Source organism: Streptacidiphilus sp. PB12-B1b (assembly GCF_014084125.1).
In the GTDB taxonomy this organism is placed as follows: Bacteria; Actinomycetota; Actinomycetes; order Streptomycetales; family Streptomycetaceae; genus Streptacidiphilus.
Genome location: NZ_CP048405.1, coordinates 1537689 through 1593725, shown reverse-complemented (window position 1 = coordinate 1593725; position 56037 = coordinate 1537689). Strand labels below are relative to the sequence as shown.

The following is a 56037-nucleotide window of genomic DNA, read 5'->3' as shown; positions in this document are numbered from 1 at the left end:
AGCTCGGCCAGCCAGCCGAGGTCGGCCCCGGGGTGGACGGTGTGCACCAGGACCAGGTCCCAGCTCTCGGTCTCCGGCGCGTCCTCGCTGAGCAGGACGTCGTCGCCGAGCCGCAGGGAGGGCACCAGCGGGTCGGCGAAGTGCACCTTCGCGCCGTCCTGGTGCAGTTCCTCCAGGATCTCCAGCGCGGGCGACTCGCGCAGGTCCGCGACGCCGGGCTTGTAGGCGACGCCGACCAGCAGCACCCGGGCGCCGGAGACGCTCAGGCCCCGGTCGGCCAGCAGCTCGCGCACCCGGCGGACGACCTGCCGGGGGCGGCCGGCTATCGCCGTCATGGCGGCGTCGATCAACGGCGAGGATATTCGCTTGGCCCGCAGCTGCCACAGCAGGTAGTGCGGGTCGCAGGGGATGCAGTGGCCGCCGACGCCCGGGCCCGGGTAGAAGGGCATGAAGCCGTACGGCTTGGTCGCGGCAGCCTCGATGATCGGCGAGGGGTCGAGGCCGAGGCCGCGGCAGTCCTCGGCGAACTCGTTGGCCAGGGCGATGTTGACGGCCCGGAAGGTGTTCTCCCAGAGCTTGGTCATCTCCGCGTCCTCGGGCGAGGGCAGGACGTGCACGGAGGGCGCGGTGCGCCGCAGCACGGCGGCGGCGCGCGCGGTGGAGCCGGCCCCGCTGCCGCCGACCACCCGGGGGGTGGACTCCTGGGTGTGGCGGGCGTTGCCCGGGTCGATGCGCTCGGGCGAGAAGGCGACGAAGACGTCCTGGCCGACCACCAGGCCGCGCTCGGCCAGCGGCTTCACCAGCAGGTCGCGGGTGCTGCCGACGTAGGTGGTGGAGGTGAGCACCAGCAGCTGGCCGGGGACGGCGTGGGCCACGGCGGTGGCGCAGGCCGCGGCCATGGCGGTGAGGTCGGGGACCTGGTGCCGGTCGACCGGCGTGGGCACGCAGATCAGCACGGTACGGGCGCGGCGCAGCTCGGCCGGGTCGGCGGTCAGGCTGAGCCGGCCCTGGCCGTCGGCGGTCCGCGCGTCGGACGCGCTCTGCGCGTCGTCGGCGGCGAGGCAGTCGGCGAGCCGCTGGTGGTCGCTGGGCAGCAGGTCGACCTCGCGGCGGCGGATCGCGTCGAGCCGGGCCTGGCTGGCGTCGAGGCCGATGACCTCGTTGCCGGCGGCGATCAGCGCGAGCGCGGTGGGCAGGCCCACGTAGCCGAGGCCGACGACGGCGACTGCCGCCGTCGCGTGCTCCGCCGCGTGTTCTTCGACCAGCTCCGCTGCGTCGAGCGGGATCAGGCCGGGGGACGAGCCCGCAGCAGCGAGTTCGACAGGCATGGGGAGGGGCATGAGGTGGGCTCCGCAGACGGGATCGGTGTGGCGTCGTCGCTGACCGGCCGCATGCGTAGAACCGCCGCGCGCCTGACCCTGACGGAAACTCAAGCCGTCGATCGATTCTCAGCGGTGGTAAGAGTCGCGTGGCCAGGTTGTGTAAGTCAAGTGAAGACTGCCTCCCACGAGGCTGTCTGTTTTCGATATTTGATTACCTTTTATGGACCTGAAAAGCACCAGTGTGGGGCATTTGCGATCGTTGACGCTCGGGTGGCTTTCAGGCAAGCGTGATCGTTATGTCATCTCCTGGCAACGCGGCGTGCGGTCACCGCTGCTGTGGGTGACCGCACGCCTTCCGTCCGTGTGCGTCAGCCCTTGAAGCCCTTGAAACCCTTGGCGTACGAGGCGAGGTAGCCGGGCGCGGGCGAGCCCACCCCGGTGACGTCGTCGTAGCCGGCGGTGGCGTGCAGCGAGGAGTCGTGGCCCATGGTGCGCAGGCTGACGTCCTTCCCGTAGGCGTCGTCCACCCCGTCGTGGAAGTCGACCCGGACCTGCGCCAGCGCGGTCTGCGGACCCAGCGGAGTGTCCGTCACATCGTGGAAGGCGGGTGTGCTGTAGCGCTGGTAGATCGCCGGGTTGGCGAAGCCCAGCGGCGCCCCCTGGGCCTGCTCGGCCAGGGCCTGGACGGCGGCGAAGACCGGGCAGGCGACGCTGGTGCCGCCGACCCTGAACTCGCCGTACCCGACCGACCCGTCGGGCCAGGTCTGGGTCTGGCCGACCAGGAATCCGGTGCCGCTGTCGGCCACCGCGGAGACGTCCGGCACCACCCGGTTGCGTCCGCCGTGGGCCGCGTACAGCGCGGCGGGCACGACCGGGTACTGGTAGAGCGGCTCGGGCACGCGGGCGCTGGTGCCGCCACCGCCGCCGCTGAGGAAGTCGCCGGGCAGCGGGCCCCAGCTGCGGCCGTCGCCGGCGAGCGGGGAACTGGCGGTGCCCCAGCCGGTCTCGAAGCGGTAGCCGCCGGAGGCGTCCAGAGCCAGCGAGGTGCCGCCGACGGCGGTCACCCAGGGCAGGTTGACCGGCGAGCCGACGGTCTTCGCGCCGGAGACGGCCTGCTCGTCGCCGTCGTCGCCGCTGGAGAAGTAGAAGCCGATGCCCTCGACCGCGCCGCGCATGAACGTCTGGTCGTAGGCGGCGTCGATGGACGAGTCGGTGTCGGTCTCCAGATCGCTCCAGGAGTCGCTGACGATGTCGGCCAGGTGCCCGTCCACGACCCGGTCCAGGGCGTCGGACAGGTCGGCGTCCTGGCAGGAGGCCGCGCCGACGTAGACGATGCCCGCGTCCGGGGCGACGCCGTGCACCGCCTCGATGTCCAGGCTCTGCTCGCCGTACCAGCCGGCCGCGCCGCAGCCGCCGGGGAAGGCGTCGCTCGCCGCGACGGTGTCGCTCCAGACGGCCGGATCCACCCGGCTGAACTGGCCCTGGCGGTAGGGGGCGTCGCCGTGGGCGGCGGCGTAGGCGGCGACGTCGGAGCCGATGGTGGGCGAGTCGTAGGCGTCCACCACGGCGACGTTCACGCCGCGGCCGGTCAGGCCGGTCCCGTCCGCGCCGTAGGCCCGGCGCAGCTGCGCCCCGTCGAAGCCCTTGATCACGTACGGCTGGGTACGGCCGTAGGCCGGCGGGTAGGCGGTGGCCGGGGAGGCGCCGAAGTAGGCCGAGAACGGACCGGAGTTGGCGTAGCCGGCGGTGGGGCCGGGGAGGATGTCGCGGCGGCTGCCGTGCACGGCGCGGTGCGGCGCGTCGTCCAGGCCGGTGACGGCGAGCACCGCCTTGGCGACCGCCGCGGGGGCGGTGGCCGTGGCGGACGGCGCGGTGTAGGTGTGGCCGTCCTTGCGGTAGGCGTGCAGCCGGGTGCCGAAGGCGCGCTGGACGGCGGCGGCGTCGCCGCTGACGCCCAGGTAGTGCGGGGTGGTCTCGGTCACCCGGAAGCCGGAGGCGGTGAGCCAGGAGCGGACGGCCGCCACCTGCCGGGGGGTGGTGCCGAAGCGCCGGGCGACCTGGGCCGGGGTCAGGTAGCGGCCGTGCTCGGGCGAGGCCGGGTCGGAGACCGACCGGGCGAGCGCGGCCAGGCCGGCCGGGTCCTGCCCGGCCAGGTAGACCCGGGCGGCGACGGGGGCGGAGGTCGCCGCCTGGCCCTGGTCGGCGGCCTGCGCCGTCCAGGCCGGGACGGTGCCGGGCAGCGGGACGCGGGGCGACAGCGGGATCCGGGGGGACGGCGGCTCGGCGGCGGCGGAGCCTGCCGCGAGACCGCCGGCCAGCAGCAGGGGGATCGTCAGAAGTGCTGCGGTACCGGCCTTCGACCGTGACCAGCTGCGATGCATGGGACACCTCTCTGATGACAGCGCATGTGTATGAAGCGTGCGCAGTGAGAGGCGGCGTCGTGCGTACCGCAGCGCCGATGACCGGTGGGATCGGCTGATTATTCATCAGTTTGGGTGCGCGGCAGCTGCGCGGCAGGTGCGCAGCAGCCCGCGCGGACGGGCACACCGGCCGGACAGTCGTGCGTGTGCGCGAACGGTAGGCCACGCCGCTCACCCATGTGCACGGTTTCGCGTGACCCGGCGCACGGGGTCGGGGCGCGGCTAACATCACGGGAACGTCACGGTGGCGGGGGGTCAGGACGCACCGTACGACGACTCGGAGGCCCTGCGTGAGCGCGCACAACCACGGCACCGTACGAGCCAACCGCACCACCGCCGCAAGCACCGCCACCGGCAGAGGGGGACGCGCCGCCCGCCGCACCCGCACCCGCACGGCGCGCGGCGCGCGCACCGCCGGACGCGCCGCCGGACGCGCCGATCGCGCCGGGCACCCGCCGCACGGGCGCACCGCACGGACGCCCGGGCCGCCGCCGGCCCTGCTCGGACTGCTGCTCCTGGCCGCCGTGACCGGCGCGGCCCTGCTCGGGGCGGGGTCGCTGCGCGGCACCGGCCCCGGCCGGGCGCTGGCCGACACCGCCGAGCAGACCCTGCGGTTCCTCGACTACATGGCCGGGGTGCTCACCCTGCTCTCGCTCACCGCGGCCGTCGTCCTCGGCCTGGCCGCCACCGACCGGCTGGTCCTGACGCCGCGCAGCCGGGTCTCGCTGCAGTCCGCGCACCGGGCCGCCGCCGTGGCCTCGCTGGGCTTCCTGGTCATCCATGTCGCAGTCAAGGTCTACGACCAGGAGGCCGCCCCGATCGCCGCGTTCGTGCCCTTCGCGGGCGGGTCGTCGCTGGCCGTCGGCCTCGGTGTGATCGCGGCCGATCTGATGGTGCTGGTCGCCGTCACCGGCGCGGTACGCGGCCGGTTCGCGGCCGGGCACCGCCCCTGGCTGTGGCGGGTCCTGCACGGGACGGCCTACGCCTGCTGGCCGATCGCCCTCTCCCACGGGCTGACCGCCGGACGCTCCGCCGCCGTGTGGGTGCTCTGGGGCTACGGCCTGTGCGCGGCGGCCGTGGCCCTGGCGCTGACGGTGCGGGTGCTGGCCGCGCTGGGACGCCGGTCTGCGGGCCGCCGCGCCCGGCAGTCCCTGCGCGGCTACCGGCCCGCCGACACACCCGAGCACGCGACGGCGGCCGACGAACAGCTCCTGCTGGCCACCCACGCCCCGCTGCCCGGTACCCGCGGCCGGGCCGACCCGCTGCTGCGGCCGTCCCGTCCGCCCCGCCCGCCGCAGGAGCAGCACCAGGCGCCGGAGCAGCAGCCGTACGCCCCCTCGTACGGCTACGACGCGTACGCCTACGCCGCATACGCCTCCGGCGACGCCCTGGGCGACACTGGGGCGCGCCCGCACCCGGCGCTGGCCGAAACGCCCCCGCACGGCTTCGCCTACCCGGTGGAGACGCTCACCGCCGCCTATGCGCAGCCCGGCGGGCAGCCCGGCGGGGGCGCCGACTGGGGGGCGCTGACCTGGGACACCCCGCCGCACGGCGTCCCCGCCGCCGTCCCCACTGCCGTCCCGGCCGGCTTCCCCGGGCCCGCGCCGTACGCGCCGGTCGAGCACGGGGGCGGCTGGTGAGCGCGCCCGAAGTGCTGCGGCTGGGCCCGGCCCGGCTGACGGCGGGCCTGGACCAGCACACCCGGCTGGACCTGCCCAGCCACCGCCTCGCCCACGGCCCGCTCCCCTGGTTCGACCGGGACGATCTGCTGGACCTCGTCGAACGCATCGACCTGCGCGGGCGCGGCGGGGCAGCCTTCCCCTTCGCCCGCAAGGCCCGCGCCGCCGTGACCAGCGCCGACCGCAGCGGCCGCCCCCCAGTGGTGGTGGTCAACGCCACCGAGGGCGAGCCCGCCAGCGCCAAGGACCGGATGCTGCTCACCCGCGCGCCGCATCTGGTCCTGGACGGCGCCTGCCTGGCCGCGGCGGCCTTCGGCGCGGAGGAGATCGTCGTGGGCGTGGCAGCCGGAGGCCCGGGCGAGACCTCCGTGCCCCGCGCCCTCGGCGAGCGCCGACGCGCGTACCAGCGGGCGGGCGAGGGCGCGATGCTGCTGCTGCCCTGCCCCGCGCGGACCGTCTGTCTGCCGGACCGCTTCGTCTCCGGCGAGTCGGGCGCGCTGATCCGGGGCATCTCCGGGCTGCCCGCGGTCCCGCCCGCCCGGCGGGCGCGCGCCAGCGACGGCGGGCCCGGCGGGGTGCGCGGCCGGCCCACCCTGCTGTCCAACGCCGAGACGTACGCCCAGCTCGCCGTCGCCGCCCGGCTCGGTCCGGACGCCTACGCCGTGGTCGGCACCCCGGCCGAGCCGGGGACGCTGCTGCTCACCGTGGTCCGTCCCGATCAGTCCCCCCTCGTCGTCGAAGTCCCCGCCGGGGCCCGCTTGGGCGGCGTGCTGGACGCCTGCGGGGTGGACGCCGGCCAGGGGCTGCTGGTCGGCGGCTACCACGGCGCCTGGCTGCGCCCCGGGGACGCCGTGCAGGCGCCCGTCTCCCGGGCCGGGCTGGCGGCGCTCGGCGGGACACTCGGTGCTGGTGCAGTCATAGCACTGCCCACCGACACCTGCCCGATCGGCGAGGTCGCCCGGGTCACCGCCTGGCTGGCGGCCGAGTCCGCCGGGCAGTGCGGTCCCTGCCGCCAGGGGCTGCCGGCCACCGCCGACGCCCTGACCCAGCTGGCCGGCGGCGGGGGCGGGCGCTCCGCCCTGGACGAGGCCCGGCGCACCATCGCCTCGGTGCGCGGCCGTGGGGCGTGCGCGCACCCCGACGGCACGGCGCGGCTGGTGCTCTCCGCGCTGGCGGTGTTCGGCGAGGACCTGGCCGCGCACGAGTCCGGCCGGGGCTGCCGCCGCCCGGTCCGCGGTGTGCTGCCGCTGCCCGGCGACCGCGCCTCGGCCCTGCCGCCGAGCAGCGGCCCGACCGCGACCCTGGAGGTCGACTGGGCCCGCTGCGACGCCCACGGCCTCTGCGCCACCCTCGCCCCGGAACTGGTCTCGCTGGGACCGCACGGCTACCCGGTGATCAGCCCCACCCCGATCGCCCCCTGGCTGGAGCACAGCGCCCGCCGCGCCGTCCACCAGTGCCCCGCCCTCGCCCTCCGCCTCAGTCGGACCCCCTGAGGGCGCGGCCGCGCCGCGCAACGACGAGATCCCGCCCGATCGCGGGGATCGGACGGGATCTCGTCGTACTGTGTGGAGCTACGGGGAATTGAACCCCGGACCTCTTGCATGCCATGCAAGCGCTCTACCAACTGAGCTACAGCCCCAGATGTCACGCTGCGGTGCCCCGCGGCGACAGGCACTACTGTACACGGTCGGACTCGGTGCTCACCAATCCCTTCCCCCGCCTCCGACCTGCGGGATCGGAGGTGTGACGGCGGTGGGCGGTCAGCGTGACGGCGGCGGGCGGTCAGCGTGGCGGCAGGGGCGGGCGGGTGCGGTGGGCGAAGGCGCTGAGGCCCGGCGGGATCTGCGGCCCGGCAAAGCGAAACCGCCCCCGGCCGGGCCGGAGGCGGTTCGTATTCCTGTGGAGCTACGGGGAATTGAACCCCGGACCTCTTGCATGCCATGCAAGCGCTCTACCAACTGAGCTACAGCCCCGTACTGTTCTGCTGTCCTGCGTCAAACTGTCCTGCGTGGAGCTACGGGGAATTGAACCCCGGACCTCTTGCATGCCATGCAAGCGCTCTACCAACTGAGCTACAGCCCCATTGCCCTGCACATACTGTGCGAACGAGGAAGACTTTAGCGGCAGGGGGGCCGAACTGCGAAATCCGGCCCCTGCCTCAGCTGTCGTCGCCGAGGACCGGCTCGGGCAGCGTCCCCGCGTTGTGCTCCTGCAGGCGCCAGCCGCGCGCGCCCTCGCCCAGCACCGACCAGCAGCAGTTGGACAGGCCCGCCAGGGCCTCCCAGTGGTACGGGTCGAGGCCGAGCAGTCGGCCGATGGCCATCCGGATGGTGCCGCCGTGGCTGACCACGACGACCGTGCCGGAGTCCGGCAGGGCCTTCACCGCGTCCAGGACCACCGGCACGGCGCGGTCGGCGACCTCGGTGTTCAGCTCGCCGCCGCCCCGGCGGACCGGCTCGCCGAGCCGCCACAGCCGGTACTCCTCGCTGTAGCGCGCCTGGATCTCCTGGTTGGTCAGCCCCTGCCAGACGCCCGCGTAGGTCTCCCGCAGCCCGGCGTCATGGGTGACGTCCAGGCCGGTGACGGCGGCCAGCGCGGCGGCGGTGTCCGCCGTCCGCTGCAGGTCGGAGGAGATCACGGCGTCCGGGCGCAGGGCCGCGAGCAGCCGGGCGGCGCGCCGCGCCTGGGCGTGACCGGCCTCGGTCAGCGGGACGTCGGTGCTGCCCTGGAACCGCCCCTCCAGGTTCCACTGGGTCTGACCGTGCCGCCAGAAGACGATCCGGCGACCGCGTGCTCCCCCGTTCAGCGCAGGCTCCGATCAGCCTCGGCCTGCAGCACGGCCTCCACGTGGTCGAACTCGTTGGGCTCGCGGACGACGGTCTCCTCGTCCGGGCGGTTGCGGGTGGCGACGGCGTCGGCGGGCAGCTCCATCTCGGGGCAGTCCTTCCACAGCCGCTCCAGGCTGTAGTAGGAGCGCTCCTCGGCGTGCTGGACGTGGATCACGATGTCCAGGTAGTCGAGCAGGATCCAGCGGCCCTCGCGCTCGCCCTCGCGGCGCACCGGCTTGGCGTCGAGCTGCTTGTGCAGCTGCTCCTCGATGCCGTCCGCGATGGCCTTGACCTGGCGGTCGTTGGGCGCGGAGGCGACGAGGAAGGCGTCGGTGATGGCGAGGACATCACTGACGTCGAAGGCGATGATGTTGTGGGCGAGCTTGTCGGCCGCCGCCTGGGCGGCGGTGTTGACGAGCTCGACGGCACGGTCGGTAGCAGTCACGGGGTGCTCTCGGTTCGGGGACGCGGGTACCCTCCAGGATCTCATGAACGGCGGACCGCCCGCTCAGCCCTTTTCGGCTGGCCGCGGGCCCGCTTCGGCGCGCCCCGGCCGGTCAGTCCTGGTGGTAGTCCCTTCCCAGGACGACCAGCAGGTCCACCGTCTGCTGGGTGGTGACCTTCCTCACGGCGGTGGCCGGCAGGTTGAGGTCCTCGGCCAGTCGGCGGGCGTCGGCGGCCCGGGAGTCCTGGGTGTAGCTGATGGTCGAGGCGGCCTGGGGGGCGGCGGTGGTGCTGCCGGGCACCCAGGTGTAGCCGTTGTTGGTGATGGTGGCGCCGGCCAGGTTGGTGTTGTTGGCGTCGCCGGAGGCGTTCACCAGCGAGACCCGGGCGGCGGCGGTCTGGCCGCTGCCGCTGCTGACGCTGCCGCCGAGGAGCTGCTGGGCGACGCTGTCCGCGCCGGCCCCCAGCGAGCCGTCGGCCTGCACCGGCAGGGTCGCGGTCTGGTACCTGCCGGAGGCGGCGTCCGTGGACAGCGCCGCCAGCAGCGCGCCCAGGGTGGAGTCGGGCAGCGACGGGTCGGCCACCTCGCCCATGGCGGTGATGTCGGCCGCGGCCGAGGTCGGGTCCTGCGGCATGGCCTTGATGACGCCCTCCAGCACCTGGCCGAAGCGGGTCAGCTGCGCGCTCGCGTCCTCGCCCGGGGCCTGGTAGGTGGCGTAGGCGACGGCGGCCGCGCCGTTGACGGTGGAGGTGCCCGGCTTGACCAGCACCTTGCCGCCCTGGGTGATGGTGGTGTCGGAGTCGATGGTGATCCCGTTCAGCCGGTCCACCAGCACCTGCAGGAACGAGGTGTACAGACCCCAGCTGGCGGTGACGTCGCTGCCCAGCAGGGTGTTCAGGCCGGTCCGGATCGCCGCGTTGCCCTGGGTGTCCACGCTGGAGGCGAGCGGGACCAGCTGGCCGCCGCTCTCCTGCGGCACGTTCAGATTGCCCGGGACGAGCAGCGTGGTGGCCTTGTGCGTGCCGGTGTCGGAGACCAGCAGGGCGGTGTAGACGTGGTCGGACAGGTCGTGCAGGTGGACCGCGATCACCTCGCGCCCGGAGGCGGCGGCGACGGTGTGCCGGGAGGAGCCCAGCCTGCCGGTGGCCAGCAGGTAGCCGGCGCCGCTGCCGGCCAGCACCACCAGGGCCACCGCCAGGATCAGCACCCGGCCGCGGATCCGGCGGCGGCGCTCGTCCCGGCGCTCGCCGCGGGTCTCGCTGAACTTCATCCAGTCGATGACGTCCTCGGACTCCTCCGCGTCGTCGACGAAGGTGAACTCCTCCATGCCGTACCGGTCGGCCGGGCCGCGCGAGGCCGCGCCGGGGGCGGCGGGGCGGGTGCGCTGCGGCGGCACCGGCCGGGCCCCGGCGGGCGCGGGGCGCGCGGCGGCCGGGGCGGCGGGCGCGGGCGGCGCGGGGGCGGCCGGGGGCGCGGCGTACGCCTGCGCGGCGGGCTGGGCGGCGGCGGGCTGGGCGGCGGGCTGCGCGGCGGGGTAGCCGCCGGGGGCGGCCTGCGGGGCGGCGTACGGGCCGCCGCCCGGGTAGCCGCCCGCGCCGTACTGGTCGGCCTGGTACCCGCCGGCGGCGTAGGGCGCGGCGGCGCCGTACTGGCCGGTGTCGTAGCTGCCGGTGTCATAGCCGCCGGTGTCGTACGCGCCGGTCGGGTATCCGCCGGGGCCGGGACCGGGGGCGGTCGGCTGCTGGGGCTGTGCCTGCTGCGGCACCTGCTGGGCGTCGTAGCCGTACGGGTAGCCGGGGGCCTGGTACGGCTGCTGCTGGTAGCCGTACGGGTCCGGCTGGGCCGGGGGCTGCTGCTGCCCGTACGCCGCCGGGGGCTGCTGCTGGGGCTGCTGCGGCTGCTCGTACGTCGGCTGCTGCGGCTCCTGGGGGTAGGTCTCCCAGTACTCGGGCGTGGGCTCCGGGTACTGCTGCCCGTCGTTTCCGGTCACGCCGCCTCTATCCCTGGTCCGTCGCCGTACACGTGCTGACCGCCCCTGCCCCGCCCGGCGCTCATGCGCCGAGGTCCCGGTAGAGCTTGCGCTTGTCGATGTAGCGCACCACCTCGTCCGGTACCAGGTACCAGACCGGCTCGTCCCGGGAGACCCGCTGGCGGCAGTCGGTGGAGGAGATGGCCAGTGCGGGCACCTCGACCAGGGACACGCCGCCGGCCGGCAGACCGGGGTCCGTCAAAGTGTGCCCTGGACGCGTCACTCCGATGAAGTGGGCCAGGCTGAACAGTTCCTCGGCGTTCCGCCAGGAGAAGATCTGCGAGAGCGCGTCGGCGCCGGTGATGAAGAAGAGGTCCGCGTCGGCGTGCAGGGCGCGCAGCTCGCGCAGGGTGTCCGTGGTGTACGTCGGGCCCTTGCGGTCGATGTCGATGCGGCTGACCGAGAACTGCGGGTTGGACATGGTCGCCACGACCGTCATCAGGTAGCGGTCCTCGGCCGGGGACACCGGTCTGCCGTCCTTCTGCCAGGGCTGGCCGGTGGGCACGAAGACCACCTCGTCCAGGTGGAACTGGCTCACCACCTCGCTGGCGGCGACCAGGTGCCCGTGGTGGATCGGATCGAACGTTCCGCCCATCACCCCGAGGCGCTTCTTCACGGGCGTGTCCGCGGATTCAGCCTGCTCTCCCATGACGCGTCACTGTACGTGATCCGTCCGGCGTTCGAACGACCCGGCCGCGCGGGCTGCACGGCACGGCCGGGTCCGGCAGGGGCCTAGCGGTCCTTGTTGAAGCGGGTCACCGCGAAGAGCAGGATGAGGAAGATGATCAGGGCACCGCCGCCCGTGACGATCGGGTTGAGGCTGGCGTGGTTGCCGCCGTCGTCCGCGAGCAGGGAGAGAACAGGGGCAACCGCGGGGAGGCTCATCGTGGGGGACCTTCTGGCTCGGAGGCGTGTGGGTGCCGATCAATCCCGCCCATGCTACGGGCAGCCCCTCGGCAACCGCACGGCGGCTCCACACGTCTGACACCGCGTGTGCCCCGATCGAGTGCGCCGTCACCGGCGCGGGGGCGTCCGGGAGGCGGGTGCCGCCCGGGGGCGCGGTCAGTCCCGGTAGCCGCGCAGCAGGAAGAAGGCCATGATGACGACGCCCACGACCGAGACGATGACGATCGTGCGCAGGAACATCCCCGGACCGGAGCCGTCGGAGATGGCTGCCAGCTGGTTCAGGGCGGTGGTGGTGCGCATGGGCGTGGCTCCTCGTGGGGTGCGACCGGTAGGTCCCAGGTTAGACCGCCCGGCGCGGCGGTCTTTCGCCGGGACCGGGTGGGCTGACAGTGGCCGGGCGTACTGTGTGCAGCCAGGGGACGAGTGGCAGACAAGGACGGCGGGGGCCGGGCGCGCGCGCCGCGGGGGTCCGCCACTGATCGGGAGGGACGCAGTCAGATGACCGAATCCAGTGACAGCAGTGTGCCCAGCCGTCGGCGCAAGCGGTTCCCGGGCATCTCCACCCGGGCCTGGGAGCACCCGGCGGACCGCTCCGCCCTGGTCGCGCTGCGCAAGCTGAGCGGCTTCGACGACATCCTCAAGCGGCTCGGCGGGATGGTCTCCGAGCGGGCGGTCCGGCTGATGTTCCTGGCCTCGGCGGTCCGCAGCTCCGAGCGCCAGTTCTCGCACCTGCACGACATGGTCCGGGACGCGGCGTACACCCTGGACCTGGAGAAGGTCCCGGCGCTGTACGTCACGCAGGATCCGGTGCCCAACGCCATGTGCATCGGCATGGACGCCCCGGTGATCGTGGTCACCACCTCCCTGGTCGAGCTGCTCGACGAGGAGGAGATGCGGGCGGTCATCGGGCACGAGGTGGCGCACGCCATGTCCGGCCACGCCGTCTACCGGACGATGCTGCTGATCCTCACCAACATCGCCACCAAGATCGCCTGGGTGCCGCTGGGCAACCTGGCGGTGCTGGGCATCATCACCGCGCTGAAGGAGTGGTTCCGCAAGGCCGAGATCTCCTGCGACCGGGCCGGGCTGCTGGTCGGGCAGGACCCGCAGGCGTCCATGCGCGGCCTGATGAAGCTGGCCGGCGGGCACCACCTGCACGAGATGAACACCGACGCCATGCTGGAGCAGGCGGAGGAGTACGACCGCGCCGGGGACCTGCGGGACAGCGTCATCAAGCTGCTGCAGGTGCTGCCGCAGACGCACCCGTTCGTGGCGGTGCGGGTGCGCGCGATCAAGCAGTGGTCCGAGGGCGAGGAGTACAGCTCGATCATGGCCGGGGCCTACCCGCGCCGGGATCAGGACGCCGACGCCTCGGTCACCGACCAGGTGAAGGCGGCGGCCGACTCGTACGCGCAGACCTTCCGGGACACCAAGGACCCGCTGTTCGGCCTGGTCCGGGACATAGCGGGCGGCGCGGGCGATCTGGGCGGCAAGCTGCGGGACGTCTTCACCGGCGGCAGCCGGGGCTCCGGCGGCGCCGCGCCCGGCGGTGCGGAGCCGGATCCGGCGGCCGGCTGACGGCGGCCGGGCTCCCGGGGCCTCGGCCTCTGGGGCCCGGGTCCTCAGAGCGTCGGTCCGGTCAGCACCCCGCACACGGCCCAGGCCGGGCGGGTGTGGTCGAAGGGGTCGACGCTCGGGCCCGGCGCGGCGCCGGCGGCGGGGGTGGGGCCGGTACCGGTGTGCTTGCCCGCCGAGCCGGTACCGGGCGTGCCGGTGGCGGCGGGGGTGGCGGTCGGGAAGATCGGCTGCAGGTAGGAGCTGACGTCCGCGCCGCAGTTCATCGGCCCGGCCTGCACCACCGAGTTGACCAGCTCAACCTGGTCGGCGTTGAGGTCGTTCTGGGTGAACAGGTAGCTGATCTCCCGGCGGACGGTGAACAGCACGGTGGGCTGCTGGGCCGGGGCGGCTGCGGCGGCCTTGGCCGACGCGGCGGCGCCCGCCTTGGCGCTCCCGGACGCACCCGGCTTGGCCGAAGCAGTGGCCGAGGCGGTCGCCGAAGCCGTAGCCGAAGGGCTTGCGGCGGAGGCCGATGCGGTGGCGGTCGCCGGGGCGGGGGCCGGGCTGAGCGCGTACACGAAGGTGTAGTCGCTGGTGACCTCCAGCGCGCCCACGTTCAGCTGCTGGTAGGCCAGGGTGCCCTGGAGCCGGATGTCGTCGGGGGCGGCCAGCCGGACCTTGGACGGGTCGAAGCGGATCAGCCAGCCGAGCACGTCGTGCTGCTGGTCGTCCCGGGGGTCGGCCAGGCTCTGGTCGAACTGCTGGTGCTGGCCCTCGGCCAGCAGCGCGCGCACCGAGTCGGTGCTGCCGCCCATCAGGATGCCCGGGTCCAGCGAGGAGGCCCGCAGGTAGTTGTAGACGATCTTCAGCGCGTGCAGTACCTGGTCGCTGCTGAAGTCGGCGGTGTGGTGCGGCAGCGGGAGCTGTATCCCGGCCGCGCCCACCAGGTAGTCCGCCAGCGGAGTCCCGGCGAAGGGCCCGGGCGGAACCGGGGCGGAGGGCGAGGCCGACGGGCCTGCGGAGGGCGAGCCCGAGGGCGAGGCGGAGGCCGGGGCGGAGCCGGACGCCGCGCCGGAGGGCTGCCCGGCGGGGGCGGAGCCCGAGGCGGTGCTGCCCGCCGTGCCGGAGGCGGTGGCGGCGTCGGTGCCGGAGGCGGACGCCGCCGGGGTGCGCGCGCCGGTCGGGATGCCGCCCGCGCCCGGCTGCAGCGGGATCACGGTCATGGTGAGCTGGGCGGTGCTGGCGGCCGACCCGTCGTAGGGGTGCTTGCTGCCCATGTAGACGGCGGCGGCGAAGGCCAGCGAGATCAGCAGCATCAGCGCCAGGGCCTGGCGCGGCAGGCCGCCGGAGCGCCCGCCGCGGCGGCGGATCGGCCGGGTGCCGGCCGACATGCGCTCCTGCGCGGAGAGCTCCTGTATCCGGGCAGCACGAATGAACGACTCGTCGAACACGACAGGTCGAAAGTCGTCCTCGCCCCCGGAACCGCCCTCGGGCGCGCCCTCAGGAGGCTCTGCCCGGCCACCCATGCTCCAAGGGTAAGTCGCCGCGAAGGGAGTGCAGTGCCTCAGGGGTCAAGTTCTGCTACGGATTTGACCTTGGTCATTCTGAAAGGGCGTCGAATTGCACCCGGACGATGACAGTTGGTCAGCAAAGGGGTGACAAACCCGACAATTCACCCATTGGCTGCGCGGCGTCAACTGTGGACCGGCGCGGCCGTCGAAGTGGGCACCTGGGTCGACTTCTGCGTCGTGCCCGCTCCCCGGTCGACCGCGGCCACCGCCACCAGCACCGCGAGCGCCCCCAGCACCAGCAGCATCAGCTGCGCCACCGTCCGCTGCCAGCGCGGTGGCAGCGCCTGGTGCCGCCCGCGCGCCGGGGCCGCCCGCCAGCGCGGGCGTGCCGACTTCCGCGGATAGGCGCTGCCGAAGCCGCCGTCGTACGCCATCGCGGACAGCCGCTCGCGCGCGGACGGTTCATGGATGAGCGCGGCCCGGACAAAGCGCTCGTCGAGGACCAGTGCCGCGAACTCGTCGTCCGCCCCGCCACCGTGATTGGCACTGTCGGCGTCAAAGCCTTCGGAATACACGGAGCCCCCGCATCTCTCGGCACAGCTGCCTCGGGTATAGAAGCAGCGTAATGCCGCACCGACGCTTTGTCTGTGGCTCCGAGTACCCGCACCGGTACGTCACGGATCGGCTCAGCCCCGGATGTGCCCGTCGCCGGTGACCACGTACTTGGTCGAGGTCAGCTCCGGCAGGCCCATCGGGCCCCGGGCGTGCAGCTTCTGGGTGGAGATGCCGATCTCCGCGCCGAAGCCGAACTGCCCGCCGTCGGTGAAGCGGGTGGAGGCGTTGACCGCGATCGCGGCGGCGTCCACCAACCGGGTGAAGCGCCGGGCGGCGGCCTGGGAGCCGGTCACGATGGCCTCGGTGTGGCCGGAGGACCACAGCCGGATGTGCGCCACGGCGGCGTCCAGCGAGTCCACCACCCCGGCGGCGATGTCGTAGGAGAGGTACTCGGCCTCCCAGTCCTCGGTGGTCACCGGGACGACCACCGCCTTGGAGCCGCTCTCCTCGGCGGTGCGCCGCACCCGCTCGTCGCCGTGGACGGTCACCCCGGCCTCGGCCAGGGCCTCCAGCGCCAGCGGCAGGAAGGCGTCGGCGATGTCCCGGTGCACCAGCAGCGTCTCCGCCGCGTTGCACACGCTGGGACGCGACGCCTTGGCGTTGACCAGGATCTCCACCGCCATGGCCAGGTCGGCCTCGGCGTCGACGTACACGTGGCAGTTGCCGGTGCCGGTCTCGATCACCGGCACCGTGGACTGCTCCACCACCGTGCGGATCAGCGAGGCACCGCCGCGCGGGATCAGCACGTCCACCATGCCGCGGGCCCGCATCAGCTCGCGGACCGCGTCGTGGCCCTCCCCCGGCACCAGCTGCACGCAGTCGGCGGGCAGCCCGGCCCCGCCCACGGCGTCGCGGACCACCTCCACCAGCTTGCGGTTGGAGGCGTACGCCGAGGAGGAGCCGCGCAGCAGCACCGCGTTGCCGGACTTCAGACAGAGCGCGGCGGCGTCCACCGTGACGTTGGGCCGGGCCTCGTAGATGATGCCGACGACGCCCAGCGGCACCCGCAGCTGGCGCAGGTCGAGCCCGTTGGGCAGGGTCGAGCCGCGGACCACCTCGCCGACCGGGTCCGGCAGCCCGGCGACTCGGCGCACGTCCTCGGCGATCGCGGCCACCCGCTCCCGGTTCAGCGTCAGCCGGTCGATCACGGCCTCGCCGGTGCCGGCCGCCCGCGCCCGCTCGACGTCCTCGGCGTTGGCCTCGATGATCTCCCGGGTGCGGACCACCAGCGCGTCGGCGATGGCGAGCAGCGCGTCGTCCTTAGGCGTGCGCGGCAGCGGCGCCAGCTCGGCGGCGGCGGCCTTGGCCCGGTACGCGGCGAGCAGCACCGGTGACTGCGGCAGCGGGGAGGGCAGGCTCGGCGAGGGGAACGCGGTCAGCGGGCGGTCGCCGGACGGGCTGTCGGGGTCGGGAGAGCTGCTCATACGGCAAGCGTAGCCGCCCGGCCCGCCCTGGCGGCCGGGCGTCTCACAACCCGGCGAGCGGCCCGGCAGGCGGCCCGCCGGAGCCCGGGCCGCACGTCGGGGGGCCGGGCCGGGGCCTCAGAACGGGTGCACGCCGCCGACCGAGGCCGGTGACTCGCCGTACCCCTCGGCGATCCGCTTGTGGTACGTGGACCGGTCCACCACCTCCAGGCCGACGATCTCCCACGGCGGCAGCTTGGCGCTGGCCTTGTGCTCGCCCCAGAGCCGCAGCGCCATGGCGGCGGCGTCGTGCAGGTCCTCGGCCTGCTCCCAGTAGCGGATCTCGCCGTGGTCGGTGGCGTAGCGGGCGGTCAGGAACGGCGTGTGGTCGTGGGCCAGCTGCTCCAGGCCGCGCTTGAGCTCGGACAGCGGGGTCGGCTGCCCGGCCACGCTCAGCACCACGTGCCAGAGCCTGGCGCGGTCCCCCGCGTCCTCCTGCGCCGCCGCCCGGACGGCCCCGGTGACGGCCTCGCGCCCCCGAGGGGCGCTCGGGTGCGCGCCGAGGGCGGACGCCGACCGCGACGCGCCCCCTTCGATGCTGGTGAGTACCGGATCCGCTGCCCCCGCGGGTCGCGCACCCTGGCGCCTGCGCCCCACTGGCGACCTCCTGTCCGTGATGTCGTCCCCTGCCGGAGCGCCCCCGCGGCCGCCGTCGCCGCCGGTCAGGCCGGTCCAGGTGCGGAAGGGAGCACCACGAGGTCGTCCCGGTGCACCACCTCGCGCTCGTATGCGGGGCCCAACTCCCTTGCCAGGTCCCGCGTCGAGCGTCCCAGGAGCAGGGGAAGCTCTCGCACATCAAAGTTGACCAGCCCACGCGCGATGATGTTGCCGTTTTCATCAAGAAGGTCGACCGGATCGCCGGGGGCGAACTCTCCCTCAACACCCGTGACACCGGCGGCAAGCAGCGAGCTGTGGCGTTCCACGACGGCCCTGACCGCGCCCGCGTCCAGCCGGACCGCGCCGCGCGGGGCGCTGGCGTGCTCGAGCCACAACAGCCGGTCGGTGGAGCGGCGGCCGGTGCGGTGGAACAGGGTGCCGGTGGGGCGTCCGGCGAGGGCGTCGGCGGCGTGGCGGGCGGCGGTCAGCACCACCGGGATGCCCGCGCCGGTGGCGATCCGGGCCGCCTCGACCTTGGTGACCATGCCGCCGGTGCCCACCCCGGCCTTGCCGGCGCTGCCGATGACCACGCCGGAGAGGTCCTGCGGCCCGTGCACCTCGTCGATCCTGCTGGTGCCCGCCTTGCTCGGGTCGCCGTCGTACAGCCCGTCCACGTCCGAGAGCAGGACCAGCAGGTCGGCCCGGACCAGGTGGGCGACCAGGGCGGCGAGCCGGTCGTTGTCGCCGAACTTGATCTCGGCGGTGGCGACGGTGTCGTTCTCGTTGACCACCGGCACCGCGCCCATCGCCAGCAGCTGCTCCAGGGTGCGGAAGGCGTTGCGGTAGTGCGCCCGGCGGCTGGCGTCCTCGGCGGTCAGCAGCACCTGCCCGACCCGCAGTCCGTAGCGGGCGAAGGAGGCGGTGTAGCGGGCCATGAGCAGCCCCTGGCCGACGCTGGCGGCGGCCTGCTGCCGGGCCAGGTCGCTGGGGCGCCTCTCCAGGCCGAGCGGGGCCAGCCCGGCGGCGATGGCGCCGGAGGAGACCAGCACCACCTCGGCTCCGGCGCCGCGGCTCTTGGCCAGGACGTCCACCAGCGCGTCGACCCGGTCGGCGTCGAGCCCGCCGGAGGCCGTGGTCAGCGAGGACGAGCCCACCTTGACCACGATCCGGCGTGCGCTCAGCACGTCCTCCCGCAGGGTGCCTGTCACGCCGTCGCTCCTGAACTCTCGTGCTGTCCCCCGGCCGGAAGCAATGTACGCGAACCGGGCTCCGGGCTCATTCCGGTTTCAGACCTCGGGACGCCCGGCCGGGACCAGGGCGTGCGCGTCCAGCTCGGCCAGCAGCTCGGCCCGCCGGGCGTCGTCCACGAACGAGGCCAGGAAGGAGTTCCGGGCGAGCAGCCGGAGCTGTTCGTCGGTCAGCCCGAGCGCCTCGCGCAGCCCCCGGAAGTTGTCCTCGACGTAGCCGCCGAAGTAGGACGGGTCGTCCGAGTTGACCGTGACCAGCAGCCCGGCCTCCAGCATCGCCGGGAGCGGGTGCTCCTCCAGCCGGTCCACGCAGCGCAGCCGGACGTTGGAGAACGGGCAGACGGTCAGCGGGATCTGCTCGGCGACCAGCCGGGCGACCAGCTGCGGATCCTCCATGCAGCGGATGCCGTGGTCGATCCGCTCCACGCCGAGCACGTCCAGCGCCTCGGTGATGTAGCCGGGCGGGCCCTCTTCCCCGGCGTGGGCGACCAGCCGCAGCCCGGCCGCCCGGGCCGCCGCGTAGACCTCGGCGAACTTCGCCGGCGGGTGGCCGACCTCGGCCGAGTCCAGGCCCACCGCGGAGATCCGGTCCAGGTAGGGGCCGGCGTCGGCGAGGGTCTTCAGCGCGTCCTCGGCGGGCAGGTCGCGCAGGAAGCTGAGGATCAGCCCGGTGGAGACGCCGAAGCGCTCCTCGCTGTGGTCCAGCGACCGGGCCAGGCCCCGGACCACGGTGCCGATGTCGACGCCGCGCGCGGTGTGGGCCTGCGGGTCGAAGAAGATCTCGGCGTGCCGGACGCCCTGCGCGGCCGCCCGCTCCAGGTAGGCGTCGGCCAGGTCGGCGAAGTCCTGCTCGGTCTGCAGCACAGCGGTCAGCTGGTAGTACAGGTCGAGGAAGGACTGCAGGTCGCTGAAGGCGTACGCGGCGCGCAGCTCCTCCGGCCCGGCGTAGGGCAGGTCGATGCGGTTGCGCTCGGCCAGCGCGAACGCCAGCTCCGGCTCGAGGGTGCCCTCGATGTGCAGGTGCAGCTCGGCCTTGGGCAGCGGGCCGGCGATCGGCCCGGTGGTGTGACGCATGCTCAGAAGTCCTCGTCGGGCTCGATCTCACGGCGGGGCAGCGGGTCGAACCCGGCGTACTCGGTGGCCGCGTCGTCGCGGATCTGCTCGCGCTGGCGGCGGCGGGTGACGGCGTCGCGCGGGCTCTCGAAGCGGTGGTCCTCGCCGCGGCGGCCCAGCATCTCGGCGCCGGCGGCCATGCTCGGCTCCCAGTCGAAGACGACGGCGTTCTCGCTGGCGCCGATGACGACGGTGTCGCCCTCCCTGGCGCCGGCCTTGGCCAGCTCCACCTCGACGCCGAGCCGGGCCAGCCGGTCGGCGAGGTAGCCGACGGCCTCGTCGTTGGAGAAGTCGGTCTGCTTGATCCAGCGCTCGGGCTTGCTGCCGACGATCCGGTACAGGTCCTCGGCCTCGTCGTAGCTGACGGTGAAGCCGGCGTCGTCGACGGCGACCGGTCGCAGCACCACCCGGGTGGCCTCCTCGACCGGCTTGGCGGCGCGGGCCTCGCTGACGATCCGGGCCAGGGCGAAGCTCAGCTCGCGCAGGCCCTTGCGGGCGGTCGCGGAGACGTCGAAGACCTCGTAGCCGCGCTCCTCCAGGGAGGCGCGGGTGATGTCGGCGAGGTCCTGGCCGTCGGGGATGTCGGTCTTGTTGAGCGCGACCAGGCGCGGCCGGTCGTCCAGGCCGCCGTACAGGCTCAGCTCGGTCTCGATCATGTCGAGGTCGGAGAGCGGGTCGCGGTCGGTCTCCAGGGTGGCGCAGTCCAGCACGTGCACCAGCACCGAGCAGCGCTCGACGTGGCGCAGGAACTCCAGGCCGAGGCCCTTGCCCTGGCTGGCGCCGGGGATCAACCCGGGGACGTCGGCGATGGTGTAGACGATGTCCCCGGCGGTGACCACGCCCAGGTTGGGGATCAGGGTGGTGAAGGGGTAGTCCGCGATCTTCGGCTTGGCCGCCGACAGCACCGAGATCAGCGAGGACTTGCCGGCGCTGGGGTAGCCGACCAGGGCGACGTCGGCGACGGACTTGAGCTCCAGGACGATGTCGCGGGCGTCGCCGGGCTCGCCGAGCAGCGCGAAGCCGGGGGCCTTGCGGCGGGCCGAGGCCAGCGAGGCGTTGCCGAGGCCGCCCCGGCCGCCGGCCGCCACGACGAAGCTGGTGCCGTTGCCGACCAGGTCGGCCAGGACGGTGCCGTCCCTGTCCAGGACGACGGTGCCGTCCGGTACCGGCAGCACCAGGTCGAAGCCCTCGCCGCCGGTGCGGTGGTCGCCCGCGCCGGGCTTGCCGTTGCCGGCCCGGCGGTGCGGGGTGTGGTGGTAGTCGAGCAGCGTGGTGACCTGCGGGTCGACGACCAGGGTGACGTCGCCGCCACGGCCGCCGTTGCCGCCGTCGGGGCCGCCCAGCGGCTTGAACTTCTCCCGGTGCACGGAGGCGCAGCCATGGCCCCCGTTACCCGCGGCGACATGCAGCTCGACGCGGTCCACGAAGGTGGTCATGGTGATGGTGCCTCTCGATAGGGGGTTTCTGTCCAAACACCGAGGGTGGACCGGAATGTTCCGATCCACCCTCGATATCACGTTGTCACACGCTGCTGCGCGTTGAACGGTCCCGCGGTCGGCCTGGATCAGGCGGCGACCGGGACGATGTTCACGACGCGGCGGCCACGGCGAGTACCGAACTCGACCGCACCGGCGTTGAGCGCGAACAGGGTGTCGTCGCTGCCGCGGCCGACGCCGGTACCCGGGTGGAAGTGGGTGCCGCGCTGGCGGACGATGATCTCGCCGGCGTTGACCTGCTGGCCGCCGAAGCGCTTCACGCCGAGGCGCTGGGCGTTCGAGTCGCGGCCGTTACGGGTAGAGCTTGCGCCCTTCTTGTGTGCCATCTCCCCTTGCCCCTTACTTCGCCGAGTCGATGCTGGTCACGCGGAGCGCGGTGTGGCGCTGACGGTGGCCCATGCGCTTGCGGTAACCGGTCTTGTTCTTGTACTTCATGATGTTGATCTTCTCGCCCTTGTGGTGGTCGACCACCTCGGCGCGAACCTTCACACCGGCCAGGACCCACGGGTCACTGGTGACCGAGTCCCCGTCGACGATCAGGATCGTCGAAAGCTCAACGGTCTCGCCGACCTTGGCGTCGACCTTGTCGGACTCGAAAACATCGCCGACAGCAACCTTGTGCTGCCGACCGCCGCTACGCACGATCGCGTACACCGCGAACCCACTCTCAACTCGATCGGAGCCCCTGACGCCAGCCTCCCCGCAGCGAAACGGCAAGGGGCCTCCCCCGGGCGCGAGGCTCGGGAGGGATGTGCTCAGGAGCGGGGCGTGACACTGCCGAATGCAAAGCACGCCGAGGGTCAAGGCTACGGACCGCAAGGCCGCGGGTCAAACCAGCCCAGTGGGGGCACCGGTGCAGGCGGGAGCGGGTGCCCGGGCGGCCCGCGGCGGCCCTCGGCGGCCCGTGACGCCGCCGCCCGCCGCGTCCGGAGCGGACGGGGCGGGCGGCGGGCGCGCTGCGGTGCTACTCGGCGGCGGGCGCCTCGGGGGCGTCCCCGGCGGCGGCCTTCTTGGCGGGCGTCCGCTTGGTGGCGGCCTTCTTGGCCGTCGTCTTCTTCGCGGCCGTCTTCTTGGCGGCGGCCTTCTTGGCCGGAGCGCCCTCGGCGGCGGCCGTCTTCTTGGCGGCGGCCTTGCGCGGAGCCCGCTTGCGCGGCGCGGGGGCCTCGGCCGGGGCCTCCGCGACCGGCTCGGTCTCGGCATCAGCGGCCTCGGCCACCGGCTCGGCGGCCTCAACCACCGGCTCCGGTACGGACACCGGCTCCTCAACCGTCTCGACCACGACCTCCGCGACCGGCTCGGCGGCCCGCGCCGGGACGACCAGCACGGCCGCCTCCTGCGCCGCCGGCGGACCGGCGGGCGAGGTGGCCTTGCGGACCGCGCGGCGGCGGGTGCGCGCCGGGCGGGCGGACGACTCGATCATCGCCTCGGCCAGCTCCTCGGCCTCCGCCTGCACGGCCGCGTCCAGCGGCGCGGGGGCTGCAGCGGCCTCGACCACCTCGGCCACGACCGCAGCGGGCGTCTCGAAGACCTCGATCCCGGGCTCGGCGATCTCGGTCTCGATGGTCTCGGCGGCCGGAGCGGGCGCCGTCACCTCGATCTCCAGGTCCTCGACGTCCTCGTTGCTCAGCCCGTGCGCGACCAGGTCGTCGACCAGGCCCTCCAGACCGGCCTCGTGCTCGTGCTCGTGGACCTCGCCCGCGTCCCCGCCGCGTCCGCGACGGCGGCGCTTGCCGCCGCTGCGCTCGGCGGCGGGCGCGGAGCCCTCCTCGCCCGGCCGCGGGCCGGAGAAGCCCTTCGGCACCGCCGGGGGCTGCTCCATGTGGACGATGACGCCGCGTCCGTTGCAGTGCACGCAGGTCTCGGAGAAGGACTCCAGCAGGCCCTGGCCGACCCGCTTGCGGGTCATCTGCACCAGGCCCAGCGAGGTGACCTCGGCCACCTGGTGCTTGGTCCGGTCCCGGCCCAGGCACTCCAGCAGGCGGCGCAGCACCAGATCGCGGTTGGACTCCAGCACCATGTCGATGAAGTCGATCACGATGATGCCGCCGAGGTCGCGCAGCCGCAGCTGGCGGACGATCTCCTCGGCCGCCTCGATGTTGTTGCGGGTGACGGTCTCCTCGAGGTTGCCGCCCTGCCCGGTGAACTTGCCGGTGTTGACGTCGACGACGATCATCGCCTCGGTCTTGTCGATCACCAGCGAACCGCCGCTGGGCAGCCAGACCTTGCGGTCCAGCGCCTTCATCAGCTGCTCGTCGATGCGGTACGTGGCGAAGACGTCGACCTCGGACGTCCACCGCTGGAGCCTCGGCACGAGGTCGGGGGCGACCCCGGCGACGTACTCGTGGATGGTCTCCCAGGCGGTGTCGCCGGAGACGATGACCTTGGTGAAGTCCTCGTTGAAGATGTCGCGGACCACCCGGACGGTCATGTCCGGCTCGCCGTAGAGCAGCGTCGGCGCGTTGCCGCTGCTGACCTTCTTCTGGATGTCCTCCCACTGCTGCTGCAGCCGCTGGACGTCGCGGGTCAGCTCCTCCTCGGAGGCGCCCTCGGCGGCGGTGCGCACGATGACGCCCGCGTCGTCCGGGACGATCTTCTTGAGGATGTTCTTCAGCCGTGCCCGCTCGGTGTCGGGCAGCTTGCGGCTGATCCCGGTCATCGAGCCCTCGGGCACGTACACCAGGTAGCGGCCGGGCAGGGAGATCTGGCTGGTCAGCCGGGCGCCCTTGTGGCCGATCGGGTCCTTGGAGACCTGCACCAGCACCGAGGAGCCGGACTTCAGCACCGACTCGATCCGGCGCGGGCCGCCCTTGACGCCGAGCGCCTGGAAGTTGACCTCACCGGCGTACAGCACCGCGTTGCGGCCCTTGCCGATGTCGATGAACGCGGCCTCCATGGACGGCAGCACGTTCTGCACCTTGCCCAGGTACACATTGCCGACGTAGGAGGTGGCCTGCTCCTTGTTGACGTAGTGCTCGACCAGCACGCCGTCCTCGAGCACGCCGATCTGGGTGCGCTCGCCGTGCTGGCGGACGACCATCACCCGCTCGACGGCCTCGCGGCGGGCCAGGAACTCGGCCTCGGTGATGATCGGCACCCGGCGGCGGCCCTGCTCGCGGCCCTCGCGGCGGCGCTGCTTCTTGGCCTCCAGCCGGGTCGAGCCCTTGATCGACTGGACCTCGTCCGGGTCGAACGGCGCGTCGGCCGCGGCGGCGGCCACCGGGGTGCGGCGGCGCGGCTCGCGCACCTTGACGACGGTGCGCTCCGGGTCGTCGGCCGCCACCACGGCCTCGGCCTCGCCCGAGGCGTCCCCGCTGCGGCGGCGACGGCGACGGCGGCGACGGCTGGACGCCGACAGCGCCTCGCCGAGGTCGTCGTCCTCGTCCTCGTCGTCCTCGTGGACGGCGTCGTGCTGCTCGTCGGCGCCGGTCGGCTGCTGCTCGTCGGCGGCGGACTCGTCGTCGCCCTCGCCGCGGCGGCGGCGACGGCCACCGCGACGGCGGCGGCGCGAGGACCGGCCGTCCTCGGCGTACTCCTGGCGGTCCTGGGGCTCCTGCGCGTCCTCGGCCTCGTCGGCGTCCTCGACCAGATCCTCCTCCGGCTCGCGGGCGGCGGGCGCCTCGAACGCGGGGGCGGTGGCGGCGGAGGTCGCCCGGCGGCGGTTGCGGCGGCGTCCGCCGGCGGACTCGTCCTCGGCCGGCTCCTCGGCGGCGGCCGGGGCGGGGGCCTCGGCGCGGCGCGGCGGCTCGGCGCCGAGCGGGGTACGGCCGGAGGAGAGCTGGAAGACGGCGGGCGTGGTCGGCGCGGCCGGCGCGGAGCTGCGGCGGGTACGGCGGCGCTCCTCGGCGGGCGCGACCGGCTCGTCGGCCCCGGCCTGCTCGGCGGCGGGCGCGGCCTCGGCGGCGGGGGCCGCGACGGGCGCGGTGGCGCGGCGGCGGGTGCGGCGGCGGTCCTCGACGACCGGCTCGTCGGCCTCGGCCTGCTCGGCCTGCTCGGGGCGGGTGGCGGCGGGCGGGGTGAAGGCGGCGACCGGCACGGCCGGGCGGGCCGGTACGACGATCTCGGTCGGCTCCTCGAACACCGGCGCCTGGAAGATCGCGGTGGAGGGACGCACGGCGCGGCGGCGGGTGCGGTGCGCGGTGGGCTCCTCGGCGGGGGCGGCGGGCGCGGCGGCGACGGGCGCGGGCTCGGCGGCCTCGTCCTCCTCGGCCTCGTCCTCGGCGGGCTGCGGCTGCTCCTCGGCGACCGGCTGCGGCTCCTCGACCGGCGCGGGCTCGGCGGCGGCCTTCTTGCGGGTGCGGCGGGCGCGCTTCACCGGTTCGGCGGCAGCGGCGCCCTCGGCAGCAGCCTCGGCGGGCGCGGGCTCGGCGGCGGCCGGGGCCTCAGCGGCGGGCTCTGCGGGCGCGGCCTGGGCGGCGGGCTCGGCGGCCGGGGCCTCGGCGACGACCTTCTTGCGGGTCCGCCGGGCGGCGCGCTTCACCGGCTCGGCGGGGGCCTCCTCGGCCGCCGCTGCGGGCGCAGCCGGAGCTGCGGCGGTCTCGGCGGGCGTCTCCGGGGCGTCGCCCACCGGCGGGCCGGCCGGACGGCTGGCCGCGCGGCGGCGGCGCGGGGCCGCCTTCGGCGCGGAGGCCGGGGCGCTGCCCTCGGCGTTGTTCTGTTCGTTCGTTTCGTTCTGTTCGTTGAAATCAGGCATCCGGGCGGTTCTCCCGTCATGCCCCCGGGCGCCGCGCTTCGAGGCGGGCGCCGCACAGGGGCTCACGTGTGTCGATCAGCGGTCCGTAGGTCGGTACCGCTGAAAAGTCTTCTGGTCAGGCCAGTCTTCAGGTCTTCGTCGCGCCGGGCCGTACCGTCGGGTACGGCCGGGTGCACCGGGCCCCGGGTGGCTCCCGGGGGCCCCGCACCAGCGCTGTGGGGCTTCACACGACGACGAGCCGCGATGCACCTGAGGTGCAGGGCGCGGGCCAGACCGGCCGACCGCCGCCTACACGGGCTGCGGCTCGGCCGCCTCCGTTGGGAGGGCCTCTGCCGCGCCACGGTCGGGCGCGAACGGGTCGGTCACCGCACCGGACTCCACATCTAGCGGCCCCTGCGCCAGCCTGGTCACCCCAGCGGGGACCGGCAGCGCCAGGTCGGCCGTCGCGCAGAGACCGGACAGGACGTCATCGGGTCGGACGGCGGGTGTAGCGTGCCGAACAACCAGCCGCAGTATCGCACAGCCACGGCCTGCGGGGATATCGGTACTACTTTCGGGCAGCGCGGAGACACCCGCGCCGACCTGCGATTCGGCCACTTCGAGGGCGACCACGGCCCCGCGCGCGTCGAAGGTGCGCAAGCCGTTCTTCATCTGCCGCTGGACCTCGACGCTCTCCTGTGCGAGGAAGGCGGCGACGGCGGCGCGGGCCTCGTCCGGGTCCACGCCGTCCAGCCGCAGCTCCCACGAGGAGGCTTCCAGCCGGTCGGTGAAGTTGGGGGTGCGCACCTCGACCGCGTCGATGACGTCGAGGCCGTTGGGGAGCGACTCGTCCAGCTGCGCCCGCAGCAGCTCCGGATCCCGGTGCGCGCTCAGTGCCAGCTCGACGTACTCGGCCTCGCTGGCGGAGCCGGTGGGCACGGCGTTGGCGAAGCTGATCCGCGGGTGCGGCGAGAAGCCCGCCGAGTAGGCCATGGGTACGTCCGAGCGGCGCAGCGCGCGCTCCAGGGCCCGCTGGAAGTCGCGGTGGCTGGTGAAGCGCAGACGGCCTCGCTTGGTGTAGCGCAGTCGGATGCGCTGCACCACCGGTGCGGGCGGCGGACCGTCGGGCGTGCGGCGTGCCAGTGCGCTCAGTCCTTAGGCAGAAGGGTCATCGTGTACTCCCTCAAGGGTACGCGGCCCCGGCGTGCGGCGATGACCCCGCGGCCGCTCACCCCAGGCTGCCGGGCTCGGCGAGCCATCGGGCGGCCTGGCCGGTGGCCCGGGCGACCGCCTCGAAGCACGGGTCGTAGTGGAGGACGGTGAGGCCGTGGTGCAACGCGGTGACGGCCACCAGCAGCTGCACGGGGCCGACCGGACGATGGGCGCCGGTCCTGGCGAGGTCGCGCTGCAGCTCGTGCACGTGAGTCCAGGCCGCGTCCGGCACCGGCCAGCGGGTGTACACCTCGGCCTGCTGCTGCCGCAGGAGCTCGTGGTCCTGTACGGAGGCGGCCGAGCGCAGCATTTCCAGTTCGGTCGGCGCGCACATACCGACGAGTCCGCTTTCGAGTGATTCCCGCCATTCCCGGAGCGGCCCCGGCAGCAGGATACGGGCAGCGGCGGACGCCTCGATCAGAAAGACTTCGCGCGCTGCCATTCCGCGTCCACCGCTCTTTCCTTCGGCACAAAGGCACGCTCCTCGGCCTGCGCTCCGGCCTGCGCTCCGGCCTGCGCTCCGGCCTGCGCTTCGGACAGCCTGACCAGCTCCGCGAGGGCGCGCTGCCGCCGGAGTCGGGCCCCTATCTCGGTGAGGGCCGCGTTGACGGTGTCCTTCTTGGTCCTGGTGCCCAGCACCTCGGCGGCCAGGGCCAGGGCCTCCTCGTCGATGTCGATCAGAGTCTTCGCCATGCCCGCCTCCAGCCGCCTCGATCCAGCACCGACCTCCGCCGATAAAGGATATCCGCACGCTGCGACTGCAGAAACAATTCAGCGATTGGCGGATATCAGGCCGGGTAGGCGGACTAGGATTTACGGCGGAGTTCCGCACACCAGTTCCGGACGACGAGGAGAACAACCGTGATCGGCACGCTCAAGGTCTTTGCGCTCGATTGCCCCGATCCGGTCGCCCTGGCCGGCTTCTACGCCGGACTGGTCGGCGGCACCGTGGCCGTGGACGAGTCGGACTCCGACTGGGTCGAGCTGGAGGGCCACAACGGCGCCACCCTGGCCTTCCAGCGGGTGCCGGACTACCGCGCCCCGGCCTGGCCCGGCCAGGACCAGCCGCAGCAGTCGCACATCGACGTCGGCGTCGCCGATCTGGACGCCGCCCAGGCCCAGGTGCTGGCCCTGGGCGCCACCCTGCTGGAGGACTGGTCCGGTTCAAAGAACTGGCGCGTCTTCGCCGACCCGGTCGGGCACCCGTTCTGCCTCTGCGCCTGCTGATCCGCCGTCAGGCCGGGTCGGGGAGCGGTTCGAGCCAGCGGAGGTGGCCCTCGACCACGGCCAGGGTGCGGTGGCGGCCGTCGGGGGCGCGCAGGTGCAGGGCCACGCCGGGGCGGCGGGGTTCCGGGCGCGGATCGGGGTCGGGGGCGTCCTCGACCGACAGCCACCACAGCGGGCCGTCGTCGCCGAGGGCGGCGACGGCGGCGTCGAAGGCGTCCCGGCGGTCGGCCGGGACGTGCATCCGGGTGGCCGAGTGGAACACCACCCGGGGCTCCCCCGCCGGGATGGCCCCGGCCAGCTCCGGCAGGACGTCGACCGCGTCCCCGGCCAGGACGGTCGGTGGGTCGGCGGCCACCAGCTCCAGCGCGGCGGCCAGCAGCGCCCGCTGGTCGTGGTTCTCCGGCCAGACCAGCGCCTCCAGCCAGCGGCGGTGGTCGGGGTCGCGGACGTCGACCGGGTCGAGGTCGACGCCGGTGGTGCTCGCCAGCGCGGGCAGCGCGTCCAGATCGGGCAGGGCCCCGCCGCCGTGCACGTCGGCGACCAGCTGCACCGGCGAGGCCGGGTCGCCGTACTGCCGCCCGCCGACGCGGTAGCCGTAGCGGTCGAAGCGCAGGTTCAGCCCGGCGCTGGTGCCGACCTCGACCAGGTGCACCGGCCCGCCGACCTCGGCGGCGATCTCGCAGAGCCCGAGCCGTAGCCCCAGCGCGCGCTGCACGTGGTTGGTCTGCACGAGCCTGGTGCCGATGATGGCGGTCAGCTCGGCCTCGTGCCGGGCGCAGAAGTCGAGCAGCGCGGCCCCGGCGCCCGAGCAGTCCGCCACGGCCGCAGCCCCGCTGACGGAGGGGTAGAACCGGGCGAGCGGGTGTTCGGCTCCCGCCAGCAGCAGTTGGTGCACCGCCCCGAACAGCAGGAACGTCGGATACTGGCCGGGCCTGCCGCGCGAGGCGAGTTCCAGCAGGCCCGGCTCGGCGACCACGGTCCGCGCCAGCTCCCGGTACAGCGGCGAGGTGGTGAACCCGTCCGGGTCCGCGAAGGCGCGGCGCACGCTGTCCGTGATCGTGTTCGGCATAGCCGGACCGTAGTGCGCCGCGCTCCGGCCTGTCCGGGCCTTCCCCGAGGAGGGACGAGCCTCACACCCGCCCGCCGCGCGCGAGCGGCAACTCTTGACGCAGGGCCCCGCCTCCCGGTTGTCTGGTCCAGACCAGTCATGGGCTCGCGGCTCCCCCGCACGAGCCCGTCCCCGCACGTCCGGGGGCGCCCGACAGCGCCTGCCCGGACTCCGCTCGACGGCGGAGGGAGTCACGACTCTCCGCCGCCGAGCGGCCTTCGCCGTGCCTCAGTCATCGGCATGTGCATACCGCAGGTGGCCCACGTGCTGAATCCGACCGAGGACGGTGTACGTGCATGGCTTTTCACTCTGGACGGCGCTCCGTCCTGGGCGGCAGTCGAGTTCCGCACGGGCGAGCCGACCGCCACGGTCTACCAGCATGGTCCCCGATGGCTCTGGAACGAGGTCGAGGGGGCGCTTCGCTGGTGGAGCGGCCAGGGCAGGCCGCCCGTTGACCGCTTCGGGCTGGCCGTGAGTTCCGACGGCACGCAGCAGCCGTGGCTCGACGCCCCGAGCAACGCGATTCCCACATTCGCCTGACGTGCTTCCGAGGCCGGAAGCCCCTCGGGGGAGGGGCTTCCGGGCTTGGTTGCTCAGGTGGAGGGGAACTGGCCTGCCTTGACGGCGTCCACGAAGGCGGTGAACGCCTCGGCAGGGAAGACCAGAGCGGGGCCGCTCGGGTCCTTGCTGTCACGCACGGGGACGATTCCGGGGATGAATCCGGGGGCCGCTTCGATGCAGTCGCCGCCGTTGCCGCCGCTGTAGCTGCTCTTGCGCCAGAGGGCGCCGGTCAGATCGGGATGGGTCATCGGTAGAACCCTTCTCAGACGGAGGGGAACTGGCCTGCCTTGACGGCGTCCACGAAGGCGGTGAACGCCTCGGCAGGGAACAGCAGGGCGGGGCCGCTCGGGTCCTTGCTGTCACGCACGGGGACGATTCCGGGGATGAATCCGGGGGCCGCTTCGATGCAGTTGCCGCCGTTGGTGCCGCTGTAGCTGCTCTTGCGCCACGGGGCGCCGGTCAGATCGAGGTTGGTCATGGTCGTTGAGCCCTTCTCGTACTTCACGGATCAAGGCGGCGGATGCCGAGGCTGACAGTGCCTCGGCTCTGAGCCAATCATAATTGCGTAGATGACGGCCGATCACCTCGCAATTTGAGCTGAACTCAGCGCCGTTCAGCGTCTCCGAGTACAGCCAACGACGGTTGGCCGGAAGGGTGATAAGAGACAGGTCGGACGCTGGACGCTCGACGTGCCGCAAGCTGAACGGCACCACCTGAATGGCGATGTTGGGCAGCTCGCCGACGCGCAACAGGTGATCCAACTGCTCGCGCATCACGGCTGGTTCCGCGACCTGCTGCCGCAGACAGCTCTCGTCCAGCAGCGCCACATACAGCGGCCCGTCCGGCTCCAGGAAGCGTGTCTGTCGACTCAGTCGACCACCGACACTCTCCCGGACGGACTCCTCGGCAACTCCCGCCTCCCGGGCGAAGACCGCATAGGCGTACGCCTCGGTCTGCAACAAACCCGGAATGAGTAGCGTCTGGTACTCGTACAGCTCGATCAGCTTCTCGTCCATGAGCGCCCGACGCTGGAACCAGTCGGGAAAGATGGACAGCCGGGCGTCCCAGTTGATCCGCCGGTGCAGGCGGAGCAGTTCGCCCTTGGTTCTGAGGAGGGCGTCGCACTCCTCCACGTACTTGATGTTGGGAACGCGGTCGCCCGTCTCGAACTTGGTCAGGGTGGAGCGTTCGACGTTGAGCAGGGCGGCGAGCTCCTCCTGGGTGAGGCCGGCGTCCTCGCGTTTGATCGCCAGCAGTGACCCGAAGACGGCACCGGTCGTCTCGGCGCCCTCGCCCTTGCGCTTGGTCACGTCATCAGCCCTTTCGTACAAGCGATCTGACGGTCCGTAGTCATGTGACGGAGACGCTCCTGTCACATCACGTGGCACGCCTGCCGGTGCCACCTGGAAACCCTGTACCGCGTCACGCACCGGAGTAATCCTTAGGACACGGACAGTTAACTCCACAATGCAAGGCAGTGTGATGGAAAAGGCAGTAAATCCTCTCAAGCGGGGAGCGCTGGTACGCGACACCAGGCGCAATCGGGTCGGCGAGGTCCAGGCCACGCTGGCGGGGCGGGTCTACCTCCGGCCGCCGGGGGGCGGCGTGGAGTGGGACGCACGCCCGGGCGATCTGGAACCCGTCGACGATCACGAACAACTACGTTGCCGCGTAAGGCAGTTGAATGCCGACAGCAGCGGGGGTGTGCTGTGAGCCGTTCGGACGGGTTCCAGCACTTTCCGCCACCGCCGCCGGAGCCGGTGCCCGGCTGCGAGACCTGCGCCGGGTTCGTGGCCCAGGAGCGGGCGGCCGTAGCGGCGTTCGACCGCTCGGCGGCGAGCGACGCCCGGGTGTACCTGCACCGCCACCTCGGCGAGGCGCACCGGTGAGCGCCCCCTGCCGCATCGCGCCGGACCGCAGCACCCCGCCGACGTACGAGGGCGTGTGCGTGACCCCTCTCGTCCCGGACGGCCCGGCCTGCGGGCACTCCTCCGGCGAACTGCGCAGCGCGGACGCGGTCGACGCCTGGATCGCCGCCCACGCCGGCGTCACCGCCCACGCCCACTACCGCCGCGGCCCGCGAGAACCCGTCACCGCCGGTTGACCACGGCGCGACCCCAGCCGCCCAAGTCCGGCGGCCGGGGTCGCCGGGTGGGGAGCGTCCTGCCAGTCCCACCGAGCAGATTTGATGGCGTGGATTGAGGTACTTAGGTACCATGTCCATGGAGGTGGTACCGATGACGACCGCAGCACCGAAGACACCTCGGCAGTCTCCGCTGAAGGTGGACCCGGAAACCGACAAGTTGATCAGCCAGGGCGCGCACTTCCTCGGCTTGACCAAGAAGGATCTGGTCGCTGATGCCGTACGGCTCTACCTGGAACAGCGACGCGAGGACCTGAGAGTCGGCATGACTGAAGCACTTCAGGTGCTCGACGGTTCGCTCAAATCAGACGTCATGTTGCTGACCGGATTGACCGCAGAGGAGATCGACGCAGTCGGCGGGATCGACGAGTAACCAAGGAAGCCTGATGCACCCCGCTCGGCCCACCCTGCGCTGCCTCGATGAAGATCTGGGGCTGCCGCTGCCTTCGGTCACCCAGCCCCTGGATGAGATCGATCATCCGCTCCTGGGGAAGGCTGCGGCGCAGTTCTCCGACGCGGAGGGCAAACACGAGCGTATTCGCTCGATCGATGATGCGGTGCTGTTCAAGGTCAAGGTGCAGCGCTGGCGAGGAGCCGTCTGGATTGACGCTGGCCTGCCCTGGCTGGTCGCGGCAGGCCAGCGGGAGGACGGTTCCAGCGACGACTTCTACGCAGTGCTCGAGGCCGGAGGCAAGGCCGCACGCGCTCGGTACAACGCCGCGCATGCTGACGGCCTCAAGACCTCGACGTCCAGCAGTCATCTGCTGCCCACTCGCGCCGATCACGTCCGCTACCGGGCCGAGGCCGGTGTTCGTTTCGCCCGACGACTGCGCGCGACGATCCAGGAACTCATCACGGCCACCCTGCGCGACGGCCGCGAGCACACCTCGGACTTCGACAGCTTCACCCTCGGCCTCCAGGTCCGTGCTGACCATGGACACGAGACCTACGCAGCAGTCCGCATTACCGGTTCTGTCCCGGCCAACTTGGCCACCGTCATCCTCGGCAACATCCCGGGATGTGACGCTGATGGCTGGTACCCCGAATATGCCCTCCCCGAGCGGGACCTGCTCCCGGCCGAACAGGCATGGTCCAATCTCATGGACCCGCGTGCAGCAGCGATGATCCTCAACGCTGAAGCCTGAGGCCCCGACCGTTGCCGGTCGGGGCCTCGCGTCTGTCGCACGGGCCGGCGTCCATGCGGCGGTCACGGCCGTGGCGCCGGGTAGGGGCTACTTGTTGACGACGGCCAGCGGGAGGAGCTTGACGCCGGTGGGGCCGATCTGGATCTGGGTGTCCATCTGCGGGCAGACGCCGCAGTCGAAGCACGGGGTCCAGCGGCAGTCGTCGACCTCGACCTCCTCGAGGGCGTCCTGCCAGTCCTCCCAGAGCCAGTCCTTGTCGAGGCCGGAGTCCAGGTGGTCCCAGGGCAGGACCTCCTCGTACTGGCGCTCGCGGGTGGTGTACCAGGAGACGTCCACGCCGGTCCCGGCGAAGCCCTTCTCGGCGGCGCGCATCCAGCGGTCGAAGGAGAAGTGCTCGCGCCAGCCGTCGAAGCGGCCGCCGTCCTCGTAGACCGCGCGGATGACCTTGCCGACGCGGCGGTCGCCGCGCGACAGCAGGCCCTCGACCAGGCCGGGCTTGCCGTCGTGGTAGCGGAAGCCGATGTTGCGGCCGTACTTGCGGTCGTTGCGGATCGCGTCGCGGAGCTTGTGCAGCCGGGCGTCGGTCTCCTCCACGCCGAGCTGCGGGGCCCACTGGAAGGGCGTGTGCGGCTTGGGGACGAATCCGCCGATCGAGACCGTGCAGCGGATGTCGTTCTGGCCGGTGACCTCGCGGCCCTTCTGGATGACGTTCCGCGCCATGTCGGCGATCTGCAGGACGTCCTCGTCGGTCTCGGTGGGGAGGCCGACCATGAAGTACAGCTTCACCTGGCGCCAGCCGTTGCCGTACGCGGCGGCGACGGTGCGGATGAGGTCCTCCTCGGACACCATCTTGTTGATCACCTTGCGGATGCGCTCGCTGCCGCCCTCGGGGGCGAAGGTGAGGCCGGAGCGGCGGCCGTTGCGGGTGAGCTCGTTGGCGAGGTCGATGTTGAAGGCGTCGACGCGGGTGGACGGGAGGGACAGGCCCACCTTGTCCTCCTCGTAGCGGTCGGCGAGGCCCTTGGCGATGTCCGCGATCTCGGTGTGGTCGGCGGAGGACAGCGACAGCAGGCCGACCTCCTCGAAGCCGGTGGCCTTCAGCCCGCGCTCGACCATCTCGCCGATGCCGGTGATGGAGCGCTCGCGGACCGGGCGGGTGATCATTCCGGCCTGGCAGAAGCGGCAGCCCCGGGTGCAGCCGCGGAAGATCTCCACGGACATCCGCTCGTGCACCGTCTCCGCCAGCGGCACCAGCGGCTGCTTCGGGTAGGGCCACTCGTCCAGGTCCATCACGGTGTGCTTGGAGACCCGCCACGGCACGCCGGAGATGGTCGGCACGACCCGGCCGATGCGGCCGTCGGCCAGGTACTCGACGTCGTAGAACTTGGGGACGTACACGCCGCCGGTGCGGGCGAGCCGGAACAGCAGCTCGTCGCGGGGGCTGCGGCCGTCCGCGCCGGGGCGGCCCTCGGCCTTCCAGGCGCGGATGACCTCGGTGATGTCGAGGACGGCCTGCTCGCCGTCGCCGACGACGGCGGCGTCCAGGAAGTCGGCGATCGGCTCCGGGTTGAACGCGGCGTGGCCGCCGGCCAGGACGATCGGGTGGTCCAGGGTGCGGTCCGCGGCCTCGAGCGGGATGCCCGCGAGGTCCAGTGCGGTCAGCATGTTGGTGTAGCCCAGCTCGGTGGAGAAGCTCAGGCCGAAGACGTCGAAGTCCTTGACCGGGCGGTGGGCGTCCACGGTGAACTGCGGCACCCGGTGTTGGCGCATGAGCGCCTCCAGGTCCGGCCAGACGCTGTAGGTGCGCTCGGCCAGCACGCCCTCGCGCTCGTTGAGCACCTCGTACAGGATCATGACGCCCTGGTTGGGCAGCCCGACCTCGTAGGCGTCCGGGTACATCAGGGCCCAGCGCACATCGCAGGCGTCCCAGTCCTTGACGGTGGAGTTCAGCTCGCCACCGACGTACTGGATCGGCTTCTGGACGTGCGGGAGGAGGGCCTCCAGGCGCGGGAAGACCGACTCGACAGGCATAGAGGAGGACTTTCGTGTGGACACCAGGGCTGACCCCTCAGGGTAACGCGATCGGCGGCACGCCCGAATCCGCCGACCGCCCCGCGGCGCTCACGAGGGCGTGATCCGCTGCATCTTCACCGACTGCAGCAGTCCGATGCCGACCCAGATGGCGAACATCGACGAGCCGCCGTAGCTCACGAACGGCAGCGGGATGCCCGCCACCGGCATGATCCCCAGCGTCATCCCGATGTTCTCGAAGCCCTGGAAGCCGAACCAGGCGACGACCCCGGCGGCCACGATGGTGCTGTAGAGGTCCCCGGCGTCGCGGGCGATCCGGCAGGCCCGCCACAGCACCACGCCGAGCAGCACGATGAGCAGCCCGGCGCCGAGGAAGCCCAGCTCCTCCCCGGCGACGGTGAAGACGAAGTCGGTCTGCTGCTCGGGGACGAACTGCCCGGTGGTCTGCATGCCGTGGAACAGGCCCTGGCCGAGCAGGCCGCCGGAGCCGATGGCGATCCGGGCCTGCGCGGTGTTGTAGCCGACGCCGGCCGGGTCCAGGCCGGGATCGGCGAAGGCCGCGAAGCGGTCGATCTGGTACTGCTTGAGCAGGTGCAGCTCGACCACGGCGGCCGCGCCCGCGCCGCCGACCACGATCAGCCCCAGCAGCCACCTGGTGGGCGCGCCGGAGGCCAGCAGCACCGCCAGGATGATCACCACCATGACCATGGTGGAGCCCAGGTCGGGCATCAGCAGGATGACCCCGATGGGCACCGCCGCCAGCGCCAGCGCCTGCACGATGGCCTTGCCCTGCGGGTGGTCCACTTCGCCCGCGTCCACCCGGGCCGACAGCAGCGTCGCCATGCCGAGGATGATGGCGATCTTGCAGAACTCGGACGGCTGCACCGAGAAGCCGCCGCCCAGCACGATCCAGGAGTGCGCGCCGTTGACGGTCGAGCCGAGCGGGCTGAGCACCGCCAGCACGCCCAGCACCGCGAAGCCGTACAGGAACGGGACGATGGTGCGCAGCCGGTGGTGGCCGAGCAGCACCACGCCGCCGCACAGGCCCATCCCGATGGCCAGGTTCACCAGGTGCCGGACCAGGAAGTACTGCGGATCGCCGTGGTTGATGTCGGTGCGGCTGCGGGTGGCCGACCAGACCAGCAGCGAGCCCATGCCGGACAGCGCGACGGCGGCGGCGACCAGCACCCAGTCCATCCGGCGCAGCGGCGAATCGCGGGCCAGCAGCCGGCCGACCGCGCCGCGCCGGGGGGCGTAGCGGGGGCTGCGGTAGCTGGTCGTCAGTCCGCTCAGGCCGCTCACGCGCCGACCCGCCGTTCCGGGGTGAGCGCGTACAGCGCGGTGGTGGCCCCGCCGGGGACGCCGTCTCCGGGGCGCCCGCCGCCGTTGCCGGGGTGGTAGTAGGTGCCGGGGACGGCGACGCTGAGCGAGGCGGGCTGGATCACGCTGCCGTCGGGCTGGAACGTCGGCAGGGAGGTCTGCGGGGTGGGCAGCAGGGCCTTCTTCGGGTCGATCGAGTTGTTGGCCTGGACGCCGTACAGGGCGTTGTAGATGTTGCGGACGGCCGGGCCGGCGCCGCCGGAGCCGGTGCCGCCCTGGGCGATGGTCATCACCACGGCGTAGTCCTTGGTGTAGGTGTCGAACCAGGAGGTGGTCTGCTTGCCGACGACCTCGGCGGTACCGGTCTTGGCGTGCAGCTGGATCTTGTTCTGCGGCCAGCCCTGGAACTTCCAGGCGGCGGTGCCCTCGGTGATGACGCCGGCGGTGGCGTCGTCGATGTACTGGAGGGTGCGCTGGGTGTCCGGCAGATGGCCCTGGACGACCGGGGGCAGGTTGCTGACCACCTTGCCGGTGGGGGTCACCACGGCCTTGGCGATCTGCGGGCGGTAGAGGGTGCCGCCGTTGGCCAGGGCGGAGTAGACCCGGGCCATCTGGATCGGGGTGACCAGGGTGTCGCCCTGGCCGATGGCGTAGTTGACCTCGTCACCGGCGCGCAGGGTGGCGAAGTCGGCGCAGTCCTCGCGGGCGACCTGGGTCGTGTAGTCGTCCTTGCCGCTGGCCGCCTGCCGGCACCAGATGCCCTTCATCTCGTCGTAGTACAGGTCGTGCCAGGAGCGGTCGGGGACGCGTCCGCCGACCTCGCCGGGCAGGTCGATGCCGGTCTTCTTGCCGAGCCCGAACTGGGTGGCGGCCTTGTACAGCCAGTCGGCGGGGTGGGTGGGCTTGGTTCCGCCGTCCTTGAGCCACTGCTGGTAGGCGATGTTGTAGAAGACCGTGTCGCAGGAGACCTCCAGCGCCTTGGAGATGTCGATGTCGCCGTAGTTCTCGCCCTCGAAGTTCTTGAACACCCGGCCGCCGATGGTCATGGCCGAGGTGCAGGGGAACTTGTCGTCGTAGGTGTAGCCGGCGTTGATGGCGCCCGAGGTGGTGATCACCTTGAAGGTGGAGCCGGGGGCGCTCTGGCCCTGGGTGGCCCGGTTCAGCAGCGGGAAATCGGAACCGGCGCTGGTGAGCGCCGCGTAGTCCTTGTCGGAGATGCCGCCGGACCAGACGTTGGGGTTGTAGCTGGGGGCGCTGGCCATGGCGATGACCCGGCCAGTGTGGACGTCCATGACCACGACCGCGCCGGAGTCGGCCTTGAAGTTCTCGTCGGTGACCGTGTCCCAGGTCTTCCGCAGGGTGACGAGGGCCTGCTGCAACTGCTGCTCGGCGATGCCCTGGATGCGGGCGTCGATGCTGGTCACGACGTCGTCGCCGGGGACGGGCGCGGTGCCGCCGGCGCTGCCGGTGACCCGGCCGAGGTTGTCCACCTCGAGGTTGTCCACGCCCGGGTGGCCGCGCAGGGCGGTGTCGTACACCGACTCCAGTCCGGCCCGGCCGACCTGGTCGGAGGCCGAGTAGAGGGACTTACCGTCGGGGCCGGTGGCGGCGTTGATCTCGTCCTGGGTGACCGGGGAGAGGTAGCCGAGCATCTGGGCCGCGTTGGCGCCGTGCGGCGCGGGGTAGTAGCGGACGGCGGTGGGATCGGCGGTGACGCCGGGGAAGTCCTCGCGGCGCTCCAGGATCTGCATGGCCTGCTGGGTGGTGGCCGCGTCGGTGACCGGGATCGGCTGGTAGGGCGAACCGTTCCAGCAGGGCTGGGGGGTGACCGCGTCGCAGAGCCGAACCTTGTCGTGGACCTCGGTCGGGGTCATCCCGAGGACCTGGCCGAGCCGGGCCAGCACCGCCGCGCCGCCGTCGTGCTGCTGGAGCAGGGCGGTGCGGCTGACGGTGACCACCAGCTTGGTGGTGTTGTCGGCGAGCGGCTGGCCGTTGGCGTCCAGGATCTGCCCGCGCACCGCCGGGACCTGGAGCGGGCGGATGTGGTTGGACACGGCCTCCTGCGAGTACTGGCGCCCGTTGCGGACCTGGAGGAACCAGAGCCGGCCGCCGAGGGTGGCCAGCAGCGACAGGACGAGGACCTGGAGGATCAGCAGGCGTCCGGTCACCCGCATGCTGCGGCCTGCGGACTCCGGGGTGTTGGTCATGTGTGTTCGCTTCCCGCCCGGCGGTGACGGGCTGGGGTCCGGTGGTCACTGATCGGTGCGGTGGTCACGGTGTGGTGCGGGGATCGTGTTTCGGTGCGGTGGTGACGGTTCGGTGCGGTGGTCACGGTTGAGCGCGGTGGTGACGTTGAGGTGCGGTGGTCACGGTTCGGTGCGGTGGTCACGGACGAGAGCGGTGCTCTCAGAGGCGGGCGGTGGACTTGCGGGCCCAGCGCCGCTCGCCGCCGGGGCCGAAGCCGGGGACGGTGCCGAGACCGGCCTCGCCGCCGCTGCGGCTGCCGCCCCCGCCGAAGAAGGAGCCGCGGCGGTCCAGCGAGGACCGCTGCAGCCTGCGCCGCCCGCCCAGGCCGGTGCCGCCGTTGCCGACCGGCTCCCTGACGGTCCGTCGGGCCAGCGCGACCACGCCGGGGACGACGAACGGCGCCAGCAGCACGTCGTACAGCACCGAGGTGACCAGCAGGCCGGGCAGGCCGACATGGCGCGCCGGGGCGTCGCCGACCAGCACGCCCACCAGCGCGTACAGCAGCGTCGTGGAGAACGCCGCCGCGGCGACCACCAGCAGCGGGGTCGCCACCGAGCGGATGTACCCGCCGTCCGAGCGCAGCAGGCCCACCGCGTACCCGAGCAGGCACAGCACCAGCGCGTAGCGGCCCACCGCGTGGTCGGAGGGCGGGGCGATGTCGACCAGCAGCCCGGTGCCGAAGCCCACCAGGGAGCCGCCGACCGGCCCGTACACCAGGGAGAGCCCTATCACTTCGAGCATCAGCAGATCCGGTACCGCGCCGGGCAGGCCCAGCCGGGCCAGGACGCTGACCTGGACGACCAGCCCGACCACGATCAGGGCCGTGGAGAGCAGGATGCGGTTCAGCCACATGGCGGTCTGCCTCTCTTGAGCTGTGCTCAGTGCGCGGTGGTCTTGGTCGGCAGCAGCGCGTAGCGCGGGTCGGTGGCGGGCGGCTGGACGACCACGCCGACCAGGTCGAGCGTGGTGAAGCTGACGAAGGGCTTGACCAGCACGGTGCGGGTGAGCTGTCCGGGGGTGTTCTCGACCCGGGTGACCGTGCCGACCGGCACGCCGGGGACGAACGGGCGTTCGCTCTGCGAGCCGAAGGTCACCATCCGGTCCCCCGCCTTGACCTGCGCCTGCGGGTTGAGCAGGGCCACCCGCAGCGGGCCGTTGCCCTGGCCGGTGGCGAAGCCGATCTCGCCGCTGCCCTCCAGCCGGGTGCCGACGCCGAACTCCGGGTCGGTGGCCAGCAGCACCGTGGAGGTGTCCGGGCCGACCGTGGTGACCCGGCCGACCAGGCCGTCGCCGTTGATGACGGTCATGTCGCGCTGGATGCCCTGGTGGCTGCCGACGTCGATGGTGACCGTCCAGGAGAAGCCCTGGGCCGCGCCGATGGCCACCACCTGCGCGGCCTCGATGGTGTACTGCCCGGTGCCGGCCTCGCCGAGCAGCCGGGACAGCTCGGTGGTGCGGCTCTGGGCCAGGTCGGAGCTGGACACCTGCTGCTTGAGCAGGGCGTTCTGCTGTTCCAGGGCGCGGATGTGGTCGCCGCTGGTGCCGGACTCGCGCAGCGTGCGCACGGTGTCGGCGACCGGCTGGACGGCGCCGGAGACCCGGTTCTCGACCGGCCCGAGAAGGGCGGCGGCGGCGTTCCGCGCGCCGCTCAGCGGGGAGTCCGCGCCGCCGCGGATGTCCACGGTGATCAGCGCGAAGGCCACGGCGACCAGCAGGACGAGCAGGAGGCGGCTTTCTCGTGTGTCCCTCACGGTCCTCGGCTGAGCCCTTCAGACGGTGTACGGAGTTCCCGGGGGCAGCGGCTCCCGGGATCGGGGCAGGGGGGCGATGTGACCGGGCGTCAGCGACGCGGCTGGGAGTCCAGCACCTGCTGCAGCGCCTCGAACTCCTCAACGCACTTGCCGGAGCCCAGGGCGACCGAGTCCAGCGGGTTCTCCGCGATGTGGACCGGCATGCCGGTCTCACGGCGCAGCCGCTCGTCCAGGCCGCGCAGGAGAGCACCGCCCCCAGTGAGAACGATGCCGCGGTCCATGATGTCACCCGCCAATTCCGGCGGGCACTGGTCCAGCGTCGTCTTGACCGCGTCCACGATGGCGTTGACCGGCTCCTCGATGGCCTGGCGCACCTCGGCGGCGGAGATCACCACGGTCTTGGGCAGGCCGCTGACCAGGTCCCGGCCCCTGATCTCGGTGTGCTCCTCCTTGTCGTCCGTCAGGGTGAAGGCGGAGCCGATGCCCATCTTGATCTGCTCGGCCGAGCGCTCGCCGAGCAGCAGCGAGTACTCCTTCTTGATGTGCTGGATGATGGCGTTGTCCAGCTCGTCCCCGGCGGTGCGGATGGACTGGGCGGTGACGATGCCGCCGAGCGAGATCACCGCGACCTCGGTGGTGCCGCCGCCGATGTCCACCACCATGTTGCCGGTGGGCTCGTGGACGGGCAGGCCGGCGCCGATGGCGGCGGCCATGGGCTCCTCGATGATGTGCACCTGGCGCGCCCCGGCCTGCCGGGACGCCTCGATCACGGCGCGCCGCTCGACCCCGGTGATGCCGCTGGGCACGCACACGACCACGCGGGGGCGGGCCATGTAGCGGCGCCGGTGGATCTTGAGGATGAAGTAGCGGAGCATCCGCTCGGTGATCTCGAAGTCGGCGATCACGCCGTCCTTGAGCGGGCGGATGGCGACGATGTTGCCGGGCGTGCGCCCGATCATGCGCTTCGCCTCGGCGCCGACCGCGAGGATGCCCCCGGTGTTGGTGTTGACGGCGACCACGGAGGGTTCGTTGAGGACGATCCCGCGGCCCCTGACGTACACGAGCGTGTTGGCGGTGCCGAGGTCGACAGCCATGTCACGACCGATGAACGACATGCTGTTGTTCGCCATGGACTTGGGGGGCCTTCCCGAGGATCGAGGGTGGGGGCGGCTGAGGGCTCGGACTGACGCACCGTCAGCCACCAGTGCCGAGTTGCCTCCATGGTAGCCATCGAGGCACAGACGGTGACCGTTCGCTTTACCCGAGTATCAAGGCAGACGATCGGATTTTCCCTTATTGGGTGGCTTGTGTCGGCCGATCGATTCTGCGGAATCCTCAATTCCGATAATTCGGCTACCCGACCGCCCCGACCGCAAACGAAAAACCGCACGTCAGCCCCCATATGGCGGTGGGAGCTGGCGTGCGGTCAGCTGTGTCCGCGACCCCTGCGGGGAGTCGCGGGCGCAGCGCGCGGAGTCGGACAGGTGTACCCGGGTCAGGCGCACGGGTGTGTCGGGGGCTCCGCGCCGGACGCGCGCGGGCGGGCGCGGTCAGGCGTGCGCGGGGAAGAAGATCTTGATCTCGCGCTCGGCGGAGGACTCCGAGTCGGACGCGTGGATCAGGTTCTCCCGGGTGATCGTCGCGTAGTCGCCGCGGATCGTGCCCGGGCCGGCCTCGATCGGGTTGGTCTTGCCGGCCAGCGCCCGGATGCCCTCGATCACGCTCTCGCCCTCGACGATCAGCGCCACCGACGGGCCCGAGGCCATGAACTCCATCAGCGGCTCGTAGAACGGCTTGCCGACGTGCTCGGCGTAGTGCTGCTCCAGGGTGGCCTGGTCCAGGGTCCGCAGCTCCAGCGCGACCAGCGTCCAGTTCGCCTTGCGTTCGATGCGGCTGACGATCTCGCCGACCAGCCCTCGGCGGACGGCGTCGGGCTTCAGAAGGACGAGGCTGCGCTGCGGCATGAGGCGCTCCGGGGGAAGTCAGCGGTGGTGAACCGGGGTGGGACGATCACCGTCGAGCCTACCCGGCGCCCCCGCGCGCGCCCGCGCCGGTGGGGGCCCTGTGCGGACCGGGCGCGGGTCAGGCGGTGGCGGGGGTCCCGGAGGCGGGGCTGCCGGGGGCGTCCTCGGCGTCCTCGGCCGCGGCGGCGCGGGCCGCCTTGATGGCGTCCACCTTGCGGCCGTAGTGCACCGAGGCCCACCACAGCGCCGCGAAGATCACGCCCAGCCCGTACATCATCCCGACCACCACCCCGCTGGCGATCAGCGCCGCCTGCAGCGCCCAGCCGATCGCCACCGCGCCCGGGCGTCCCAGCACCCCGCAGAGCAGCACGCACAGTGCCATGGCCGCGCCGCAGACCGCCCACAGCGTGCCGTGCGAGACGGAGGACAGGTGCATCGCCACGAGGGCGGCGAAACCGACCACCATCGCCTCGGCGATCAGGGTGGACGAGCAGAGGGTACGCACGGCGGGGGCCTCTCGGGGCGGGCGGTCAGGCGGTGGTCGGATCGGTCGGGGCTCAGCGCGGGCCGAGCAGGATGCGGGCCTCGCCCACGGTGATGATGGAGCCGGTGATCAGCACGCCGGAGCCGCCCAGCTCGCCGACCTCCTCGGCCAGCGTCACGGCGGCCTCGATGGCGTCGTCCAGCCGGGTCTCCACCTGCACCCGGTCCGCGCCGAAGATCTCCACCGCGGTCTCGGCCAGCGCGTCGACGGAGGCCGCCCGCTGGGTCGAGTTCTGCGTGACGACGACCTCGGTCAGGACCGGCTCCAGGGCCTCCAGCAGCCCGGCGGAGTCCTTGTCGCCGCTGGTGCTGACCACGCCGATGAGCCGGGTGAAGCCGAAGGACTCGCTGATCGCCTCGGCCGTGGCCAGCGCCCCGGCCGGGTTGTGCGCGGCGTCCAGGACGATGGTCGGGCTGGAGCGCACCACCTCCAGCCGGCCCGGGGAGCTGACCCCGGCGAAGGCCGCGCGCACCTTGTCGACGTCCAGCGGCTGCTCCCGGGCGGTGCCGACGCCGAAGAAGCCCTCGACCGCGGCCAGCGCCAGCGCGGCGTTCTGCGCCTGGTGCGCGCCGTGCAGCGGCACAAAGACGTCGGTGTACTCGTGGCCGGAGATCCCGCGCAGGCTGAGCAGCTGCCCGCCGAGCGCGATGTCCCGGTGCACCACACCGAACTCCATGCCCTCGCGGGCGACCACGGCGTCGACCTCCACCGCCCGGCGCAGGATCGTCTCGGCGGCGTCCAGCGGCTGCTGGGCGACGACGGCGAGGCCGCCCTTCTTGACGATCCCGGACTTCTCCTCGGCGATCTTGCCGGTGGTGTCGCCGAGCAGGTGGGTGTGGTCCAGCGAGATGGGGGCGATCACCGAGACCGGGGCGTCGATGACGTTGGTGGCGTCCCAGCGGCCGCCGAGGCCGACCTCGACCACGGCCACGTCGACCGGGGCGTCCGCGAAGGCGGCGTAGGCCATGGCGGTGACGATCTCGAAGAAGGACATCGGGAACGGCTGCGCGGCGTCGACCATGGCGACGTACGGCTTGATGTCCTCCCAGGTCTCGACGAAGCGCTCGGCGCTGATCGGCTCGCCGTCCAGGCTGATCCGCTCGGTCACCAGCTCGACGTGCGGGCTGGTGTAGCGGCCGGTGCGCAGCTCGAAGTGGCGCAGCAGCTGCTCGATCATGCGGGCGGTGCTTGTCTTGCCGTTGGTCCCGGTGATGTGGATCGACGGGAAGGAGCGCTGCGGCTCGCCCAGGATGTCCATGAGCGCGGCGATCCGGTCGAGCGAGGGCTCCATCCGGGTCTCCGGCCAGCGCGCGGTCAGCTCGGCGGTCACCTCCTGCAGCCGGGCTGCGGGGCTGTCGGCGTCGGCTGGCTGCGGGCTGGTGCGGGAAGTGTCGCTCACGCCCTCAGTCTACGGTCGCCGGGAGCGGCGCCCGCGCGGGAGGCCGCGCGGGCGCCCGGGGGCGGTTCCGGCGGGTACGGGTAAGCCGATGGACACGCCTGTGCCCTGACTGGTCTGATGTTCGACTATGTCGATGTATCCGCCGCCGCCCCAGGAGAACCCTGGCGGGGCCTCCCCCGAAGGGGCGCCCGGCTACGGCCAGCCGGCCCCGCAGAGCCCTCCTCCCGCGTCCCCGTACGGGCAGCAGCAGCCCGAGTACGGCCAGCAGCCCCCGTACGGCCAGCCCGCGACACCGCCGCCCTACGGCCAGCAGCCCGCGTACGGCCAGGCCCCGTACGGCCAGCCGCAGCCCGGCCAGCCGTACGCCGCGGACGGGCAGCCGTACGGGCAGCCGCAGCCGCCGTACGGCGATCCGGCCTGGGGCTTCACCCCGCCCCCGCCCAAGAGCCGCAAGGGCCTGAAAACAGCCCTGGCCATCGGCGGCGCGCTGGTGCTCGTCATCGGCGGTGTGATCACCTACGCCGTGGTGGACGTGGCCAAGTCGACCGGCGAGTACAAGCTGGTCGCGCCCACCACCTTCCAGGGCCTGACCCGGGACGACACCAGCTCGACCGCCAAGGGCATGGCCCAGACCGAGGACTCGGGCCTGGCCAAGGCCGGTGTCACGCCGGTCATCACCACCTACGACAGCTCGGCCGGCGCGGCCACCCCCGGCCTGATCTTCGACGGGGCCTACGGCGACACCCTGGGCGCGTCCATGGAGTTGAGCCAGTTCTGGGACGGGGTCACCAACTCCGGCAGCGCCACCCTCAGCGACAAGACCGACGAGAAGGCCGGCCCGCTCGGCGGCTCCATGCAGTGCGCGCTGCTGACCTTCGCCGGCACCACCCAAGTCCCCACCTGTGTCTGGGCCGACAACAGCACCTATGCGGCGCTGATGGACTTCGGCGCGGCCACCGCCTCCTCCTCCACGAGCCCCGACGGCCAACTGTCCACGCTGGCAGCCAAAACGCTGGCGATGCGGTCCGTGGCCGAGGTCAAGAAGTAGCGACAGTCGTCGCGCCTGCTCCCCGCAGCGGGGCTCCTTCTGGTCAACTGTCTGGCGGTACAACACCCGTCACGACAGTGACATGACAGGAGGAGCCCCAGGTGAGCGAGGACAGGAGCGCCGCCGCGCGGCGTGCGCGGATCGAGGCGCTGCGCGCCGCCGAGAAGGCCAAGGCCAGACGGCGCAGGGCGGGCCTGATCGGCGCGGCGCTGCTGGTGGTCGCCATCATCGTCGGCGGCACCGTGTGGGCGGTCAACGGCAACAGCAGCAAGAGCACGAGCACGAGCGCGAGCAGTGCGAGCGCCGCCGCCAGTGCTAGTTCCGGCGGCAGCGGGCTCTGCGCCGACGTCGCGCCCGGCAGCCCCAACGGCAAGCACTGGTCCAGTCCCCCGGCGATGACCATCAGCACCACCGCGACCTACACCGCGACGCTGAAGACCTCCTGCGGCGACATCGGGATCAAGCTGGACGCCAAGGACGCGCCCAAGACCGTCAACAGCTTCGTCTTCCTGGCCCAGCAGGACTACTTCAACCACACCCACTGCCACCGGCTCACCACCGCCGGGCTGTACGTGCTGCAGTGCGGCGACCCCACCGGCACCGGCACCGGCGGCCCCGGCTACACCTTCCCGGACGAGAACCTGACCTCCCCGGCGATCGCCGGCGGCACCTACCCCGCCGGGACCGTGGCGATGGCCAACTCCGGCCCCAACACCAACGGTTCGCAGTTCTTCCTGGTCTACCAGGCCAGCCAGCTCTCCCCCGCGTACACGCCGTTCGGGACGATCACCTCGGGCCTGGGCATCCTCCAGCAGATCGCCAAGGACGGCGTCAGCGGCGGCGGCAGCGACGGCGCGCCCAAGGACACGGTCGTCATCAACTCCGTTCCGGTGACCAAGGACTGAGCTGAGCGAAGCAGCAGCACAGCACGCAGGCCCTGTCCCGGTCGGGGGCAGGGCCTGCGTGCTTGTTGCTGCTGCGCGTGCGGCGGCGGTCGCGCGAGCGGCTGCTAGGCCGACTTCTCGCGGCGCTCGCGCTGGGCGCGCAGATCGCGCGGCACCAGCGTCGGGTTGACGTGCTCCAGGACGACGTCCTCGGTGACCACCACGCGGGCGACGTCCTTGCGCGAGGGCACCTCGTACATCACGGACATCAGCACCTCCTCCATGATGGCGCGCAGGCCGCGGGCGCCGGTGGAGCGCTTGATGGCCTGGTCGGCGATGGCGTCCAGCGCGGTGTCGGTGAACTCCAGCTCCACGCCGTCCAGCTCGAACAGCCGCCGGTACTGCTTGACCAGGGCGTTCTTGGGCTCGGTGAGGATCTGCAGCAGGGCGTCCCGGTCCAGGTTGTGCACGCTGGTGATGACCGGCAGACGGCCGATGAACTCCGGGATCATCCCGAACTTCACCAGGTCCTCCGGCATGACCGCGCGGAACTGGTCGCTGGACTCGATCTCGTGCTTGCTGCGGATGGTCGCGCCGAAGCCGATGCCCTTCTTGCCCGCCCGGGACTCGATGATCCGCTCCAGGCCGGAGAAGGCGCCGCCGACGATGAACAGCACGTTGGTGGTGTCGATCTGGATGAACTCCTGGTGCGGGTGCTTGCGCCCGCCCTGCGGCGGCACCGAGGCCGTCGTCCCCTCCAGGATCTTCAGCAGCGCCTGCTGCACGCCCTCGCCCGAGACGTCACGCGTGATCGACGGGTTCTCGCTCTTGCGGGCGACCTTGTCGATCTCGTCGATGTAGATGATCCCGGTCTCGGCCTTCTTGACGTCGTAGTCCGCCGCCTGGATCAGCTTGAGCAGGATGTTCTCGACGTCCTCGCCGACGTAGCCGGCCTCCGTCAGCGCCGTGGCGTCCGCGATGGCGAACGGCACGTTCAGCATCCGGGCCAGCGTCTGCGCGAGCAGGGTCTTGCCGGAGCCGGTCGGGCCGAGCAGCAGGATGTTGGACTTCGCCAGCTCGATGCCCTCGTCACGGCCGTGCTTGCCGTTCTCGCCGGCCTGGACCCGCTTGTAGTGGTTGTAGACCGCCACCGACAGCGACTTCTTGGCGGCCTCCTGGCCCACCACGTAGCCGTCCAGGAACTCGTAGATCTCGCGGGGCTTCGGCAGCTCCTCGAACCTCACCTCCGAGGTCTCCGCGAGTTCCTCTTCGATGATCTCGTTGCACAGGTCGATGCACTCGTCGCAGATGTACACGCCGGGCCCGGCAATGAGCTTCTTCACCTGCTTCTGGCTCTTCCCGCAAAACGAGCACTTGAGCAGGTCGCCACCGTCACCGATGCGTGCCACGAGGTGCTTCCCCTTCGCCAAAGGCCCCGTTGAGGCAGGAGCCTGGTGCTTGGTTTCCGACGGTACTCCGTCAGGACCCTCGATCCGCCGTCTTCGGCGGGCTTCCCTCTTCCGCCCTGGGCGAATTCGCCACTGGAGCAGCCCTGAAGCCGCCCCGGAAGAGTGCAGATCCTTCTCGACGCACCGCCGCACGGCCAGGCCCCGGATCTGCCGGCGTCAGGACGGGCGGTGCACAGTCGGTACCACCGATGGTGCCAGGCCGGGGCCCCCGCTCCAAGAGCGGGGGGCCAACAGCCTGGGTGGTGCATGTCTCAGTGGGATCCCGGCGGGGTCTCGGCGAGCCCCGGCGCAATCCCCGGTGAGACCCGGATCAGTCGAGCAGGGACGCCTTGCGGGTGGCGGTGATCTGGTCGATCAGGCCGTACTGCAGCGCCTCGGAGGAGGTGAGGATCTTGTCGCGCTCGATGTCCTCGCTGATCTGCTCGGTGCTCTGGTTGGAGTGCTTCGCCAGCATCTCCTCCAGCTGCTCGCGCATCCGCTGGATCTCGTTGGCCTGGATCTCCAGGTCCGACACCTGGCCGCGGCCGGTCTCGGTGTACGGCTGGTGGATCAGGATCCGGGCGTTCGGCAGCGCCATGCGCTTGCCCGGGGCGCCCGCGGCCAGCAGCACCGCGGCGGCCGACGCGGCCTGGCCCATGCACACCGTCGCCACGTCGGGCTTCACGAACTGCATGGTGTCGTAGATGGCCGTGAGCGCCGTGAAGGAGCCGCCGGGCGAGTTGATGTACAGGAAGATGTCCCGGTCCGGGTCCATCGACTCCAGGCACAGCAGCTGCGCCATGATGTCGTTGGCCGAGGCGTCGTCCACCTGGGTCGCCAGGAAGATGACGCGCTCCTCGAACAGCTTCGCGTACGGGTCGTACTCGCGCACGCCCTGCGACGTGCGCTCGACGAAGCGGGGGAGGATGTAGCGGCCCTCGGCGCGCATGTCCTCCAAACGCCCACGGGCGCTGGACAGGCTGGGAATGTTCATGGGTGTGGCCTCCGGAAGCGTACGGACGGTGATCTGACGGTCGCTGACTGACAGGCTGCTGACGAGGGCGCGGACGCCGGCGTCAGGCGCCCGTGCCACCGCCGCCGGGGACGTCCGCGGCGCTGTGCATGATGGCGTCGATGAGTCCGTACTCCTGCGCCTCCGCCGGGGTGAACCAGCGGTCACGGTCGGAGTCCTTGATGATCTGCTCGGTCGACTGGCCGCTGTGGAAGGCGATCAGCTCCGACATCCGGTGCTTCAGCCGGACCAGCTGCTGCGCCTGGATGCGGATGTCGGTCGCCGAGCCGCCGAGGCCGGCCGAGGGCTGGTGCATCAGGATCTCGGCGTTGGGCAGCGCGAACCGCTTGCCCTTGGCGCCCGCGGTCAGCAGGAACTGGCCCATCGACGCGGCCATGCCCATGGCGATGGTGATCACGTCGTTCTTGATGTACTGCATGGTGTCGTAGATCGCCATGCCCGCGGTGACCGAGCCGCCGGGAGAGTTGATGTAGAGGTAGATGTCACGGTCCGGGTCGGCCGCCAGCAGCAGCAGCTGCGCCGTGATCTTGTTGGCGATCTCGTCGTCGACCTGCTGGCCGAGGAAGATGATGCGCTCGTTGAGCAGACGGTTGTAGACCTGGTCGCCCAGACCGCCGCCGCCGATCTCACCGGCGGCGCTGGGAGCCAACGCCCCTGACATGTGGGGCAGGCCGGGCATCTGGAACTGGGGAGTCGTCACGTATCCACCCGCTCATTGTCTTCGGACGGCTGGTCTTGCGCCGTCACAGCGTCTCTTACGAAGGTCGGTCGAAGGTCGGTTCCGCTGGTCGCACCGGCCGCCAGGCCGGTGGTGGACCGACAGTCACCCTGCCCCTCGTACCAAGGACCCTAACGCGCAGGCGTGGCCTGGCCATCCCTCACACTGAACTGTTCGCTGTGAGCGCAGGGTCACCAAGCCGCCCCGGGGCTGCGCCGAAGGGCCCGGACGCGGGATGGCGTCCGGGCCCTTCGGCGGGGCTGTACCGGGCTGCACCGGCCCGTGCGGGCCCGTACGGGCCCGGTTGCGCGAGGGATCAGGCCTCGGCGCCCTTGTCGGCGTCGGCGTCGGCCTCGGGGGCCTCGGTCGCGGCGGCGGCCTCGGCGGTCTCGCCGGCCTCGTCCTCGTCCTCGTCGTCCTCGAAGTCGACCGGGTTGCCCTCGGTGTCGACGACCTTGGCGGCCTCGACGACCACCGCGAGCGCCTTTCCGCGGACGACCTCACCGACGAGCAGCGGCACCTGGCCGCCCTCGACGACCTGCTGGGCGAACTGGTCCGGGGTCATGCCCGAGCCGGCCGCACGGCGCAGCAGGTGCTCGGTGAGCTCCTCCTGGTTCACCGCAAGCTCCTCCTTGGAGGCGATGGCGTCCAGGACGAACTGCGTCTTGATGCCCTTGCGCGCCTGCTCCAGCAGCTCGTTCTCGAACTCCTCGGCGGTCTTGTCCTGGAGCTTGAGGTAGCCGTCCAGGTCGATGCCCATCTGCGGCAGCTGGTGGTGCTCCAGGTTGTGCTTGCGGGTCTGGACCTCGTCCGCGAGCAGCTTCTCCGGGTACGGCATCTCGACCAGCTCCATGAGCTTGTCGAGGACCTTCTCCTGGGCCTGGGTGGCCTGGTCGAACTCCTTCATCCGGACGAGGCGCTTGCGCGAGTCGTCCTTCAGCTCCTCCAGGGTGTCGAACTCGCTGGCGAGCTGGGCGAAGTCGTCGTCCAGGGCCGGGAGTTCCTTCTCCTGCACGGTGGTCACGGTGACGGTGACCTCGGAGTCCTTGCCCTCGGCGCTGCCGCCCTTGAGCTCGGTGGTGAAGGTGGCGCTGCCGCCGGCCTCCAGGCCGGTGACGGCCTCGTCGATGCCGTCGAGGAGCTGGCCGGAGCCGATCTCGTAGCTGACGCCGGTGGCGGTGCCGTCCTCGGGGACCTCACCGTCGACCTTGGCCTCCAGGTCCACGACCACGACGTCGCCCGCGGCGGCGGCGCGCTCGACGGTCTTCATCGAGGCGAAGCGGTCGCGGAGCTGCTTCAGCGTCTCCTCGACGTCCTCGTCGCTGACGCTGATCGCGTCGACCTCGACCTCGATGCCGGTGAAGTCGGGCAGCGTGATCTCGGGGCGGACGTCCACCTCGGCGGTGAACTTCAGGTCGCCGCCGTCGGCGATGCGCTCGACGCCCTCGAGGCCGTCGATGTCCGGCTGGCCGAGGACATCGATCTTGTTCTCGTCGACAGCCTGGGTGTAGAAGCGCGGCAGCGCGTCGTTGACGGCCTCCTCCAGCACCGCGGCACGGCCGAAGCGCTGGTCGATGACGCGAGCCGGGATCTTGCCCTTGCGGAAGCCCGGAACCGTGACCTGCTGGTTGATCTTCTTGTACGCCGCGTCGAGGCTGGGCTTGAGCTCCTCGAAGGGCACCTCGACGGTGAGTCGAACCCGGGTCGGGTTCAGAGTCTCCACGGCGCTCTTCACGGTTGGGTCTCCTTGGGGGCTTTGCGGTCGGGGTGTCCGCCGCGCGCTGGAGTCCAGTGCGCGACGAGACGGGTGATAAGTCAGAGGCGACATCGCCCGCCGGGGTGGGGTGGACGGTGAGACTCGCTCCTCGCCCTGCCGGCGGCTGCGTCGTGGGGCCGCCTGTTAGGACATGCCACGCATACACCCGCCAGCGGTCCATCCTACCGGTACCACAATCTGCGTTGGTCCCCGCAAGTCGGGACAGCCCCGGCGGAGCAGCGGCCGGACACGGAAAAGGCCCCACCGTACCCGGCGGGGCCCGTCGTACCCACTGCGTGCTCACTGCCGCACAGCGTCTCCGCTGGTGCTGGTCGGGGTGACCGGATTCGAACCGACGACCTTCCGCTCCCAAAGCGGACGCGCTACCAAACTGCGCCACACCCCGTCTGGACGAGACGTAGCGTACATGCTCAGGCCCCCGCCACCGCCCGGTTTCGCCCCCGCGCCCGCACACCCGCCGACCCGCCGCGCACCCGGGCGGTGTGCAACGGCCCAGCCGCTTCCGCTAGGCTTGCCCCGAACGCGCAGCAGTGCGCGCTCTGCGGGCGTAGCTCAATGGTAGAGCCCTAGTCTTCCAAACTAGCTACGCGGGTTCGATTCCCGTCGCCCGCTCAGATGAGATCGGCCCCAGGTCAGCGACTTGATCGCTGGACTGGGGCCGATCTTCGTTCCGGGGTCTACTCCCCCGTCGTGCCCGTCCCGTGCCCGTTCCGGCCGGTGCCGCGCTTCATGCCCTTGATGATCTGCTCATTGAGCGCGTCGGCGATGGTGCGCTGCCGCTCCTCGGTGGCGTGCTGGTAGATCAGCGCGGCCCGGGTGGTGCTGTGGCCGAAGCGGGCCATCAACTCTTTGGTGCTGGCTCCGGTCGAGGCAGTCAGAGTGTTGCCGGTGTGCCGAAGATCGTGGAAGTGCAGCCCCTTGATCCCGATCGCGTCGCACGCCCGGTGCCAGAGCCGGTTGAAGTGGTTCCGGCGAGGGGTGGCCCCCTTGGCACCGACGAAGACCCGCCCGTCCCGGCCCGACTCGGCGAAGGTCAGCATGTGCTGACGCAGGCTTGGCAGGATCACCTCCGGCACGGCGACCGTGCGCACACCGGCCCGGCTCTTGGGCGGCTTGACCACCCGCTCGCCGCTGCGCAGTTCGGCGATGGCGGCGCGGACCCGGACCGTCCCGGCCTCCAGATCGACATCCTGACCCCGCAGCGCGATCAACTCGCCCCAGCGCAGGCCCAGGAAGCCCGCCAGCAGGACCAGCAGCCGGTACCGGGGCTGCATGGCCTCGGCGATCTCGAAGACCTCGGCGACCGTGGCGGTGGGCCGCTCGGGGGTGTCCACCACGCTGCCGCCCTTGATCCGGCAGGGGTTCCGGGTGATCAGCTGATCTTCCACGGCGGTGTTCATGACCGCCCGCAGCAGCGCGTACGACTTGGCCACGGTCGGGGCACCGGCCAGTTCCAGGTGAGCGGCCCGCCACAGGCGTACACCCGCAGGCGTGATGTCGGCGACCGCCACCGCCCCGAACGAGGGAACCAGGTGCCGCCGGAGCAGCGTGTCGTACAGCTCGCGCGTCGTCTGTTCGAGCCTCCGTTGCTTGATCCACGCAGCGGCGTAGACCCCGAACGGGATCTTCCCGGCATCCGGATCGACCCAGGCACCGGCGCGGATCTCGGCCTGCTTGTCAGCCAGCCAGTCCGTCGCCTCCTTCTTCGTACGGAAGGTCGAAGGGGCGGGACGGTCCAGGCCGTCCGGTGCCGGGTAGCGGACCTGCCAGCGCCCGGAGGGGAGCTTGCGGACCCGGCCGAACGCACGCTTACCCGTGGCCATCAGACAGCCACCGCCAGCCGACGACGGGGCACAGCGGGGACCGTGTTGGCGGCCAGGTAGGCGTGCACGGCGGCTTCGGAGATCCGGACGTGTCGGCCGACGTGGACGAATTCGATCCGGCGTTCCTCGATCAGGCGGCGCGGGAACCGCTCGGTGGTGCCCAGGAGTTCGGCGACCTGGGCGACGGTCAACAGGGTGGACAAGGGTCATTCCTCCATCTCTTGGGCGAGTCGGGACGACTCCTCCCGGGCGGCGGTGCGGTTGTGTTCGAGCTGTTCGGTGATGCCAGCGGCGAGCAGGGACTCGCCGGGGGTCAGGCCGGAGCCCGCGTAGGCCCAGTGGGCGAGCACGAGGGTTTCGGCTTCGGGCAGGTCGTCCAGGTCGGGCAGGCCCTCGGCGAGCAGGCGGTCCCGCAGGTCGGCATGGGCCTGCTCGGCCCGGAAGTCGGCGCGGATCTGCCGCAGCGCCCCGAGCGTGGTCGAGTAGGCCGGGGACTTGGAGGAGAAGTGGCCCCGGAAGCCGATCATGTGGGACCAGTGGGCGAGCTTGCGGTCCGGGTACTGGTCGTCCAGGTCCCAGCAGGTCTCGATCAGGCGGCGGGTGTGGTCGGGCAGGTCGTGCGCGGCGATCTCGTGCCGTTCGGTGATCCGGCGGTCGATGCTCTCGGTGGCTTCGGCGGACTTGGTGGCGTACTTGGCCACGTACGACGCCACGGCCAGTTCGGTGATGGCCGAGCCGTCCCCGAACGCCCTGATGGGTCGGACGTCGACCTGGGTTCCCCAGCGCAGGACCAGGGCGGGCACGGCGGGGGTCTGTGCGAGGGGGACGAAGGTGCGGCGGGCGGCGGAGCGGATCGCCCGGTCCAGCAGGGCCACGGTCGCCCAGGGCGGCGGGGCGGTGCTGGCTCCCTCTGGCCCGTCGATGCGGATCACGGCGTGGAAGTGCACGGCCCCGCGTCGCTGGTACTCGGCGACCTTCCCGAAGCTGACCCGGGCATGGTCCGAGAACTCGGTGCTGGTCAGCCCGGCGGCGCGGGCCAGGTCCCGGCGCAGGTAGATCGTGAAGCGTCGCCACAGCTCGGGGGCGTGGTTGTTCCACAGCACGGCGTGCGCGTAGTCGTACCGCTCCGGGTCCAGCGGGGTACCCAGGACCGGCGAGCCGTCCGGGTGCCGGGTGCCACAGCGGCAGGCACCGCTCTGCGGCCGGTTGTGGACCGGCCCGAACGAGGGCGCGGTCAGGGTCGCAAACACCCGGGGGTGCGAGCGCACCGAGTCCGGAACACCCTTGGCCTGGTCGCCGACGAGCCCGGCGCGGATCAGGTGGAAGGTGTCCCCGGCGTAGGTGCGGGCGCACGAGGGGCAGCGCGAGGCGCGCCGGTTACCGCAGGCCACCCGCAGCCGGTGACCGGGCTCGGTGTCGGTGGCGTAGCGGTGCAGGATCTGCCCGGTCGGGGCGTGGACCAGGGTGCGGAAGCCCTGGAGGTGGATCGGGTTGGCGCAGCCGGAGGTGCGGCGGAGCTGGTGGGCGAGCTGGGGCAGGTCCCCGCGTGCCGAGAGCCGGGCAAGGTCGAGGACAGCGGCGTACTCCTGCTCAGCGGGCATGGTCGCGGTCACCGGGTTGCCTCGGGGGTGGCGGGCGGGGTGTGCTGGTCGATCCAGTCCTCTGCGCAGACCTTGTGGACGGGCTTGGCCCGGTCGGAGCGCAGGTTGGTGGGCTTGTCGCAGATCACGCAGGGCTTGGGGGTGTTGTCCCAGTGCTTGGCGTCACGCCAGTCCAGGAGGGCCACAGGGTCACCTGCTCGCCAGGGCGCGGGTGCTGGCCGTGGCGTGAGTGCCGGTGCCGTGGCAGTCCGGGCAGGCCGTGTGCAGGGTGGGCAGGGTGCCGTCCGGGCGGCGGCGGGTGCTGGTGGTCACGGCGACGATGGGGAAGCCGTCGCAGGCCGGGCACTGGCGCTGTGCGGGCATGGCAAGGCTGTTGGGGTGCATGATGGTGTCTCCTGTCTCGTCTGTTGGGCGGGCGGGTGCTCGGGGCGACCGGTCTTCCTGCCAGGGATTCGGGCGGTCGCCCCGAGGTTTGAGCTACCGGCGGCGAGTGCGGTCGGTCGGCGAGGGGTTGAGCAGGGAACGCAAGACGGCCAGGGCCAGGGCGGACGCGGCGAAGGCCAGGAGCAGGCCGATGGCGATCACGCCGACCACGGCCACGGCGGTCACCGCGCCGATGCCGCCAGCGATGTACGGCGCGAGCGAGGGCCGGGGCGTGGGCACCGGGGCCGGAGCCGGGGCGTAGAACGGAGCGGTCGGGGCGTACGGCGCGGGGGTGGTGTGGTGCTGGCAGTTGCAGGCCGGGGCGGTGGTGGCCGGGGGCTGCGGGGCGGGCAGGTTGGCGGCGGGCTGGTAGAGGTCGTTGGCGGTGGGGACGTTGATCGGGCGCAGGAACACGGCGGTTCCCTCCTTCGGGTCAGTGACGGGTGTTGACGATCTGGACTCCGGTGCGGGTGCCGGAGGTGATGGCGGGAGCCACGAAGGTGTGGGCGAGGAAGAAGCCGAAGAAGATCAGGGCGAGCCCGGCCCACCAGCGGATTCGGAAGAACTTGAAGACCAGCCAGGCGACGATGCCCAGGACCAGGACCACAGGCAGGTTCACGGTCACGGCGGATTCCTCCTTGTCAGAGTTGGGCGGTGATGGCGTCGGCGAGCGGGACCGGCACACCGAGCACGGCGCGCAGCGCGGCCGGGTCCAGGGCCGTGCCGGTGCGGG

57 protein-coding genes and 5 tRNA genes (2 of these 62 running past the window's edge) are annotated in these 56037 nt (G+C 72.2%); 12 read left to right on the top strand and 50 right to left on the bottom strand.

All coding sequences use genetic code 11. From position 1 onward, the window contains the following. Both GXW83_RS07275 and GXW83_RS07270 read right to left on the bottom strand, forming a co-directional pair. On the bottom strand, window positions 1-1328 hold the 5' portion of the coding sequence (locus GXW83_RS07275) for a nucleotide sugar dehydrogenase (RefSeq protein WP_182442048.1). 61 nt of this gene lie to the left of the window's left edge; the window shows 1328 of its 1389 coding nt (coding positions 1-1328); the start codon lies at window positions 1326-1328; its stop codon lies off the left edge, out of view. Between the two features lie 362 nt (window positions 1329-1690). Continuing rightward, window positions 1691-3703, bottom strand: coding sequence for a protease pro-enzyme activation domain-containing protein (locus tag GXW83_RS07270; RefSeq protein WP_182442047.1), 2013 nt, complete (start codon window positions 3701-3703; stop codon window positions 1691-1693). Window positions 3704-4032: 329 nt separating this feature from the next. Here GXW83_RS07270 and GXW83_RS07265 point away from each other — a divergent pair, with 329 nt between their 5' ends. Further along, on the top strand, window positions 4033-5382 hold the full coding sequence (locus tag GXW83_RS07265; RefSeq protein WP_182442046.1) for a ferric reductase-like transmembrane domain-containing protein: 1350 nt from the start codon (window positions 4033-4035) through the stop codon (window positions 5380-5382). Further along, window positions 5379-6914, top strand: coding sequence for an NADH-quinone oxidoreductase subunit NuoF family protein (locus tag GXW83_RS07260; protein ID WP_225446818.1), 1536 nt, complete (start codon window positions 5379-5381; stop codon window positions 6912-6914). Before GXW83_RS07265 ends, GXW83_RS07260 begins: the two co-directional genes overlap by 4 nt. Before the next feature lie 73 nt (window positions 6915-6987). Here the strand turns inward: GXW83_RS07260 and GXW83_RS07255 are convergent. The 9 genes from GXW83_RS07255 to GXW83_RS07215 all read right to left on the bottom strand — a co-directional run bounded on the left by GXW83_RS07255 (window position 6988) and on the right by GXW83_RS07215 (window position 11929). After that, window positions 6988-7060 (bottom strand) — tRNA-Ala (locus GXW83_RS07255). A gap of 261 nt (window positions 7061-7321) precedes the next feature. Further along, window positions 7322-7394: transfer RNA gene (locus GXW83_RS07250), tRNA-Ala, on the bottom strand. Window positions 7395-7430: 36 nt separating this feature from the next. After that, window positions 7431-7503 (bottom strand) — tRNA-Ala (locus GXW83_RS07245). 76 nt (window positions 7504-7579) lie between these two features. Continuing rightward, window positions 7580-8227 (bottom strand): histidine phosphatase family protein, encoded by a 648-nt coding sequence (locus tag GXW83_RS07240; RefSeq protein ID WP_182447149.1) that lies wholly within the window; start codon window positions 8225-8227, stop codon window positions 7580-7582. Beyond that, window positions 8224-8694, bottom strand: a complete 471-nt coding sequence (gene rsfS / locus GXW83_RS07235; protein WP_182442045.1) for a ribosome silencing factor — start codon at window positions 8692-8694, stop codon at window positions 8224-8226. Before rsfS ends, GXW83_RS07240 begins: the two co-directional genes overlap by 4 nt. Before the next feature lie 112 nt (window positions 8695-8806). After that, window positions 8807-10684, bottom strand: coding sequence for an LCP family protein (locus tag GXW83_RS07230; protein ID WP_182442044.1), 1878 nt, complete (start codon window positions 10682-10684; stop codon window positions 8807-8809). Between the two features lie 61 nt (window positions 10685-10745). Continuing rightward, window positions 10746-11372: a nicotinate-nucleotide adenylyltransferase gene (gene nadD, locus GXW83_RS07225; RefSeq protein WP_182442043.1), complete on the bottom strand. Its 627-nt coding sequence runs from the start codon at window positions 11370-11372 to the stop codon at window positions 10746-10748. An 83-nt stretch (window positions 11373-11455) separates the two neighbouring features. Beyond that, entirely contained in the window at window positions 11456-11608 is a 153-nt protein-coding gene (locus GXW83_RS07220; RefSeq protein WP_182442042.1) for a hypothetical protein, read from the bottom strand. A 177-nt stretch (window positions 11609-11785) separates the two neighbouring features. Then, window positions 11786-11929: a hypothetical protein gene (locus GXW83_RS07215; protein ID WP_182442041.1), complete on the bottom strand. Its 144-nt coding sequence runs from the start codon at window positions 11927-11929 to the stop codon at window positions 11786-11788. A 198-nt stretch (window positions 11930-12127) separates the two neighbouring features. Between GXW83_RS07215 and GXW83_RS07210 the strand changes: the two genes are divergently transcribed. Further along, a complete protein-coding gene (locus GXW83_RS07210; RefSeq protein ID WP_182442040.1) occupies window positions 12128-13207 on the top strand; it encodes a M48 family metallopeptidase in 1080 nt (359 codons plus the stop codon). A gap of 44 nt (window positions 13208-13251) precedes the next feature. On the opposite strand, the gene GXW83_RS07205 is transcribed toward GXW83_RS07210, so the two are convergent. The 13 genes from GXW83_RS07205 to GXW83_RS07145 all read right to left on the bottom strand — a co-directional run bounded on the left by GXW83_RS07205 (window position 13252) and on the right by GXW83_RS07145 (window position 27802). After that, entirely contained in the window at window positions 13252-14712 is a 1461-nt protein-coding gene (locus tag GXW83_RS07205) for a hypothetical protein (protein ID WP_182442039.1), read from the bottom strand. 167 nt (window positions 14713-14879) lie between these two features. Beyond that, window positions 14880-15272 (bottom strand): hypothetical protein, encoded by a 393-nt coding sequence (locus GXW83_RS07200; RefSeq protein WP_182442038.1) that lies wholly within the window; start codon window positions 15270-15272, stop codon window positions 14880-14882. Between the two features lie 111 nt (window positions 15273-15383). Continuing rightward, window positions 15384-16736 carry a glutamate-5-semialdehyde dehydrogenase gene (locus GXW83_RS07195; RefSeq protein WP_182442037.1) on the bottom strand — a complete coding sequence of 451 codons (1353 nt, stop codon included), beginning with the start codon at window positions 16734-16736 and terminating at the stop codon, window positions 15384-15386. A gap of 117 nt (window positions 16737-16853) precedes the next feature. Beyond that, window positions 16854-17372 (bottom strand): hypothetical protein, encoded by a 519-nt coding sequence (locus tag GXW83_RS07190; RefSeq protein WP_182442036.1) that lies wholly within the window; start codon window positions 17370-17372, stop codon window positions 16854-16856. A gap of 65 nt (window positions 17373-17437) precedes the next feature. Then, window positions 17438-18556 carry a glutamate 5-kinase gene (proB, locus tag GXW83_RS07185; protein WP_182447148.1) on the bottom strand — a complete coding sequence of 373 codons (1119 nt, stop codon included), beginning with the start codon at window positions 18554-18556 and terminating at the stop codon, window positions 17438-17440. Between the two features lie 102 nt (window positions 18557-18658). Then, window positions 18659-19693: an adenosine deaminase gene (locus tag GXW83_RS07180; RefSeq protein ID WP_182442035.1), complete on the bottom strand. Its 1035-nt coding sequence runs from the start codon at window positions 19691-19693 to the stop codon at window positions 18659-18661. Window positions 19694-19695: 2 nt separating this feature from the next. Then, on the bottom strand, window positions 19696-21168 hold the full coding sequence (gene obgE, locus GXW83_RS07175; RefSeq protein WP_182442034.1) for a GTPase ObgE: 1473 nt from the start codon (window positions 21166-21168) through the stop codon (window positions 19696-19698). A gap of 128 nt (window positions 21169-21296) precedes the next feature. Continuing rightward, window positions 21297-21554 (bottom strand): 50S ribosomal protein L27, encoded by a 258-nt coding sequence (rpmA, locus tag GXW83_RS07170; RefSeq protein ID WP_182442033.1) that lies wholly within the window; start codon window positions 21552-21554, stop codon window positions 21297-21299. A 13-nt stretch (window positions 21555-21567) separates the two neighbouring features. Continuing rightward, window positions 21568-21882, bottom strand: coding sequence for a 50S ribosomal protein L21 (rplU, locus tag GXW83_RS07165; RefSeq protein ID WP_182442032.1), 315 nt, complete (start codon window positions 21880-21882; stop codon window positions 21568-21570). 310 nt (window positions 21883-22192) lie between these two features. Next, window positions 22193-25918 carry an Rne/Rng family ribonuclease gene (locus GXW83_RS07160; protein WP_182442031.1) on the bottom strand — a complete coding sequence of 1242 codons (3726 nt, stop codon included), beginning with the start codon at window positions 25916-25918 and terminating at the stop codon, window positions 22193-22195. Window positions 25919-26206: 288 nt separating this feature from the next. Beyond that, window positions 26207-26998, bottom strand: a complete 792-nt coding sequence (locus GXW83_RS07155) for a TIGR03936 family radical SAM-associated protein (protein ID WP_182442030.1) — start codon at window positions 26996-26998, stop codon at window positions 26207-26209. A 127-nt stretch (window positions 26999-27125) separates the two neighbouring features. Further along, window positions 27126-27551 (bottom strand): PIN domain-containing protein, encoded by a 426-nt coding sequence (locus GXW83_RS07150; protein WP_182442029.1) that lies wholly within the window; start codon window positions 27549-27551, stop codon window positions 27126-27128. Further along, entirely contained in the window at window positions 27527-27802 is a 276-nt protein-coding gene (locus GXW83_RS07145) for a type II toxin-antitoxin system VapB family antitoxin (protein WP_182447741.1), read from the bottom strand. The genes GXW83_RS07150 and GXW83_RS07145 overlap by 25 nt, the downstream gene beginning before the upstream one ends. A gap of 168 nt (window positions 27803-27970) precedes the next feature. Between GXW83_RS07145 and GXW83_RS07140 the strand changes: the two genes are divergently transcribed. After that, window positions 27971-28336, top strand: coding sequence for a VOC family protein (locus GXW83_RS07140; RefSeq protein ID WP_182442028.1), 366 nt, complete (start codon window positions 27971-27973; stop codon window positions 28334-28336). Between the two features lie 7 nt (window positions 28337-28343). On the opposite strand, the gene GXW83_RS07135 is transcribed toward GXW83_RS07140, so the two are convergent. Continuing rightward, a complete protein-coding gene (locus GXW83_RS07135; protein ID WP_182442027.1) occupies window positions 28344-29405 on the bottom strand; it encodes a DUF2332 domain-containing protein in 1062 nt (353 codons plus the stop codon). Between the two features lie 303 nt (window positions 29406-29708). Here GXW83_RS07135 and GXW83_RS07130 point away from each other — a divergent pair, with 303 nt between their 5' ends. Continuing rightward, the gene (locus tag GXW83_RS07130) at window positions 29709-29984 is read left to right on the top strand and encodes a hypothetical protein (RefSeq protein WP_182442026.1); all 276 of its coding nucleotides are present in this window, start codon (window positions 29709-29711) and stop codon (window positions 29982-29984) included. A gap of 53 nt (window positions 29985-30037) precedes the next feature. Here GXW83_RS07130 and GXW83_RS07125 read toward each other — a convergent pair whose 3' ends face one another. The 3 genes from GXW83_RS07125 to GXW83_RS07115 are packed head-to-tail and all read right to left on the bottom strand — an operon-like array spanning window position 30038 to window position 31315. Beyond that, window positions 30038-30253 carry a DUF397 domain-containing protein gene (locus GXW83_RS07125; RefSeq protein ID WP_182442025.1) on the bottom strand — a complete coding sequence of 72 codons (216 nt, stop codon included), beginning with the start codon at window positions 30251-30253 and terminating at the stop codon, window positions 30038-30040. 14 nt (window positions 30254-30267) lie between these two features. After that, window positions 30268-30411, bottom strand: coding sequence for a DUF397 domain-containing protein (locus tag GXW83_RS07120; RefSeq protein WP_225447448.1), 144 nt, complete (start codon window positions 30409-30411; stop codon window positions 30268-30270). Then, window positions 30365-31315 carry a helix-turn-helix transcriptional regulator gene (locus tag GXW83_RS07115; protein WP_182442024.1) on the bottom strand — a complete coding sequence of 317 codons (951 nt, stop codon included), beginning with the start codon at window positions 31313-31315 and terminating at the stop codon, window positions 30365-30367. The genes GXW83_RS07120 and GXW83_RS07115 overlap by 47 nt, the downstream gene beginning before the upstream one ends. 399 nt (window positions 31316-31714) lie before the next feature. On the opposite strand from GXW83_RS07115, the gene GXW83_RS07110 reads away from it, so the two are divergent. From GXW83_RS07110 to GXW83_RS07095, 4 genes are all read left to right on the top strand, one after another. Further along, the gene (locus GXW83_RS07110; protein WP_182442023.1) at window positions 31715-31894 is read left to right on the top strand and encodes a hypothetical protein; all 180 of its coding nucleotides are present in this window, start codon (window positions 31715-31717) and stop codon (window positions 31892-31894) included. Beyond that, window positions 31891-32109 (top strand): hypothetical protein, encoded by a 219-nt coding sequence (locus GXW83_RS07105; RefSeq protein WP_182442022.1) that lies wholly within the window; start codon window positions 31891-31893, stop codon window positions 32107-32109. Before GXW83_RS07110 ends, GXW83_RS07105 begins: the two co-directional genes overlap by 4 nt. Before the next feature lie 133 nt (window positions 32110-32242). Beyond that, on the top strand, window positions 32243-32521 hold the full coding sequence (locus GXW83_RS07100) for a hypothetical protein (RefSeq protein ID WP_182442021.1): 279 nt from the start codon (window positions 32243-32245) through the stop codon (window positions 32519-32521). A gap of 13 nt (window positions 32522-32534) precedes the next feature. Further along, a complete protein-coding gene (locus tag GXW83_RS07095) occupies window positions 32535-33293 on the top strand; it encodes a hypothetical protein (RefSeq protein WP_182442020.1) in 759 nt (252 codons plus the stop codon). Window positions 33294-33380: 87 nt separating this feature from the next. Here GXW83_RS07095 and GXW83_RS07090 read toward each other — a convergent pair whose 3' ends face one another. The 9 genes from GXW83_RS07090 to GXW83_RS07050 form a co-directional block, all read right to left on the bottom strand. Next, the gene (locus GXW83_RS07090) at window positions 33381-35324 is read right to left on the bottom strand and encodes a TIGR03960 family B12-binding radical SAM protein (protein ID WP_182442019.1); all 1944 of its coding nucleotides are present in this window, start codon (window positions 35322-35324) and stop codon (window positions 33381-33383) included. A gap of 90 nt (window positions 35325-35414) precedes the next feature. Next, complete coding sequence (gene rodA / locus GXW83_RS07085) at window positions 35415-36617, bottom strand: rod shape-determining protein RodA (RefSeq protein ID WP_370466866.1); 1203 nt, start codon at window positions 36615-36617, stop codon at window positions 35415-35417. Between the two features lie 5 nt (window positions 36618-36622). After that, window positions 36623-38851 carry a penicillin-binding protein 2 gene (mrdA, locus tag GXW83_RS07080; protein ID WP_182442018.1) on the bottom strand — a complete coding sequence of 743 codons (2229 nt, stop codon included), beginning with the start codon at window positions 38849-38851 and terminating at the stop codon, window positions 36623-36625. Window positions 38852-39050: 199 nt separating this feature from the next. Next, the gene (gene mreD / locus GXW83_RS07075) at window positions 39051-39743 is read right to left on the bottom strand and encodes a rod shape-determining protein MreD (RefSeq protein WP_182442017.1); all 693 of its coding nucleotides are present in this window, start codon (window positions 39741-39743) and stop codon (window positions 39051-39053) included. 26 nt (window positions 39744-39769) lie between these two features. Next, the gene (mreC, locus tag GXW83_RS07070) at window positions 39770-40642 is read right to left on the bottom strand and encodes a rod shape-determining protein MreC (RefSeq protein ID WP_182442016.1); all 873 of its coding nucleotides are present in this window, start codon (window positions 40640-40642) and stop codon (window positions 39770-39772) included. Window positions 40643-40731: 89 nt separating this feature from the next. Further along, entirely contained in the window at window positions 40732-41757 is a 1026-nt protein-coding gene (locus tag GXW83_RS07065; protein WP_182447146.1) for a rod shape-determining protein, read from the bottom strand. A 435-nt stretch (window positions 41758-42192) separates the two neighbouring features. Then, window positions 42193-42606, bottom strand: coding sequence for a nucleoside-diphosphate kinase (gene ndk, locus GXW83_RS07060; protein ID WP_182442015.1), 414 nt, complete (start codon window positions 42604-42606; stop codon window positions 42193-42195). A gap of 118 nt (window positions 42607-42724) precedes the next feature. Next, entirely contained in the window at window positions 42725-43111 is a 387-nt protein-coding gene (locus GXW83_RS07055; protein WP_182442014.1) for a DUF4233 domain-containing protein, read from the bottom strand. A 52-nt stretch (window positions 43112-43163) separates the two neighbouring features. Next, window positions 43164-44549 carry a folylpolyglutamate synthase/dihydrofolate synthase family protein gene (locus tag GXW83_RS07050; protein ID WP_225446817.1) on the bottom strand — a complete coding sequence of 462 codons (1386 nt, stop codon included), beginning with the start codon at window positions 44547-44549 and terminating at the stop codon, window positions 43164-43166. Between the two features lie 127 nt (window positions 44550-44676). On the opposite strand from GXW83_RS07050, the gene GXW83_RS07045 reads away from it, so the two are divergent. Continuing rightward, window positions 44677-45597 (top strand): hypothetical protein, encoded by a 921-nt coding sequence (locus GXW83_RS07045; RefSeq protein ID WP_182442013.1) that lies wholly within the window; start codon window positions 44677-44679, stop codon window positions 45595-45597. A 101-nt stretch (window positions 45598-45698) separates the two neighbouring features. Beyond that, complete coding sequence (locus GXW83_RS33845; RefSeq protein ID WP_225446816.1) at window positions 45699-46502, top strand: peptidylprolyl isomerase; 804 nt, start codon at window positions 45699-45701, stop codon at window positions 46500-46502. A gap of 104 nt (window positions 46503-46606) precedes the next feature. On the opposite strand, the gene clpX is transcribed toward GXW83_RS33845, so the two are convergent. From clpX to GXW83_RS07015, 5 genes are all read right to left on the bottom strand, one after another. Continuing rightward, complete coding sequence (gene clpX, locus GXW83_RS07035) at window positions 46607-47890, bottom strand: ATP-dependent Clp protease ATP-binding subunit ClpX (protein ID WP_182442012.1); 1284 nt, start codon at window positions 47888-47890, stop codon at window positions 46607-46609. Between the two features lie 370 nt (window positions 47891-48260). Continuing rightward, complete coding sequence (locus GXW83_RS07030; RefSeq protein ID WP_182442011.1) at window positions 48261-48923, bottom strand: ATP-dependent Clp protease proteolytic subunit; 663 nt, start codon at window positions 48921-48923, stop codon at window positions 48261-48263. An 82-nt stretch (window positions 48924-49005) separates the two neighbouring features. Further along, window positions 49006-49623, bottom strand: a complete 618-nt coding sequence (locus GXW83_RS07025; RefSeq protein WP_182447143.1) for an ATP-dependent Clp protease proteolytic subunit — start codon at window positions 49621-49623, stop codon at window positions 49006-49008. A 373-nt stretch (window positions 49624-49996) separates the two neighbouring features. Beyond that, entirely contained in the window at window positions 49997-51415 is a 1419-nt protein-coding gene (gene tig, locus GXW83_RS07020; protein WP_182442010.1) for a trigger factor, read from the bottom strand. A 350-nt stretch (window positions 51416-51765) separates the two neighbouring features. Next, window positions 51766-51842: transfer RNA gene (locus GXW83_RS07015), tRNA-Pro, on the bottom strand. Between the two features lie 156 nt (window positions 51843-51998). Here GXW83_RS07015 and GXW83_RS07010 point away from each other — a divergent pair. Further along, window positions 51999-52069, top strand: a tRNA-Gly gene (locus GXW83_RS07010). 65 nt (window positions 52070-52134) lie between these two features. Here the strand turns inward: GXW83_RS07010 and GXW83_RS07005 are convergent. From GXW83_RS07005 to GXW83_RS06970, 8 genes are all read right to left on the bottom strand, one after another. Further along, the gene (locus GXW83_RS07005) at window positions 52135-53280 is read right to left on the bottom strand and encodes a site-specific integrase (protein WP_182442009.1); all 1146 of its coding nucleotides are present in this window, start codon (window positions 53278-53280) and stop codon (window positions 52135-52137) included. Beyond that, window positions 53280-53483 (bottom strand): excisionase family DNA-binding protein, encoded by a 204-nt coding sequence (locus GXW83_RS07000; protein ID WP_182442008.1) that lies wholly within the window; start codon window positions 53481-53483, stop codon window positions 53280-53282. The genes GXW83_RS07005 and GXW83_RS07000 overlap by 1 nt, the downstream gene beginning before the upstream one ends. Window positions 53484-53486: 3 nt before the next feature. Then, a complete protein-coding gene (gene repSA, locus GXW83_RS06995) occupies window positions 53487-54881 on the bottom strand; it encodes a replication initiator protein RepSA (protein ID WP_182442007.1) in 1395 nt (464 codons plus the stop codon). 8 nt (window positions 54882-54889) lie between these two features. Further along, window positions 54890-55066, bottom strand: a complete 177-nt coding sequence (locus tag GXW83_RS06990) for a hypothetical protein (protein WP_182442006.1) — start codon at window positions 55064-55066, stop codon at window positions 54890-54892. 4 nt (window positions 55067-55070) lie between these two features. Then, window positions 55071-55265 carry a hypothetical protein gene (locus GXW83_RS06985; RefSeq protein ID WP_182447739.1) on the bottom strand — a complete coding sequence of 65 codons (195 nt, stop codon included), beginning with the start codon at window positions 55263-55265 and terminating at the stop codon, window positions 55071-55073. A 93-nt stretch (window positions 55266-55358) separates the two neighbouring features. After that, window positions 55359-55718, bottom strand: a complete 360-nt coding sequence (locus GXW83_RS06980) for a hypothetical protein (protein WP_182442005.1) — start codon at window positions 55716-55718, stop codon at window positions 55359-55361. 19 nt (window positions 55719-55737) lie between these two features. Continuing rightward, window positions 55738-55929, bottom strand: coding sequence for a hypothetical protein (locus GXW83_RS06975; RefSeq protein WP_182442004.1), 192 nt, complete (start codon window positions 55927-55929; stop codon window positions 55738-55740). 16 nt (window positions 55930-55945) lie between these two features. Continuing rightward, window positions 55946-56037, bottom strand: the end of a protein-coding gene (locus tag GXW83_RS06970) for a DUF2637 domain-containing protein (protein WP_182442003.1). The gene runs 565 nt beyond the window's last position; the window shows 92 of its 657 coding nt (coding positions 566-657); its start codon lies off the right edge, out of view; its stop codon occupies window positions 55946-55948.

Coding starts and splice junctions, on each gene's coding strand:
- GXW83_RS07125 (WP_182442025.1), bottom strand. CDS start 30,253: ATGACCCATCCCGATCTGACCGGCGCCCTCTGGCGCAAGAGCAGCTAC.
- GXW83_RS07160 (WP_182442031.1), bottom strand. CDS start 25,918: ATGCCTGATTTCAACGAACAGAACGAAACGAACGAACAGAACAACGCC.
- GXW83_RS07215 (WP_182442041.1), bottom strand. CDS start 11,929: ATGCGCACCACCACCGCCCTGAACCAGCTGGCAGCCATCTCCGACGGC.
- GXW83_RS07005 (WP_182442009.1), bottom strand. CDS start 53,280: ATGGCCACGGGTAAGCGTGCGTTCGGCCGGGTCCGCAAGCTCCCCTCC.
- GXW83_RS07090 (WP_182442019.1), bottom strand. CDS start 35,324: ATGCCTGTCGAGTCGGTCTTCCCGCGCCTGGAGGCCCTCCTCCCGCAC.
- GXW83_RS07210 (WP_182442040.1), top strand. CDS start 12,128: ATGACCGAATCCAGTGACAGCAGTGTGCCCAGCCGTCGGCGCAAGCGG.
- GXW83_RS06985 (WP_182447739.1), bottom strand. CDS start 55,265: ATGCACCCCAACAGCCTTGCCATGCCCGCACAGCGCCAGTGCCCGGCC.
- GXW83_RS07195 (WP_182442037.1), bottom strand. CDS start 16,736: ATGAGCAGCTCTCCCGACCCCGACAGCCCGTCCGGCGACCGCCCGCTG.
- GXW83_RS07270 (WP_182442047.1), bottom strand. CDS start 3,703: ATGCATCGCAGCTGGTCACGGTCGAAGGCCGGTACCGCAGCACTTCTG.
- GXW83_RS07205 (WP_182442039.1), bottom strand. CDS start 14,712: ATGGGTGGCCGGGCAGAGCCTCCTGAGGGCGCGCCCGAGGGCGGTTCC.
- rpmA (WP_182442033.1), bottom strand. CDS start 21,554: ATGGCACACAAGAAGGGCGCAAGCTCTACCCGTAACGGCCGCGACTCG.
- mreD (WP_182442017.1), bottom strand. CDS start 39,743: ATGTGGCTGAACCGCATCCTGCTCTCCACGGCCCTGATCGTGGTCGGG.
- nadD (WP_182442043.1), bottom strand. CDS start 11,372: ATGGGAGAGCAGGCTGAATCCGCGGACACGCCCGTGAAGAAGCGCCTC.
- GXW83_RS07065 (WP_182447146.1), bottom strand. CDS start 41,757: ATGTCGTTCATCGGTCGTGACATGGCTGTCGACCTCGGCACCGCCAAC.
- GXW83_RS07100 (WP_182442021.1), top strand. CDS start 32,243: ATGACGACCGCAGCACCGAAGACACCTCGGCAGTCTCCGCTGAAGGTG.
- obgE (WP_182442034.1), bottom strand. CDS start 21,168: ATGACCACCTTCGTGGACCGCGTCGAGCTGCATGTCGCCGCGGGTAAC.
- GXW83_RS07180 (WP_182442035.1), bottom strand. CDS start 19,693: ATGCGTCACACCACCGGGCCGATCGCCGGCCCGCTGCCCAAGGCCGAG.
- repSA (WP_182442007.1), bottom strand. CDS start 54,881: ATGCCCGCTGAGCAGGAGTACGCCGCTGTCCTCGACCTTGCCCGGCTC.
- GXW83_RS07025 (WP_182447143.1), bottom strand. CDS start 49,623: ATGTCAGGGGCGTTGGCTCCCAGCGCCGCCGGTGAGATCGGCGGCGGC.
- mrdA (WP_182442018.1), bottom strand. CDS start 38,851: ATGACCAACACCCCGGAGTCCGCAGGCCGCAGCATGCGGGTGACCGGA.
- ndk (WP_182442015.1), bottom strand. CDS start 42,606: ATGCCGCAGCGCAGCCTCGTCCTTCTGAAGCCCGACGCCGTCCGCCGA.
- GXW83_RS07030 (WP_182442011.1), bottom strand. CDS start 48,923: ATGAACATTCCCAGCCTGTCCAGCGCCCGTGGGCGTTTGGAGGACATG.
- GXW83_RS07145 (WP_182447741.1), bottom strand. CDS start 27,802: ATGGCGAAGACTCTGATCGACATCGACGAGGAGGCCCTGGCCCTGGCC.
- GXW83_RS07220 (WP_182442042.1), bottom strand. CDS start 11,608: ATGAGCCTCCCCGCGGTTGCCCCTGTTCTCTCCCTGCTCGCGGACGAC.
- GXW83_RS07135 (WP_182442027.1), bottom strand. CDS start 29,405: ATGCCGAACACGATCACGGACAGCGTGCGCCGCGCCTTCGCGGACCCG.
- GXW83_RS07045 (WP_182442013.1), top strand. CDS start 44,677: ATGTCGATGTATCCGCCGCCGCCCCAGGAGAACCCTGGCGGGGCCTCC.
- GXW83_RS07150 (WP_182442029.1), bottom strand. CDS start 27,551: ATGGCAGCGCGCGAAGTCTTTCTGATCGAGGCGTCCGCCGCTGCCCGT.
- GXW83_RS07095 (WP_182442020.1), top strand. CDS start 32,535: ATGCACCCCGCTCGGCCCACCCTGCGCTGCCTCGATGAAGATCTGGGG.